Below are 54498 nucleotides of genomic sequence, written 5' to 3'. Positions count from 1 at the left end.
GCCGTCCAGCACCCAGGGCTTCTGTTTGATGGTTCCGAAGGCCACAATGGCCACTTCACCGGGGTTGATGATGGGCGTTCCGGTGTCGATCCCGAGCGCACCGATGTTCGTGATGGTCAGCGTTCCGCCCTGCATTTCGGCGGGCTGCGTCTTGCCCGCACGTGCGGTGGTGGCCAGGTTGTTCAAGGCCAGCGCCAGGTCCTTGAGCGAGAGGTCCTGGGCGTCCTTGATGTTCGGCACCATCAGCCCGCGCGGGGTGGCCGCGGCGATGCCAAGGTTCATGTAGTGCTTGACCTGGATTTCGGCGGTGTCCTTCCCGTCCACGTTGTCCACCCACGTGGCATTGACGCTGGGGTTCCTGGCTGCGGCCCAGATGACGGCCTTGGCCAGGATCAGCAGCGGTGAAACCCTGATCCCCTCGAAGTCGCGTGAGGCCTTCAGCCGCTTGACGAATTCCATGGTGCGGCTGGCGTCAACGTCAACGAAGATGCTGACGTGCGGAGCCGCGAAGGCCGATTCCACCATGGCCTTGGCGGTGGCCTTGCGGACGCCCTTGACGGGAATGCGTTCGATCCGCTGGTCCTGGGGCTTGCCGGCCTTGCCCCAGAAGCCGTCTGCCTTGTCGTGTTCGGCATCGCGCTGGGCCTGGTAGCTGACCAGGTCCTCGCGCGTGACTTCGCCGCGGAAGCCCGTGGCCACCACATCGGCGAGGTCGATTCCCAGGTCGCGGGCGATTTTGCGGACCGGCGGCTTGGCGAGGACCCGGTTCACCAGGCCGGTGATGGTTCCGCCGAACGTAGGCCGGGTATCGACGACGGCGGTCTGGCCCTCGGCCTGGCTGGCAGTTCCTGCCGCAGTCCCTTGCCGCCTTCCGGAGACTTCAGCGGGTGTGTGCGGCTGGACCGGCTCCACCTCCGGGGCGTTGCGCGACACGGAATCGGCGGGCGCCGGCCTCCGCGGGCGGCGCTTGACGGCGTCCGCCTTGGGCCCCGATCCCACCAGGGGACCGCCGGCCGGGGCACCACCGGAAGTGTCGCCGTCGTCCGCTGGAAGCTTCCCGTACAGCGGCTGTACCGGGGTGGCCGGAGCAGGAACATCAGCGGGGGTGGGGTCACCGGAGACGGCATCCGAGACGCTGATGATGGCCGTTCCGACGTCGATGGTCACGCCTTCGGAGACCAGGAGCTCAGTGACGGTGCCGGCGAAGGGGGACGGCAGTTCAACGAGTGACTTGGCGGTCTCGATCTCGCACAGGACGTCGTTGACGGCCACCGTGTCACCCGGCTTAACCTTCCACGCGACGATTTCCGCCTCGGTCAGGCCTTCGCCCACGTCGGGCAGGTTGAACTTGTTGAGCGTCATGGTGTCCTCTTTTGCGACGAGTTTTGCGGCGGGCGCAGGCGGTGCGGGGCGCCTAGTAGGCCAAGGCGCGGTCCAGCGCCTCGAGGATTCGGTCGATGCCGGGAAGGTAGTCTTCCTCGACCTTCGCCACCGGGTAGGGCATGTGGAAGCCGCCCACGCGGATCACGGGAGCCTCCAGCGAAAGGAACGCGCGTTCGCTGATCCGGGCTGCGATCTCGCCGCCTATGCCTCCAAAAGTCGGGGCCTCGTGGGCCACCACGAGGCGGCCGGTCTTCTTAGCGGAGGCGGTGACGGTATCGAAGTCGATCGGGGAAATTGAGCGCAGGTCGATGACCTCGATGCTGTGGCCGTCCTCAGCCGCGGCCTCAGCTGCGGCAAGGGCCACCGGCACCAGTGGCCCGTAGGCCACCACGGTGGCGTCGCTGCCCTCGCGCAGTACATGTGCCTTGAACGGATCTGCCGACGCACCGGGAGACTCCGTATCCACCTCGCCCTTGAGCCAATAGCGGCGCTTCGGTTCGAAGAAGATGACGGGGTCCTGGCACTCGACGGCCTGCCGGATCATCCAGTAGGCGTCATGGGCGTTCGACGGCGTGATGATCCGCAGTCCGGCCGTGTGGGCGAAGAGCGCCTCCGGCGATTCCGAATGGTGCTCAATGGACCCAATGCCGCCGCCATAGGGGATCCGGACCACCACGGGAACTGTCAGGTTTCCGTTACTGCGGGCGTGCATCTTGGCCAGCTGCGTGGTGATCTGGTTAAAGCCGGGGAACACAAAGCCGTCAAACTGGATCTCGCAGACGGGCAGGTATCCGCGCAGGGCCAGGCCAATGGCAGTGCCGATGATGCCGGACTCCGCCAGCGGAGTGTCCACCACCCGGTCCGCCCCGAACTCAGCAAGGAGACCGTCAGTGACGCGGTAAACGCCGCCCAGCGCCCCGATGTCCTCGCCCATGAGCAGCGAACGGGGGTTGTTGTCCAGGGTGGCGCGCAGGCCCTCGTTGATGGCCTTGGCTATGGTCATGGTGGTCATCAGCGGGCCACTCCTGTCGCTGTTTCATCGTCTTCCGTGCCTGCGGCCCCGGGGAGGCTTTCTTCCGCTTCGTCAGCGAATCCGGCGCTGTACTCCTCGAACCAGGCCAGCTCCTCCGCCACCAGCGGATGGGCCTCGACGTACGTGTTGGCGAAGGCTGTGCGGATATCCGGGGTCTCGAGGTCGTGCGTTGTCTTGCGGACATAGGCGGCGAGTTCGTCGCCGTCGGCCTTGACCTGCGCAAAGAAGGCGTCCTCCGCCAAACCCTGGGCGCGGAGGTATTTTTCCAGGCGGTCGAGCGGATCCTTGGCCCGCCACAGGGCTTCCTCGGAGGATTCCCGGTACTTCGTGGGGTCATCGGCCGTTGTGTGCGCGCCGACCCGGTAGGTGAAGGCCTCGATCAGCACCGGGCCGTGGCCCTCCCGGGCCCGCTCCAAGGCCCATTCCGTAACGGCATGGACGGCGATGACATCATTGCCGTCCACCCGGATGCCCGGAAAACCGTAGCCCTTGGCCCGGTTGGACAGCGGAATGCGCGTCTGCACGGTGCTGGGCACCGAGATGGCCCAGTGGTTGTTCTGGCAGAAGAACACCACGGGGGCGTCATAGGAGGAGGCGAACACCATGGATTCGTGGACGTCGCCTTCCGAACTGGCGCCGTCGCCGAAATACACCATAACTGCAGCCTTGGGCTCGGCCGGGTGGTCGGTCCCCTCCCCGGCTGCCGCGGCTGCGAGTTTTTGGTCCCGCTGAATTCCCATGGCATACCCGACGGCGTGCGGCGTCTGCGCGGCAAGGACAAGGGTGTAGAGGTGGAAATTGGTGTCCTTGGGGTTCCAGCCGCCGTTGGAGACGCCGCGGAACTGACGGAGGAGTTCGGCGAGATCCACGTTGCGGGTCAGGGCGACGCCGTGTTCCCGGTAGGTGGGGAAGATGTAGTCCTGCGGCTGGCTGGCACGTCCCGAGCCGATCTGCGCCGCCTCCTGACCCGTGAGCGGGACCCAGAGCGCCAGCTGTCCTTGGCGTTGAAGCGCCGTTGCCTCAACATCAAAGCGGCGGATCTTGGCCATGTCGGCGTAGAAACCACGGAGCTGCTCCGCGTCCAGCCTGTCCGCGTACGCCGAGAAAACCGGGTCAGTGCCCAGCGTCCCGTCAGGCGCCAGCAGTTGCACCATAGGCTCGGCGGGACCGCCAAGGCGGGCCTCGGCTTCGGCCTCAAGCTGGTCGTCTACCGCTGTACCGTCGAACTCGGTGGAGGGCAAATGTGTGGCGCCCATACCGTCTCCTTGCTTGCCGCATGCGGATGCGTTGCAATGTCGCTGGGATATATGCCACTTACGGAATGCATTCCATGTCCGGCATATATATTGGCTTACTGATTCTTACTTTATCTTCAGTAGGTCTTCGTCGAAGCGCACGTTAAGCGCTAGGAACGCCGTGGCGGCTTTGTATAGTTTGCACAGAGGGCCAGAAACCGGCTGTTCGCTTCCGGTTCGCCGATGCTGACGCGAACACCCTCGGCGCCGAAGGCCCTCACCGAGAGCGCCTGCTCTCCCGCCAGCTCGGCGAATTCCGCGCTGTTCTCACCCAGGTCCAACCAGACAAAATTGCCCTGCGCCTCGGGTACAAACCAGCCCAACTCCCGCAGCCCGGAGGTAACGCGGTCACGTTCGTCCACGATGCTTTGTACCCTTTCTACAACCTGGGGGTAGTTCTGCAGGGAAACAATTGCCGCCTGCTCGGCGATCTGTGACACGGAGAAAGGCGTGGCCGTTACCCGCAAGTGCTGGGTCAGGCCCGGGTTTGAGACGCTGTACCCCACCCTCAGGCCGGCGAGGCCATGGGCCTTGGAGAAGGTCCTGAGGACCACCACATTGGGGTATCGGCGGTAGAGTGCGATGCCGTCCACTGCGCCCTCGTCGCGAACGAACTCCTGGTAGGCCTCATCGATGACCACCACGACGTCTGACGGGACGGCCTGAATGAACTGTTCCGTTTCGGCGGCGGTCAGGATAGGGCCGGTCGGATTATTGGGTGTGCAGAGCAGGATGACCCTGGTGCGCACCGTGATGGCCGCAGCCATGGCCGCCAGATCATGGCGTCCGTCGGCCAGCAGGGGGATCTGAACGCTTTCCGCGCCTGCCAGGCCAACACTGATGGGGTAAGCCTCGAAGGAACGCCACGCATAGATCACTTCGTCGGCTTTGCCGTCGTCGTTCTGCCCGGCGAAGGTGGAAAGGAGTTGGTTCAGGGCACCGAGGCTTCCGGCTCCGGTGACGATGTCCTCCGCCGGGACGTCCAGGAACTCGGCGAGCGTGCTGCGCAACTTGCTGCTGAGCGGGTCCGGGTAGCGGTTGAAATCTTGTTGGTTTGCGATGGCCTCAAGCACTGCCGGAAGCGGCGGCAGGGGGTTTTCGTTGGAGGAAAGTTTGTAGCTGGCCAGCCCGTCCACAGCGACGGGGGGCTTTCCTGCAGCGTAGCGGGGAAGCCGGCCCACCACGGGGCGTGGCCGGATTTCCCCGGGCACGGTCTCTGATGACGTCATGCAAACTAGCCTACTTCTCCCGACGTAGGGAGGAGCGGGCCCCCGGGCAGCTCACGGGGCGGTGTGACAGCATAATCCCATGCGCTCCTTTATTGTTCGGGTCCTGATCAACGGGCTGGCCCTCTGGATTGCCAGCTGGATATTGCCGGGACTGGATATCTCCACCACTGCCACCACCGAGGCTGTGGCCAACACGGGCGTCACGCAGGGCACCGAGACCATCGGCATTATCCTGGCCTATCTGTTCATCGGGCTGATCTTCGGTGTGGTGAACGCGTTTGTCCGTCCCCTGGTCAGCCTCCTGTCCCTGCCCATCACCATCCTCACGTTGGGCCTGTTTACGATCGTTATCAACGCCGCCATGCTTTACCTGACGTCATGGCTCAGCAGTTACACACCGGTGCATTTCACCATCGACTCGTTCTTCTGGACAGCGGTCCTCGCGGCCATCATCATCACCCTCATCTCGCTGGTCGCGGGCAGGGTCCCGGGCGGACGCAGGGGTTAGCGCCTGCGTTGATGCGCATCCCCCTCCTCCGTAGCCATCCAGTAGACCACCCGCAGTCCTGCTTGCGGCGCCGCTCAACCTTGCATCTTTCCTGTTGTAACCTGACGGTCCGACTCAGACTTTGGCGATGAAGGGGCCTGCCCCGGCTGCAGCCGGGGCCCCGGCGCACTCGACTTTTCGGCGGGGGTCCGCGTCATGGCGAAGCGGGTGGCCGTCGCCGTGCCGCCTGCCCCCAAGACCCCGGCAAGAACTGCTGTTGAATGTCTCAGGGTGGGGTCGTCACTGACTCCCACAAGACCGGCCGCCGCCTGATAATTGGCGAGCCGATGCCCCGGACCAAGACCAACATCCTCGCCTTCCGGCGTTCTCACCTGGTCAAGGAGCGTCACAGTCACCCTGTTCCGGGCGTCCGGATTCGCCGTCCCGTCCATCCCGGCAACCCCGTCCTGACGATGTTCGAAGTGGAGGGTACTGACATCACCGCGCGGGTCGATGCCGCCAACCGGCGACCCTGCAGTCAGTACGTATTTCATGTCGTATTCAGTGCGGAACAGCGGGTCGGCCGCAAGATTCATCGCGTGAATCCCGCCCTGGCTGTAACCAACCGCCACAACCGATGCCCCCTTTTCTGCCCCGGTTTCCCGCAATGCGGCCCGCACGGCAATGTTAACCTCGGCAGATCCATGCCCCACGGCTTCGTCGATGCCTGCCACATCGAACGGGTTCGCTCCGCCAACGTCGCCGTCTGCCTGGGTACCTGGGATGACCACGACATAGGCCTTTTGGCCGCCCGAAACCGTTTCGATGACTTCGATGTAACCGGGTCCTCTCGCATCGACGATCCGTGCCCTCTCAAGGAGGGCAGCTGGAGATCCATCGAAGTCAACAGGCAGGCTCTCCTTCCGGTCCACCACTATGCGGCGGGGCTTCAGTGCGGGAAAGACGGCTTCCGCGATGCCCAGGAGTTCCCGTTTGGCTTTCACCACGTTGCGCAGCATCAGATCCATGCCGCGAAGGTCGGGCCACAGTGGATCGTCCAGGCGGACATGCTCAAAGTCGGCGACCGACGGAATGCCCATGTTGGCAAAGAGGCTTGTCACCGCCTCCGCCGCCTCGTAGTCCCGTTTGCTGGCGCGGACCTGGCTGCTGATGGCCTGCAGCTCTGCGCGGACAGCCTGAATGGCCGCCCCGGACCGGGTGAGCGTGGACATAGCGTCCATCCACGCAACCGCCCGATCAAGGCGGTAGGGCCCCAGATTGTTCTGGATCCGCTGCACTTCCGTTTCCAGTGCGGTCAGCTCCTCCGCCAGAAGGTCCAGCTTCTCCGCGCCGCCCACGAGTTCCTCTAACTGGAAGGTGATGCCGCCAATGCCGCCCCGAATTTCCATGCCGCCGTCCCTAGTGGGGCCGGTCAGCTTGATGGGTCCGCCTGAACCGGACGGCGTTACCTCGGCCATGGGAACTGTCCCGCCGGAGCGGCCGAGGCGGCTGGAGCGGAGGCAAGTTCCAGCGCGTAGCGGTTCACTGCCGTCAGGGCATCCTCAATGAGAACCCGTGCCCTGCCCACTTGTACCTCCTGGAGGGCAACTGAATCCCGATAGGCGCGCCCGGCCGGTGACTGCCACTCCAGCAACTGGATCTCCCGGAAGCTGCCAAGAATACGGTCCACCCGGTCCGAGCAAGCGGCCACTCGCGCTGCAAGGCCCTGGACCTCGTAGCCACGGGACAGCAGCGCGGCCAGATCAGCTGCCATCGAATCTCCGGTCATTCGTCCCCCTGCTTGGTCACCGCGTTGCCTGCCGCGTCGGGTGATGCTTCACGTCTGAGCCCCAACGCTACGGAAGGCGTCCGCGCGACGGGAGCACCGCCGTCGGCTATGTGGACAAGTCACCCGGAGCCTCCCCCGCAGGCCACCGCTTGAGCTCCCGCTTCAGCCGCGGCGGGAGTTCGTGAAAGAATCAGCACATGCCTGAAACTGCCGCCACAGCTGACACCCGCACGCCCTCCGGACGCCTGGCCCTTGCCGCGTCACCGGAGCCGATCGCTCTGGGCCCGCTGGACGGCCGCTACCAGTCCGCCGTCGCACCCCTCGTTGACTACCTGTCCGAGGCGGCCCTCAACCGTGACCGCGTGGCGGTGGAAGTTGAATGGCTTATCCACCTGACCAGTAACAACGTCCTTCCCGGCGCCGGCCCGCTGACCCAGGACCAGCAGGACCAGCTGCGTGCCATCGTCACCGAGTTCAACGCCGCGTCCGTCTCTGAACTGGCAGAAATCGAAGCCGTCACGGTTCACGACGTGAAGGCTGTGGAGTACTACATCGGCCGCCGCCTGCCGGCCATCGGCATCGAGAACCTGACCGCCATGGTCCACTTCGGCTGCACCTCCGAGGACATCAACAATCTCTCCTACGCCCTCGGCGTCAAGGGTGCTGTGGAGGATGTGTGGCTTCCGGCCGCCCGTGCCCTGGTTGCCCAGATCAGCACGATGGCCGAGGACAACCGGGCCGTTCCCATGCTGTCCCGCACCCACGGCCAGCCCGCCACCCCCACCACGCTGGGCAAGGAACTGGCAGTCATCGCGCACCGCCTCACCCGGCAGCTGGACCGGATCGCGAAGACCGAATACCTGGGCAAGATCAACGGCGCCACCGGCACCTACGCCGCCCACGTGGCCTCCGTCCCCGGCGCCGACTGGCAGCAGGTTTCGAAATCCTTCGTGAAGGGCCTCGGCCTGACCTGGAACCCGCTGACCACCCAAATCGAAAGCCACGACTGGCAGGCGGAGCTGTACGCCGACGTCGCACGGTTCAACCGGATCCTGCACAACGTCTGCACGGACATCTGGAGCTATATTTCCATCGGCTACTTCGCCCAGATCCCCGTGGCCGGCGCCACCGGATCCTCCACGATGCCGCACAAGGTCAACCCGATCCGCTTCGAAAACGCCGAGGCCAACCTGGAGATCTCCTCCGGCCTCCTGGACGTCCTGGGCTCCACACTCGTGACCTCCCGCTGGCAGCGCGACCTCACCGACTCCTCCAGCCAGCGCAACATCGGCGTGGCATTCGGCCACTCCCTGCTGGCCATCTCCAACGTCGCCAAGGGACTGGACCGGCTCGATGTGGCCGAGGACGTCCTGGCCGCTGACCTCGACACCAACTGGGAAGTCCTGGGCGAGGCGATCCAGATGGTCATGCGCGCCGAGGCGATTGCCGGCGTCGAAGGCATGGAAAACCCCTACGAGCGGCTCAAGGACCTCACCCGCGGCCAGCGCGTGGACGCCGCCCGCATGCAGGAGTTCGTCCAGAGCCTGGGCCTCTCCGCCGACGCCGAGGCGCGACTTCTCGCCCTCACGCCCGGCAAGTACACGGGCATCGCGGACCAGTTGGTGGACCACCTCAAGTAGGGCTGCCTTCCAGCCCCAGAGAAGTACGACGGCGGCGCCGGGTCCCAGGGGCCCGGCGCCTTCATTTTCCGGTGGGGGCAGGCCGTGCCCCGCAGGTGCGAAACTGGAGCCATGAAGCTTCTCCTCATCCGCCATGGACAGACCCCCGGCAACGTACTCGGCCAACTGGACACAGCCCACCCGGGGCCCGGACTCACCGAACTGGGTGAGCGGCAGGCTGAGGCGATGGCGCGGTCCCTGGCCAATGAACAGATCGGGGCACTGTACGCATCGACGCTGGTGCGGACCCAGATCACTGCTGCTCCGCTGTCCAGGCTGCAGGGCCTCGAGGTTGAAGTGCTGGACGGGCTCCACGAAATCGAGGCGGGCTCCTTGGAGAAGCTCACGGACCATGAAGCCCACAAGCAGTACATGACCACGGTCTTTTCCTGGGCGGCCGGTGACCTTGACCGGCGGATGCCTGCCGGCCCGGACGGGCATGAGTTTTTTGAAAGGTACGACGCCGACATCGCCAGGATTGCCGAGCGCGCCACCGGGGGGCTGCACACCGCCGTAGTCGCCGTGGTCAGCCATGGCGCCGCTATCCGCACGTGGGCGGGCCTGCGCGCCGACGGCGCCGATCACGAGTTCGCCGCCCGCCATGTGCTGGCCAACACCGGCATCGTGGCTGTGGAAGGGGACCCCGCTTCGGGGTGGAAACTGATCCACTGGGACGGCAGCCCCGTCGGCGGACTGGCCCTTGCGGACCCCACAGCCGAGGACCCCACCGGAACGGACGTCGTCGGCCGGTAACAGCCGGAGCGGCTGCGGCTTTCAGCGCAGGGGCAGGAGCTTTACTGGCTGCGGGGTAACAGCCAGGCGCCGGGCCATGACTGCAGCCTCAGCTGCGGAGGGGCGTGCGGCGCTGTCCATCGCGGTGGCTGCGCGCAGTAATTCACCCCAGCCTGGCCCCAGCTCGGCGGGAACCCCGGGGCTGCGCAGTGTCCGTGCCACAAGGGACTCCACAGCCGTGCCGGTGTAAGCCCTGGCCCCGGTCAGCAGTTCCAGGAGGACCAGGCCCAAGGCGTAGATATCCCAGGCCGGCTCCGCGGCACCACCCGATGCCTGCTCCGGGCTCATATAGTGCACAGTTCCTGACGACATGCCCGGCTCGGGCGCCGCGCCCGCGGCGGACGCGATGCCGAAGTCCACGATCCGGACCGGGCTTCGCCGCAGCCCGCTGAGCATGAGGTTGGCGGGCTTGATGTCCCGGTGCACCACGCCCCGGCCGTGAAGGTGGATGAGGCCATCAAAAAGTCCAACGGCCCAGGAAGCAACTTCCTGCGGGGACCGCAACGGACCGTTAGCTACTTGGGCAAGACTGGGCCCAAGCGCCAGTTCCTCCACAATGTAGGGCCGGCCGGGCAAGTGCCGCGGCCCCGGCATGGCCCCTTCCCCATGGAAGGTGATAACGGAAGGATGGTTCAAACCGGCCAGGACCGCGGCCTCGTTGGCGATCCTCTCGCGGTGCTTGAGCGAGTCGTCAGCCGCGAGCTTCACCGCGACGTCGCGGCCGCCCGCCAGGTCCACGGCGCGAAAGACCTGGGCCATGGAGCCCCGCCCCAGTCTCTCCCTCAGCTGGAAACGGCCGCCCACCACCGCCCCCTCGGGCATGCCGCCGTTCGCAGAGGCCGCTACCAAAGGCACAGCCGCCAGGGCCGTCATGCTCCGACAGCAAGGGCAGGCACTCGCTGCTCTGGCGTCAGCGGTTCTTCAGCCAGTTCCGGCCAGCCGGTCGCCCAGGCATCGAGCTGGAAGCCGCAACTGCAGCGCCACACGGGGGGCAACTGCACGGGCCCCTCTTCCGGTTCAAACGTGTATTCGACTGCGGTTCCGCCCAAGGCGGGCACCACTATTTCCATCTCCGTGGCGCAGTGAACTGGCCAGTCGCCCCGGTCTGCGGCGGGTGCGGACACTGGACCCGGCGGCACTGCCTCAAAATATGCGTTGATGGCGCTCATGACTCCCTCTGGATTCTCCGGACTAGTCGTAAGCATACATATTACTAGGTGAACTAGCTAGCTAGGCTAGCGAGTTTAATCCCGCTCCTGATGCCCGGCCTGGATGGCACGGGTCATGTGCTGAAGAAACTCGACCACTACCCGGGCCTCCTCCGCCGTGAGGCCCTCGGCCACGGACATCATTCGGCGGTGCATTTCACCCAGTGTTTCGCGGACCTCGCGGTCGGACTCGACGGTCGGCACCACCACGACTGAACGGCGGTCTGTTGGATGGGATTCACGCCGCACGTGACCGGTGGCCACCAGCCTGTCAACAAGGGATGTCGTGGAGGCGCTTGTTATCCCAAGGAACCGGCTCAGGTCCTTGGGCACCACCGTCCCCCCGGACGCCTGGACACGCAGGAGGTACCTCAAAGCGAGGATGTCAGTCTCCCCCATGCCCATGGAGTCGCGGGTGGAGCGCCGGACGGTCGTCTCGGCAGTGCGGTAGTCGCGGAGGGACTTCAACACTGCGGCGCTGTAGTCCAACTGGCCGTCCGGCCCATACCAATACCCGGAACCTTCGTTTTTGGAGCCCATGCAATCATCTTAGACCGCCTGATAACTAGGCCATCGAGAATGTTCAGTCGTTGAGGTACTCCGTCCGCCCCTGTTCTCTCAGTGCTTACGGCGAGGAAACACAGGCGTAACCGCCGGCCCATAGGTTTATCAGGCATAACCCTTCGGCGAATCGAGGCAAACCATGCAGACCAACCCGCGTCTCAACATTAGGGCCGTGACCTGGTCCAACCCCGTGGGTGCCGATCTGCGCCGGGCCCAGCAGGCAGAACTGGACGCCCGCTTCGGTACGCCTGACCACGAACCCGGGGTCCCGCCGTCGGGCGCTGACTGTGCCGTTTTCCTGGTGGCCTACGACAAGGGGTCCGGCCAGCCGGTGGGTTGCGGCGGACTCAGGCTCCTGGACGACGACACGGCGGAGATCAAACGGCTCTATGTACTCCCCTACACGCGCGGCTCAGGCGTGGCCAGTTCCATCCTGGCGGCCCTCGAGGCCGAGGCGCACAAACAGGGAATCAGGCGGATCAAGGCCGAAGCGGGCTCAGCGCAGCCCGATGGCAGGAACTTCTACGAGAATTCCGGCTTTGAACCCGTCCCCAACTTCGGCGCCTACGCCGGCGTGGAGCACTCGTACTGCTATGCCAAACCCATCGACTCACACAGCGCAGCCCACACCGCCATGGCCTGAGACCGGACGCGACCGCTGAACGGCAGCTGCTGCCGGCGGGCGTCACACAGCCGCCCGACACTGCGCACGGCACAGCCCGTCGGCTAACCTCGCCCTATGGAATCAGCAGACATCACCTTCCGCACGCGCAAATGGGTACGGCCGGAGGACCTCAACGCCAACGGCACGCTGTTCGGCGGGAGCCTGCTGAAATGGATCGACGAGGAAGCGGCCATCTACGCCATCCTCCAGCTCGGCAACGGGCGTGCGGTGACAAAATACATCTCCGAAATCAACTTCGTCAGCTCCGCCGTCCAGGGTGACCTGATCGAGATGGGCCTGACCGCCACACGCTTCGGCCGCACGTCGCTGACCATGCGGGCCGAAGTCCGCAACATGATCACGCGGCAGAGCATCCTCACCATTGAGCAGATCGTCTTTGTGAACCTCAGCCCATCGGGCCAGCCGGAGCCGCACGGCTACACCGAAATCACCTACGACAGGGACAGGATCCCGACGCACCACCTCACCGACACGCTGAACCAGGACTGACGACGGCGGGACTCGCCTTTGGGAGGCTGCCCGCCCGCCCGCCTCCGGACGTTCACCGCACGTTTACGCACTGTGCCCAGAGTGTTCCGGCAACAGGACCAGACTAGACAGCCGGGCTGTTTATCGAATCGATAGCTTTTAACGCCCCCATCTGTCGAGTCCGGCTATAGGCTTGCCGGACAATGCTCCGAGCCAAGTTCAGAAATGAGTCCTGATCGTGCGTAAACTCCAGACTTTGATGGCCGCCGCCGTCGCCGTTACCCTGTTGGCCGGCTGTGGCGCCGGCACGGCAACCCCCGCCGCGTCAGGCGAGCCGTCGTCGACATCCACCGTTCCTTCCGGTGAAACGCTGGTGGTCTACACCAACTCCAACGGCGAGGGCCGCGGCGAATGGTGGACGGCGGAGGCCGCCAAAGCGGGCTTCAAGATCGAAGTGGTTGGGGCCGGCGGCGCAGATGCCACGAACAAACTCATCGCGGAAAAGAACAACTCCGTTGCCGATGTCGCCTTCGGGTTGAACAACATGTACTTCGCGCAGATTAAGGCCGCCGGCGCCCTGGAGCCCTTCGAACCGGCCTGGGCAGGCGAAGTGGACACGGCCGTAGGAGACAACGGTGACGGCAAGGCATACTGGCCGCTCGTGAAGCAGGCCATCCTTCTTGGCTACAACTCCGACAAGATCAGTGCCGACGCCGCCCCGAAGGACTGGACGGACCTCTGGACCAAGGAAGAGTTCAAGTCCCGCTACGAGCGGGTGACAGGGCTCGGAACCGCGACGGCACAGCTGGTGTTCGCCGGCATCCTTTCCCGCTACAAGGATGACTCCGGCGACCTGGGCATCTCTGCCGAGGGCTGGAAGCAGGTTGAGCAGTACTTCCGGAACGGCAGCCCCGCCGTGGCCAAGACCGACCTCTTCGCCCGGATAGCCTCGGGCGACGTGGACATGGGCCAGATGCCCTCCTCGATCATTGCCGAGCGTGAGAAGTCGTTCAAGGTCAACGTGGAAACGGTGATCCCGTCAGTCGGCGTGCCGCTGGCCGTTGAGCAGATTGCCCTCGTCAAGGGAACAAAGAAAAAAGCCGAGGCCGTGAAGTTCATTGACTGGTTCGGCAGCGCGGACGTGCAAGGTGCCTTCGCCAAGAAGTTCAACTCGATGCCGGTCAACAAGACTGCCGCGGCCCAGGCCAACCCCGATGTGGTGAAGTTCTTCTCGACCGTTAAGCAGCAGGACATCGACTGGGGCTTCGTCCAAAAGAACATGGGTGCCTGGGTGGAGAAGATCGAACTCGAATACATGCAGTAGGAGCCACACCCCCGCGCCCCGTTCCGCACCACAGCCGGACCAGCCGGCTCTTCCCGAGACAGGTAACCATGATCCGCCTAGACAACATCGAAGTCACCTTCGGCGATTTCGTAGCCATCCCGAACCTCGACCTGCACGTCAAACCCGGAGAGTTTTTCACGCTTCTGGGTCCCTCGGGGTGCGGGAAGACGACGGCGTTGCGCACCTTGGCGGGTTTCATCGAACCTTCTGCCGGTACGGTCCATGTGGACGGGAAGAACGTCACCCGGCTACCGAGCGACAAGCGGCAGGTGGGCATGGTGTTCCAGAACTATGCCCTGTTCCCCAGCATGAGCGTCTGGGAGAACATCGCCTTCGGACTGCGGGTCCGGAAAGAGAAGTCCGCTGAGACCGACCACCTGGTGCGCGACATCGCGCACCGGGTGGAGCTCAGCGACGAGCAGCTGCAGAAGAACGTTGCCGAGCTGTCCGGTGGCCAACAGCAGCGCGTGGCGGTGGCCCGGGCTCTGGTGCTGCGGCCCAAGATCCTCCTGCTGGATGAGCCGCTGTCCAACTTGGACGCCAAGCTCCGGCACCAGCTCCGGCAGCAGCTCAAAGACCTGCAGAGCGAATTCGGCATCACCACCGTGTACGTCACGCACGATCAGGACGAAGCCCTGGCCATGAGCGACCGGGTGGCAGTTTTCAACAAGGGCGTCGTGGAACAGGTGGGGACACCGCAGTCGATTTACGATAACGCCGCCACGGAATTTGTCTGCAACTTCATCGGCGACAGCTCGCCGCTGACACCGGAGTTCATCGCTGAACTCAACAGGCTCTCCGGTGCCGAACTCAGCGCCGCGGCCAAGTCCTATCTTCGGGTGGAAAAGGCGTCCCTGACGCCGCCCGCCAATGGAGGCACCGCCGTCGGGCTTTCCGGGAAAGTGGCTTCACGCACCTATCACGGGCTCCACAGCCGCTACATTGTGCGGAGCCATGGCGCGGACCTCCGGCTGCTGGTGAAGGAAGACGGCGCCACGCACCCCGGGGCGGGCGCTGAAACCACCGTGTACGTCCAGCCCGGGCACGTGCTGCAGTACCACCCGGACACGGGCAAGGCCCTGGAAAGGCAGGACCAGGCAGTGGTCACGCCATGAGCGGGACCTCAGCGAAAAGCATGCTCCGCTCCCCGTTCATCCTGATCGTGGGAACGGTACTGACCTGGTTCATCGCCGCGTTCCTGGTCTGGCCCAACCTCAACGTCCTGATCGCCACGTTCTTCCCGGACGGCAGCTTCTCCGGACGCGCCGCGGAAAAGCTGTTCTCCTCCCAGCGCGCCATGAAGTCCCTCGGCAACAGCTTCATGCTCGCCGTGGCCCTGTCCATCACCGTGAATGTGGTGGGCATCTTCATTGTCCTGGTCACCCACTACTTCAAGATCCGCGGCTCCAGGATCCTGTTCCTGGGCTACGCGTCCACCTTCATCTACGGCGGCATTGTCCTGGCGGCCGGGTACAAGTTCATCTACGGGGACAAGGGCATCGTCACGGCCCTGCTCCTGAAGGCCTTCCCGGGCATGGATGCGGCGTGGTTCTCCGGCTTCTTCGCTGTCCTGGTTGTGATGACGTTCGCCACCACCACCAACCACATGCTGTTTGTTGCCAACGCGCTCAAAGGCGTGGACTACCAGACCATCGAGGCCGCCAAAAACCTGGGCGCCTCCACCTGGACCATCCTGCGGCGGGTGGTGCTGCCCATGCTCAAACCCACACTGTTCGCCGTCACCATCCTGTCCTTCCTGACGGGACTGGGTGCACTCAGTGCCCCGCAAGTACTGGGCGGCCGTGACTTCCAGACCATCACCCCCATGATCCTGACCTTCACCAACAGCCCTACCTCGCGTGACCTCGCGGCGCTGCTGGCTGTCATCCTGGGCGTGGCCACCATCCTGATGCTGGCGGTAATGACCCGGCTGGAGAAGGGCGGCACCTACTTCTCAGTGTCAAAAGTGTCCTCCGCCCTGCAGAAACAGCAGATCACCAACCCGGCAGCCAACGCCGTTGTGCACGTGGTCGCCTACCTGCTGTTCGCCGTCTACAGCCTGCCGGTGCTGCTGATCGTGCTGTATTCGTTCGCTGACGGGGCGGCCATCCAGACCGGGCAGCTCTCGCCGGGCAGCCTGACGCTGGACAACTACATCCGGGTGCTGACCCAGGAATCCGGCCTTCGGCCCTTCATCATCAGCGTCATCTACAGTGCCCTCGCCGCCGTGATTGCCGTGGGCGGCCTGCTGTTCGTGGCACGCCTCCTGCAGAAGTACCGCAACTGGGTCAGTTCCCTTTTCGAGTACCTCCTCCACATCCCCTGGATCCTGCCCTCGGCCCTGCTCGCCCTGGGCCTCATCATCAGCTACGACCACCCCAACCCTTTGGTGGGCGGCGCCGTCCTGACCGGAACCACAGTGATCCTGCTGATCGCGTTCGTCACGGTCAAGATCCCCTTCACGCTCCGCATGCTCAAGGCGTCCTTCGCGTCGGTCAACTCCTCGCTGGAGGAGGCCGCCGCCATCATGGGCGCGAAGACCCTCTACGTCTTCCGGCGGATCCTGCTGCCCCTGGTGCTTCCTGCCGCCGCAGCCATCGCCGCATTGAACTTCAACAGCATGCTGGATGACTACGACACGGCCATCTTCCTGGCACATCCGCTGGTCCAGCCGCTGGGCCTGATCATCAAAGCGAACACTGACGGTGCCGAAGGCGTGGAGGGCGTGGCGAACACATTCGTTTACACCGTCCTGCTCATGGTCATCACCGGGCTGACCATGTACCTTGTCTATGGCCGGTCCAGCCGGCGCGGCACCGGCACTTCCGGAAAACGCGCGGGCAGCTCCCCGGGCAAGGTGGCCGCGGCAGAGGCTGCCCCCGTGCCCGAGGCTGCACCGTTGCCCGCCGGCCGGCCCTGAGGTAGCCAGGCCCGTCCGGGGTCCTGCCGGGAATCCCCGGCACACACGGCATAGGATCGATAGCCGGACCCATTGAAAGGACCATCTTGGCCAAGCTTTACTTCCGCTACGGCGCCATGAACTCCGGTAAATCCACCGGACTCCTGCAGGCCGCCTTCAATTACGAGGAGCGGGGCCAGCGCGTCCTGCTGGCCAAGCCCGATGTGGACACCAAAGGTGACACCGACATTGTGTCCCGGCTGGGCATGACGCGGTCCGTGGATTTCCTGATTTCGCCCGACACGTCCGTCCGGGACCTCTTCGCCGCCCATGCGGCCGGCGATGACCCCGATGCCCTCCTGGAGCACGTCGACCAGAAGCCGGTGGCATGCCTGCTCGTGGACGAGGCGCAGTTCCTCACCCCGAACCAGGTGGATGACCTGTTCCGCATCGCCATCCTGGACAACGTGCCGGTACTCGCCTACGGCATCAGGACCGACTTCCTGACGCACGCCTTCCCCGGATCACGCCGGCTGCTGGAAGTCGCCCACACGCTGGAGGAACTCAAGACCATCTGCCGCTGCGGGCGCAAAGCCATCTTCAACACCCGGCGCGTAGGCAACGAGGTGGTCTTCGACGGCGACCAGGTTGCCATCGACGGCCAGGACGTCTGGTACGAATCCCTGTGCGGCGCCTGCTATCTCGAGGCATCCGGCGGACGCCTGGGCGCTTAGTTGACGGAGGCTCGGATTCCGAGCCTCCGTCAACGGCTCAACCACTCAACCGCTCAGCGGCGTCCGGGCCAGCCGGTGTAGGCCTCGGCGAGGTAGGCCATGCCGTGCCTCGAAGAGACCACCGAGTTCAGTTCGCCGAGCTGGCGGGCCCGGGAGAAGTCGTCCGCGTCGGTGGGGGTGTGCAGCATGGTGGTCATCCAGTACGAGAACTGCTGCGCCTTCCATACGCGCTCCAGGGCCCGTTCACCGAAGCTGTCCAGCAGTTGGGTGGAGCCGGACTTGTAGTAGCTCTCCAGCCCTTCAAAAAGCACTTTGACGTCGTGGATGGCCAGGTTCAGGCCCTTCGCCCCGGTGGGCGGAACCGTGTGTGCCGCGTCGCCGGCCAGGAACAGGTTTCCGTAGCGCATGGGGGTGTGCACAAAGCTGCGGAACGGCAGGACCATCTTGTCGATGACCGGGCCCTCCTTGAGCTCGAAGCCGTTGCCATTGACCCGGCTGCGGAATTCGGCCCAGATCCGGTCGTCATCCCACTCGGCCACGTTCTCCTTGGGATCACACTGGAAGTACATCCGCTGCACCGTCTCGGTGCGCTGGCTGATCAGGGCAAAGCCGTTGTCCGAGTTGGCATAGATCAGCTCATCCGAGCTCCGCCGGGCCTCCGCCAGGATGCCGAACCAGGCGAAGGGGTACTCGTGGAAGTACCACTTGCGGTGCGCCTCAGGGATCTGGAACCGGCAGTGGCTGCGTGAACCGTCTGCGCCCACCAGGAACTCGGCCTGGATCTCGTACTCAACTCCGTCCGAGTCGGTGAACCAGACCTTCGGCTTCCCCTCAAGGTCGTGGACGGTGGTGTCCGTGACGCTGTAGCGGACGTCGCCGCCGTCGTCCTTCCGCCGCGCGGCGAGGTCCAGGAAGACGTCGGTCTGCGGGTACAGCCAGACCGATTCGCCTACAAGGTCCTTGAAATCGATGCGGTGGCTTTCGCCGTTGAAACGCAGCTCGATGCCGTCGTGCCGGTCGCCGTCTCGAAGTACGCGGTCCGAGACGCCGCTGTCCACGAGCAGGTTCACGGTGCCGTGTTCCAGGATTCCGGCGCGGACTGTCTCGGAGATCTCCTTGTGGCTGCGGACCTCGATGACGGTTGATTCGATGCCGGCCTTAGCCAGGAGGTGGGAGAGCATGAGGCCGGCAGGACCGGCGCCCATGATGGCCACCTGGGTGGTGATGACTTTGCGTTGTGCCATTGTTGGTCCTCGCTTCGTTGCGGGGCTCTGACTGTCTGCAGGGCCTTATGGTTTTCTCTGGTTATCAGTGTGCAGCGGGAAAGGTGACTGGCGTAACACTGATTCCGTTCAACGGAATGTGCGGTCAGATCCCGCGTCGCTGAGCCCGCGGGCGATGCCCCGCGCTGCAGTCTGCAGGGCGGGCACCAGGGCCTGCAGCCGCATCTCCCGCAGGGGAACCACGACGCCGAGCGCGGCCACGGCGCGCTGCCGTCCGTCCAGCACCGGGACGGCTATGCCCCACGTGTCCGGATCCACCACGCCCGCGAGCTGGGCGAACCCCTGATGGGCCGTTTCGCTCAGCAGGGCGCGCACCGCCTCCGCTGCCACCCGGCCGCCAGGATCCGAGAACTGGTCAAGGTACGCGGCCTGCACCGGCTTGTCCTGGTGGGCCATGAGGGCAAGCCCGGCCGAGGAAACATGGACGGGCATCCGGCCGGCTACCCTGGCCCTGTTGGCGACGGATCCGCGGCGGGAAAGCCGCTCCACGAACAGCGCTTCCCAGCCGTCCAGGACCGCCAGGTTCACGTTCTGGTTCAGGACCTGCTGGATGTCTTCCATAAACGGCATGGCGGCCTGCCGCAGCGCCAGCGTGGGCGAGTTCCGGTTGACCAACTCCCACAGGCGCAGCCCAAGCCGCACCGCCCCGCCGTCGACCGTTTCCAGCAGGCCGTGCGCAGCCAACTGCCGGACCAGCCGGTGCGCGGTGGTGAGGGGAAGACCTGCCCGGTCCGCGAGGTCCGACAGCTGAAGGCTGCTGACGCCTTCAGGGAAGGCGGAGATCACCCGGACCACACGGTCCACCACCGAGTCGCCGGAGAGCGAGTTGGCCACGACCGCTCCTTCCATTCAATGGTGCGACCAGTTTACACTCGGCGGCGCCGCCATAGGGCCGGTGCCAGTACCACGGCAACGCCGACGGCGGCACCGATCACCGTCTCGATGATGCGGTCGCGCAGCAGGATGGTGGGCGACGCCGGCACCACCAGCAGCGTGGAGATCAGAGCCAGCGGTGTCACAACAATCTGGGCAAGGACGTACTGGCGGGCAATGTAGAGTTCTGCGCCGAACTGGCACAGTGCGATGACCAGCACAATCTGCCAGGGAGCAAGGTTCAGCAGCAGGATGAGGGCGAGCAATGCCAGGCCCAGCACCGTGCCCATGATTCGTTGGATGCCCCGGCGGATCCGGTGCCGGGTGCTGTGCCCCACCAAGGGCACCACCGCTGCCACCATGGCCCAATAGTTGTGTCCGAACCCGAGCCAAGTCCCGGCCAGCGTGGCCAGGGAACCAGCCACGCCCGCAGCCACGAGGTAGCCCAGGGCTTCCAGCCACGCCGTCCGCCTCTCGCCCTCGGCCAGCCGGACCGGGGACGGCCACACCCAGGGCGTGCGGCGGCTGGGAAGCACGCGCGAGGAGAAGCCAATCACCAGCGCAAGCGCAGTGGTGAGTACGGCCACCAGCATGGCCTCCAGGACCGGCGGCTGGTTCGGGATCGAGGCGATCGCCGCAAACGCGAAGATGTGGAAAAGCGAGCCTGCCGGGCGGAGGCGCTGCAGGGCGATGGCCACGGAACACCCGCCGGCCACCAGGGTTGTGGCCACCACCAGGACCCAGGTTGCGGCCGTCTGGTCCAGCCCCCAGGCATCCCCCAGCCTGGCCGCGAGCGCAGCCAGGAAGATGACAAGCAGCATGAGCAAGCCTGCCCGAAGCTGCAATACAAGCCGGGTGCCGTGCGGTTCGTTGCGTCCGTAGATCCCGGTGAACGCACCGAAGGAGGCGAAAATTGCCAAATCCAGCCTGCCAAGCAATAGCAGGGTGATCAGGGGAACAAAAATTCCGACGGCGCAGCGCAGGGCCGGCTGGTGGTCGTTGTTGCTCGGCGCAATGCTGAACAATTCAGCGAAAAACTTCACGTTCCGAGTGCCTCTTCCTTCGGTTGCCCCTGGCGGGAGGTGTCCGCCCTGAAGGGGCAGGACCAGCCTCCCCAATCCTATGTCCCGGACATTTCCCACGTTCGGAACGGCAGAGCAACACCGCCGAAACACCGGCCCGCCACGCTTGAGCCATGAAGCACAGCGCAAGTAACCCCGCCGCAGCCGAATTGAGCTGTGAAGTCTGCGGCCTGATGCCCGAACCCACCAAGACCCGGCTGACCGTGGCCAACGTGGCCGTGATGCTCCCGATTGAACTGCTGGTCCATGCCCTGGTGGTGGAAACGCACCTCCCGTATCTTGCCAAGGTGCTTGTCCTCACCCTGACTGCCACCGTGCTGGTGATCTGGGTGGCTGAACCTTCCGCTGCCCGGATCCTCCGCGGCTGGCTGCACGCACCGGCGCTCCGGCACCGCAGGAAGCTGGGCAGTGCACCGGCGTTGTGGCGGGCCCGCACGGTGCTGCAGGACCAGCCGGGTTCGCTGCAGAAGATCACCCGGGCGCTGGCCCGCCTGGACACCAACATCCTGAGCATTCACGTCCACCCTGTTGCCGGTGGTGTGCTCGATGAGTTTGTCCTCTCCGCACCGGGGGATCTGAGTGAACGCCAACTGCTGGAGGCACTGCACGACGGCGGCGGGTCCCGTTCGCATGTATGGCCCACCACCGGGCTGGCCATGGCGGACGGGCAGACCCGGGCGCTGAGTCTCGCGGCACGGATCGCGGGCGCCCCCGACGAACTGCCGCTCGCCGTCGCCGAGCTGTTGCACGCCCGGATCCTGACGCCGTCGGACGCTTACCTGGAGCAGCACGACGCCGGCACGCTGCTGAAGATCCCCACCGCCTGGCACGGACCCATCACCTTCGTCCGTCCCGGCGAACCGTTCACGCCGGCCGAATCAGCCCGCGCGCACCGGCTCGCAGAGCTCGCCGAAATCCTGGCCCACCGCCCGGCGCCGACTTCCCCCAGAGAAGCCGGCTCACCCATGTAAGTAGCAGCAGATGTCGTTCTCAGCCCTCAAAACGACATCTGCTGCGACCTAGTTGGGCTGCGTTACATGCGGATGGTGAGCGCCCCCGGGTCCATGGTCATCAGGACGTGCTTGCCTTCGCCGTCGTGGTCGCCATCCAGCTGAAAATCGTCGTTGTGTTCGAGCGTGATCTCCACGGTTTTTCCCTGGTAGTAGTCCACTGCCGTGTCCTTGCCCCGGCCTTTGCCGATCATGCCGGCGATCACAGAGAACCAGCCAAGCTTTCCCTGCGGGGCCAGCACGGCGACATCAAGCAGGCCGTCGTCCATTTTGGCGTCGGGAAAGATCTCCAGGCCGCCTTGGACCTTGCCGCAGTTACCCACCATGACGCTGCGAATGCCGCGGTGCACCACATCCTTGCCGTCAATCACGATGGTCGCCTTCACCGGCTTGCCGGGCAGGTTCCGGATGCCGGCATCCACATAGGCCAGCCAGCCCACCTTGTCCTTCAGGTCCTCGTTGGTGTCGGCCATGATGGTGGCGTCGTAGCCCACACCCGCCATCACCAGGAAGAGCTGTTCCTTGTCGGGGTCGTTCCGGCGGGCACGGATGACGTCGATCTTCCGGTCAGTTCCCGCCAGGGCGCCGGCCATGGCGCCGTCAAAGTCCGTGACGTCCATGCCGAGGTTTCGGGCCAGCAGGTTTCCGGTGCCGAACGGCAGCAGCCCCATGGGCACATCCCCGCCGGCCAGCACCTCAGCCACGCACCGCACCGTACCGTCGCCGCCGGCAGCAATAACGACGTCGGCACCCTGCTTGAGTGCCTCCTTCGCCTGGCCGACACCCGGGTCCTCCTTGGTGGTCTCGAGCCAGATGGGCTCACCCCAGCCGTTCTCCGAGCAGTGCTTGGCCGCGAGAGCCCTAACGTCAACTTCCACCGGTTTGGCGGGGTTGATGATGATGGCCGGCCGTTTGAGGCCGGTGGAGCTGTTGGCAGTCATGGTGTCCTTCGGTGAAGTTGGGTGCGCCTGTAGAAAGGGTACTTCCTACAGCGCCTTCACGGCCCCCAGTACCTTCGCCAGGGAATCCTTGGCGTCACCGAAGAGCAGGGACGTCTGCGGTTCGTAGAGGAGCTCGTTCTCAATCCCGGCGAATCCGGGCCGCATGGAGCGCTTCAGGAAGATCACCTGCCGGGCGTCGGCCACTTCCAGGATGGGCATGCCGTAAATCGGCGAGCCCGTGGAGGTCTTCGCGGCCGGGTTCACAACATCGTTGGCGCCCACCACGAGCGCCACGTCTGCGGTCCGGAATTCGGAGTTGATCTCGCCCATTTCCTTGAGCGACTCGTACGGCACGTTGGCCTCGGCCAGGAGCACGTTCATGTGCCCCGGCATGCGGCCGGCCACCGGGTGGATGGCGAAGTCCACGTCGATGCCGCGGGCTTCCAGCGCCAGCGCCAGCTCGGCGGCGGTGTGCTGGCCCTGCGCCACGGCCAGGCCGTAGCCGGGCACGATGATGACGCGCTGCGCGTAGCCCAGGAGCACCGCCACATCCTCAGCGCTGGAGGATCTGACGGGACGGTCGCTCACGGCGGTGGACCCCGCCGTCGAGCCTCCCTTGAAGGCTCCGAAGAGGATGCCCGCCACGCTGCGGCCCATCGCCGCGGCCATGGCGCGGGTGAGGATGGTGCCGGAGGCGCCCACCAGCGTGCCTGCCACCACCAGGAGGACGTTGCCCAGGACCACGCCGGATGCTGCCACCGCAAGACCGGTGAAAGCGTTCAGGAGCGAGATGACGATGGGCACGTCCGCGCCCCCGACGGGCAGCACCAGCAGCGCGCCGGCGGCAAGGCCCAGGACCATCAGCAGCACCGCAAGCGCCAGGGAACCGGTGAGGACGACGGCGACGGCGGTCCCCACCGCGGCGAGCAGCGCCGCTGCCATCACTACCGGGAGCCCTGGGAACACCACCGGGCGCGTTGTCATCAGTTCCTGGAGTTTGGCGAACGTGACCCCGGAGCCGGCGAAGGACACGGCCCCCACCAACAGGGTGAAAACGATTGCGAGCCGCACCCAGGGGTCTTCGTTGTGGCCAAGTTCCAGCAGCGCGACGAGCGCCGCGGCACCGCCGCCCACGCCGTTGAACAGCGCCACCAGCTGGGGCATCTGCGTCATTTTGACGCGCCGGGCCACGGGGGCGGCCACCGCCGTTCCCACCGCGATGGCGCCGATGATCCACGGGATGTTCTCCAGCCTGGCGGACAGGAACACGGTCGCCACGGCGAGCAGCGCACCGAAGGCGCCGATCAGGTTGCCGCGGCGTGCTGTGCGCGGTGAGCTGAGGCCGCGGAGGGCCAGGATGAAAAACACCGCGGCCGCGAGGTAGAGGAAGGAGGTCCAGACCGGGTCGAGGAGGCTCACTTGAGGTCCTCCCCTGCGCCTGCCCCCTTGCGGACGGGCTCCTTCCGGCCGTGGAACATGTGCAGCATCCGGTCCGTGACCACAAAGCCGCCCACCAGGTTGGCGGTGGCCAGCACCACGGCCAGGAGTGCCACGGCCAGGATGCCCGGGTCCGCTGCCTGGCCAGCCACGATGATGGCGCCCACCAGGATGATGCCGTGAATGGCGTTCGCGCCGGACATCAGGGGCGTGTGCAGTGTGCTGGAGACCTTCGAGACCACCTCGAAGCCCACAAACACTGCCAGCACCGTGACGGTCAGCAGACTCATGCCGTCCATCAGATTCCCCCCTCGTTGTGGAGCCTGCGGCCTGGCATGCCGTCGTGCTGGACCTGCTCGCTCGGGATGCGCTCGTCCGGGACCTGCTCGCTCGGGACCCGCGGCGCGTGGTCGGGCAGTGCCGGGACGACCGTCGCCAGGGCCTCGGCCGTGGGCGCGTGCCGCACGGCGCCGTCGTGCGTGAGGCAGGCACCAGCAATCACGTCGTCGTCGAAGTCGGGAGCCACGGTGCCGTCCCGGGTCATCAGGGCGAGCAGGTTCGCAACGTTCTTGGCGTAGAGCCGGGACGCGTCCGAGGCCATCGCGGACGGCGCGTCCTTCAGCCCCACGAGGGTGACATGGCCCTGGCCGTCGGCGGTGGGCACCAGGATGTCCTCGCCGGGAACAACACCTTCCACGTTTCCGCCGGACTCTGCGGCGAGGTCGACGACGACGGACCCGGGGCGCATGCCCTGCACCATCTCGCGGCTCACCAGGAGCGGGGCGCGCCTGCCCGGAACGGCCGCCGTCGTAATCAGGACATCAGCCTGCGCGACGTGCGGGGCGAGGAGTTCGCGCTGGAGGGCGCCGCGATCCGAGCTGAGTTCCCGGGCGTAACCGCCGGAGGCCTCGGCCGTTTCCAGATCCAGCTTGATGAAGGTGCCGCCCATGGACGCCACCTCGTCGGCGGAGGCCGGCCGGATGTCATTGGCGGACACGCGTGCGCCGAGCCTCTTTGCGGTGCCGATGGCCTGCAGCCCGGCGACACCGGCGCCGAGCACCAGGACCCGGGCCGGCGGGACGGTGCCCGCGGCGGTCATGTAGAGCGGGAAGAAGCGGGGGAACCGGATGGCCGCTTCCAGCACGCAGCGGTAGCCTGCCACCAGGGCCTGGGAGCTGAGCGCATCCATGGACTGGGCGCGGGAGATACGCGGCACCAGTTCCAGGGCGAAGGACGTGACGCCGGCTTCCGCGAGTGCCTGCACAGTTGCCAGCTCGGACGACGGCGAGGCCAGGCCCACAGTGACAGTGCCCCTTCTCAGGGCCTTCGCCGTCGCGGGTTCCAAGGGCCGCACATGGACGAGGATGTCCAGATCAGCGGGATCCAGTGCCTGGATAATGCGGGCCCCCGCTTGGGTGTACTCGTGATCTGAGTGGCCGGCTGCGGCACCCGCGTCCGCTTCGATCAGGACGTCCAGGCCCAGCCCCGTCAGTTGCCTGACTGTCTCCGGTGTGGCGGCAACACGGCGCTCACCCTCATGCCGTTCCCGCGGTATGCCCAGTTTCAACCGCCAGCTCCCTTACGGACGTAGTTGGCTTGAGTCTATGACGCACGGCGCGGGATCTGTACTTATTTGGCGATGGGGGTTCGGCGCCGCGGGCCGTGCGACGCCAGCCGGCGCCGTGCGGTGTTACCGCCGCGCGGTCAGGTCCGCGGAGATGAGCTTGGCCGTGGCGACAATTTCCTGCGCAACCGAGGCCAGGTACGCCTCCGGGTCCGGCCGGGCAGCCACCGACTGGGCCTGCAAAGAGACATTAACGGCCGCAACAACCTTGGTGGGGCCGTCATAGACGGGAGCCGCCACGGACATCAGCCCCAATTCAAGCTCTTGGTCCAACAGGCACCAGCCCTGGGCCCGGACCGTGTCCAGCACGGCCACGAGCTCCGGAACGGTTCCCAGCGCCCGCGGCGTCAGCGGCTTGATCTCCGCCGCGGCGAGGTAGGCCTTGAGCCGGGTGGGCGGCAGGGCTGCCAGCAGCACCCGGCCCATGGAGGTGGCGTAGGCGGGGAACCGCGTCCCCACCGTGATGCCGACGTTCATGATCCGGCGCGTGGTGACCCGAGCAATGTAGGCGATATCCGTGCCATCCAGCACCGCCGCGGACGTGGACTCGCCCAGTTTGAGGGAGAGTTCCTCCAGGTGCGGCTGGGCGAGCTGGGGCAGGGACAGTCCGGAGAGGTAGGCGTAGCCGAGCTGCAGGACCTTGGCCGTGAGCGCGAACGTCTTGCCATCGGTCCGGACATAGTCCAGCTCCACCAGCGTGTGCAGGAACCGCCGGGCGGTGGCCCGGGTCAGGTCGGTCCGCGCCGCCACCTCGGTGAGGGTCATGACCGGGTGGTCGTGGTCGAAGGCCCGGATGACGGCCAGCCCGCGGGCCAGCGACTGCACGTACTGGTCACTCGCCTGCGGAGCGGTGCGTGCAGCTGCCGGTGCGTTGGTCATGGTTACCAATCCTAGAGGCGCATGGGTAAGGACTATGCCGCTGCCTTCAGCGGGACCGGCACGAGCTCCTGGAGTTCCGCCAAAGTGCAGCCGAACGTCTCGCGGACCGCCACGCCGTCGGGCCCGGTCAGGAAGACGGCCTTGTCCGTGTACACGCGGGTGACGCAGCCGACGCCGGTGAGGGGGTAGGTGCACGCTTCCACGATCTTGGAGGCGCCCTCGCGGGTCAGGAGCGTCATCATCACGAAGACGTCCTTGGCGCCGGTGGCCAGGTCCATGGCGCCGCCGACGGCGGGAATGGCGTCCGGGGCGCCGGTGTGCCAGTTGGCGAGGTCCCCGGTGGCCGAGACCTGGAACGCCCCGAGCACACAGATGTCGAGGTGGCCGCCGCGCATGATCGCGAACGAATCGGCGTGGTGGAAGTAGGACGCCCCCGGGAGTTCGGTGACCGGAATCTTGCCGGCGTTGATGAGGTCGCCGTCAATCTGGTCGCCAACCGCCACGGGTCCCATGCCCAGCATGCCGTTCTCGGTGTGGAGCGTGATGTTCTGCTCGGGCTTGAGGTAGTTCGACACCAGGGTGGGCTGGCCGATGCCGAGGTTCACGAACGAACCGGGCTTGATGTCCCGGGCCACGAGTTCGGCAAGGGCGTCGCGGCCCAGGGGCTTGTCACTGGTCTGGATGGAAGTTGCGGTGCTCATGCTCAGGCCACCTTCACGATGCTGTTGACGTAGATTCCGGGGGTCACGACGTTTTCCGGGTCGAGCCCGCCGGTGGGGACAATCTCGGACACCTGGACCACCGTGTGCTTCGCGGCGGCAGCCATGATGGGCCCGAAGTTCCGGGCCGTCTTGCGGTACACGAGGTTCCCCACGCCGTCGGCCTTCAGCGCCTTGATCAGCGCGACGTCGGCGTGGATGGGCGTCTCGAACACCTGGCCGCGGCCGTCGATGATGCGCGTTTCCTTACCTTCAGCGAGCATGGTGCCGTAGCTGGTGGGCGTGAAGAACCCGCCGATGCCGGCGCCGGCGGCGCGGATCCGCTCGGCCAGGTTGCCCTGCGGGACCAGCTCGAGTTCGATCTCACCGGCATGGTACTTGGCATCGAAGTGCCAGGAGTCGGACTGCCGCGGGAAGGAGCAGATCATCTTCTTGACCCGGCCCTCCTTGATCAGCAGCGCCAGGCCCTGATCGCCCTGGCCGGCGTTGTTGTTCACCACGGTCAGGTCCTTGGCCCCGCAGTCCATCAGCGCGTCGATCAGTTCGAACGGCTGGCCGGCGTTGCCGAATCCGCCGATCATCACGGTGGAGCCGTCCTTGATGCCGGCCACGGCCTCATTGACGGAATCAACAAAATTCAGCATGGTTATGCCTTTCCATTAGAAACAGTCACGTTTTCGAGCACGACGGCGAGGCCCTGGCCTACGCCGATGCAGATCGCGGCGACGCCCCAGCGTTCACCGGAGGCCTGCAGGGACCGGGCGAGGGTGCCCAGGATCCGGGTGCCGGACGCGCCGAGCGGGTGGCCCATGGCGATCGCGCCGCCGTGCCGGTTCACAATAGCGGGGTCGATGCCCCAGGCGTTGATGCAGGCCAGGGACTGCGCGGCGAACGCTTCGTTAAGTTCGACGGCGCCCACCTGGTCCCAGCTGATGCCCGCCTTCGCGAGGGCTTTGTTCGCCGCTTCCACCGGGGCGTAGCCGAAGAATTGAGGATCGTTGGCGTGCGCGCCGCGACCGGCGATGCGGGCCAGCGGCTCGAGGCCAAGCAGTTCGGCGGCGTTCTCACTCCCGATCCAGGCTGCGGAGGCGCCGTCGGACAGGGGCGAGGCGTTTCCGGCGGTGACGGTGCCGTTTTCGGTGCGGAACACGGTCTTCAGGCCGGCGAGCTTCTCGGCGGAGGAACCGGCGCGGATGCCTTCATCCCGGACCAGGTCGGTGCCGGGGACCTGGGTGACCAGGTTGTCGTAGAAGCCTTCGTCCCACGCCGCGGCGGAGAGGTTGTGCGAGTTCGCGGCGAATTCATCCTGCTGTTCGCGGGTCACGCCGTACTTCTCGCGGAGCCGTTCGGTGGCTTCACCCAGGGAGATCGTCCATTCCTTGGGCATGGCCTTGTTGACCAGGCGCCAGCCCAGGGTGGTGGAGGCCAGGGTCAGGTCCCCGGCCGGGTAAGGCTTCTCGGTCTTGGGCAGCACCCAGGGCGCGCGGGACATGGACTCGGCGCCGCCCACGAGCATCAGTTCGGCGTCGCCGGCGTTGATCTGGCGCGAGGCGATAATCGCGGCATCCAGCGACGAGCCGCAGAGCCTGTTAATGGACGTGCCGGGGATGGAGACCGGCAGGCCGGCGAGCAGGGTGCCCATGCGGGCGATGTTGCGGTTTTCCTCGCCGGCGCCGTTGGCGTTGCCGAAGACCACTTCGTCGATCCGCTCGGGGTCCAGCCCCGGTGCGCGCTTCACGGATTCCTTGATGACATGCGCCGCAAGGTCATCCGGGCGGACGGCCGCGAGGCCGGAGCCGAACTTGCCGAACGGGGTGCGCACGGCGTCGTACACAAAAGCCTGATACATGGTGTTCCTCTTAATTTAGTGCGGTCCCAACTAGGTCGCATTTAACGTCGTCATTCGCGCGAATGACGACGTTAATTGCCAGTCAGTTGGGCGGGGCGGGGGTGTCGTGGGTGTGCGCGGCGTCCAACTCCGTGTTGTCCACTGCTGCGTCCAAGTCTTTGAAGACCTGCTGCGCGGTTTTGAACGCCGTATTGGCGGACGGGACGCCGCAGTAGATGGCCGTCTGGAGCAGGATTTCCTTGATCTCGTCCCTGCTCAGGCCGTTGGTGAGAGCCGCGCGGATATGCATGGCCAGCTCTTCCCAATGCCCGTGCGCCACCATCGCCGTGATGGTCACCGCGGAGCGCATCTGGCGCGAGATGCCGGGACGGGTCCAGATGCCACCCCACGCAATCCGCGTGATCATGTCCTGGAAGTCCTCGGTGAACCCGTCCTTGTTGGCGTTCGCCCGGTCCACATGCGCGGCGCCGAGCACTTCCCGGCGGACCACCATGCCGCCGTCGTAAATTTCCTGGCTGGTGGCATCCGGCTGGACCACGCCGTGACGTTCAGCGCTGCTCATTTGGCCGCTCCGCGCGATTCGCTCCAGGTGATGAGGCTCCGCAATAGTTCGGCAACGTGGGCGGGTGCCTCCGCGGGGGCCAGGTGCGCCACGCCTTCCAGGGACACTGCATTCGCCGTGCCTCCCCCGGCGGTGATGCCTGCGGCGATTTCTTCCGCGAACGACGGCGGCACAACAGTATCGGCGACTCCCGCCACCGCCTGCGTGGGGACGGAGATGCTGCCGAGCTCGGTGCGCACATCGTAGGCGGCCAAAGCTTCACAGCAGAAGGCGTAGCTGAAGCGGTCGGCGTCGCGCAGGGAGTGCAGGAGCTTACTGCTCAGGTCCGGCTCGCGGTCCATGAAACCCGGGGCGAACCAGCGTTCCGCCGAGCCCTGGATGACCACGGGTGTGCCCTGGGTGCGGACCAGTTCCGCGCGCTCCAGCCAGCCTTCGGGGGTACCGATCTTGGCGCCCGAGCACTGGACGGACAGGCTCTTGAGGCGTTCGCCGTGCTTGATGCCCAGCTGCAGGCCGGTGGCCCCGCCCAGCGAGACGCCGGCGTACTGGAAGGTCTCACCGGGGGCGATCGAGTCCACCAGGTCCACCACCGAATCCGCCAGGTCGGCGACGTCGAAGGTTTCGGTGGCTTTGGGCGATACACCGTGGCCGGGCAGGTCCCACGCCACAACGTCGTAGTCAATGGCCAGCAGCGCCGCCGTCGCACCCCACAGGACGGAGGAGGAGGTGCCCAGGGAGGGGCCAACTACCAGGAGCGGGCGTTCGCCGAGGGCTCGTTGGGGCGAAAGCAGCACTGCCTTCAGGGTCGGTTTAGCCACGGTTGGCTCCGTTCTGGTCGGGGTCCGGTGAGGATAGGGGTTCTACTGACCCGGGGTTGACTGACCCGGGGTTGCCCGGGGCGAACTCGGGGTACGCGGCCAGGATGCGCCGGGAGATTTCGGCGGCCTGGCCCAGGTAGCTGGCGGGGTTCAGGAGTTCGTCGAGGCGCAGATCGGTAAGTGCGCCCTCGGGGATGGCCTCGCGGAGCAGCCGCCGGTAGGTGGCACCCTGACCGGCAGCCGGCGCGGCAAGGGTCCGGTCCACGACGTCCTGCAGCTGCTCCTTGCCCGTGCGTCCGTCCTTCTCCGCCAGGAGCGGTGCGACGGCGGCGCCTACCCCTTCGGCCAGGAGTAAGGGTCCGGCCAGTTCCAGGTTGCGGCGCAGGGCAGCCGGGAAAACCTGGAGGCCTTCAGCCAGCTCGCGGAGGTGGCCCGCGGCGCCCAGTGCCAGGCGAAGGAGCTGGCGGAGGGCCGGCCACTCAGTGTGCCAGGCGGCGTCGGGGCGTTCGTCGTTGAAGTTGGCGGCGGCCAGGTGCAGCTGGGCCACAAGCTGCGGAGCCTCGAGGGCGGCGCTGCGGATCAGGACAGACAGCACGGGGTTCTGTTTCTGCGGCATGGCCGAGGACACGCCACGGCCCGCAGCGCGGGGTTCGGCGAGTTCGGCAATTTCGGGCCGGCTCATGAAGAGGACGTCCGTGGCGATCTTGCCGGCGGCACCGAGCACGGCGGCCAGGGCGTTCCCGAGGGCCGTGACTGCGAGCCGGTTGGTGTGCCACGGTGCGGGGGCCGTGGCGAGGCCCAGCTGTTTGGCCAGGGAATCGGCAAGGGTGAAGGGCGTGGCGGATGTTTCGGCAGTCAGCACAGTTCCGGCCGCGAGGGTTCCGGCGGCCCCGCCGAACTGCACGGGGAACTGGATGCTCTCGAGCTGCCGGCCCGCGGCGGCCACGCCGTGGAACCACTGCGCCGCGCGGAGGCCGAACGTAAACGGGAGGGAATGCTGGGTCAGGCTTCGGCCCACGCCCAGCGTGTCCGCATGCTTTTCCGCCAACGCGGCGAGCGCCGTCGTCGTGCTTTTCAGGTCACCGAGCACCGCCTCAACGGTGTTGCGCGCCAGCAGCATGAGCGCCGAGTCCAACACGTCCTGGCTGGTCAACGAGGTGTGGACGGCCTTTCCAGCACCAATTCCCGAAGCATCCAGTGCCGCAACGTGCTTCCGCAGGTCAGCCAACAAGGGGATGACGGGGTTGCCGCCGCCCTGGGCCCGGTGCGCGATGTTTGCTGCGTCGTAGCGGCCCGCCTCCGCGGCGGAAGCCACGACGGCGGCGGACCCGGCAGGTGCCAGACCCGACTTCTCCAGCACCGCGGCCCAGCCGGACTCAACGGCGAGAATCGCCGCGAGCACCGCACTGTCACCCGTCAGCGCCGCAACCAGGGGCAAGGCCGAGACAGGACTCAGCAGGCCGACGTCGCCGTCGGCATTACTCCGGGAACCCAGGGCGGCACCAGTCATTGGAAGTCCAGGAACACTGTTTCGCCCTCACCCTGCAGGCGGACGTCCCACGTGAGTCCGCCGTCGGCGTCACGGCGGCCGATCAGCGTCTTACGGCGTTCCGGATCCAGGGAGCTCAGCAACGGGTCCTTCGCCAGGGCTTCCTCATTTTCCGGCAGGTAGATCCGGGTGAAGAGCCGGTTCATCAGGCCGCGGGCAAAGACCGCAACGGAGATGAACGGCGCCGCGCCCTCCTCAGTGGGGCCGGGGTTGACGGTGGTGAAGGTGAACACCCCGGTGTTGCCCACGGCGCTGCGGCCGAATCCGGTGAAGGTGTAGCCGTCGCGCGCCAGCGATCCGGTGCGCTTCGGGACGTTGCCTTCGGAATCGGCCTGCCAGATCTCGAGGATCGCGTCGGGAATCGGGTGCCCGGCGCCGTCGTACACGGTTCCCTGGAGCCGGATGGAGCCCGGGGAGCCCGGGGCCAGCAGCTCGCGGTCCTTGTGGTAGGGCAGGGCGTAACCGTAGAACGGCCCCACGGTCTGGCCGGGGGTGGGAGTCAGCTTGGTGGGGCTGGGGTTAGACATGGTCGTCTCCTTCTGCGCCGAGGGCCTCGTTCTCGGTCCAGGTCCGCTTCGACCCGGTCAGCACGATGTCCCAGTTGTAGGCGAGGGCCCACCCAGGTTTGGTCTGCTCGTGATTGTAGGTTGCCACAAGCCGGTCGCGGGCGTCCTGGTCCACGATGGACTGGTAGATCGGGTCCAGCGGGAAGAGCTGGTCGCCGGGGAAGTACATCTGGGTGACGATCCGCTGCGTGAACTCCTGCCCGAAGAGGGAGAAGTGGATGTGGGCCGGGCGCCAGGCGTTGAGGTGGTTCTTCCACGGGTAGGCGCCGGGCTTGATGGTGGTGAAGCTGTAGGAGCCGTCGGCCCCGGTGATGCAGCGGCCCACACCGGTGAAGTTGGGGTCCAGCGGTGCCGGGTGCTGGTCGCGCTTGTGGATGTAGCGGCCGGCGGAGTTCGCCTGCCAGATCTCCACGAGCTGGCCCACCACCGGGCGGCCGTCGCCGTCGAAGACGCGTCCGGACACAACGATCCGTTCGCCCAGCGGTTCACCGTTGTGCTGGATGGTGAGGTCCGCTTCCAGCGCGTGCACGTCCATGTGCCCGAATGCCGGTGAGTACAGCTCGATGGTCTCAGGGTCCGCGTGGTGCAGGTCCTTCGTGGGGTGGCGCAGGACGCTGCTGCGGTACGGGGCGTAGTCCAGCCGCGGCTGGATTTCAGCGTCGCCGCCGTTCTTGAGGGCCTGGGCGTAGGCATCGCCGAGCGTCTTCATCTCGGCGCTGAGGTCCGCCTGCGACTCTGCGGCGGCATCCAGGGGTGCGTACTGCTTCGATGCGGCCCCTGTGGCGTCATCGGACACGTCTTCGGTGACCGGGTCCGCGTTGTAGGTTTCAAGGTTGATTCCTTCAGGCACAGCGGCCTCCTTTCATAGGGTGTTGGTGTTACTTGGTGGGTACGGGGGCAAGTCGGTGCAGGAGGTCGTACTGGACTGCGTGGCGGACAGGGGCGTTGGGCGCACCGTAGCCGTCATAGCTGCCGCGGCGTTCCACCATTTCGAAGAACACACTGCCCACGGTAGCGGTGTAGAAATGCAGGAACTCGCCGTCGGCATCGCGGTCGTACAGGAGGTTCAGGTCCTGCAGCGTGGCCAGCAAATCGGGATCGAGGCCGAACCGGGCAGCCAGGTCCTCGTAGTAGTTGGCCGGGATCTGCAGGAACTCCAGTCCCCGGGCCTTGCAGTCCCTGGCAGTGGACACCAGGTCGTCCACGGCGAACGCGATGTGCTCCTGGTAGGTCCGCCGCGGCCCCGTTCCGGAGGGTTTCTGCCCGGAGGCGCCGTCCTGCTGGATCAGGGGTGCCAGGTTCAGCACCAGACGCACTGCCCGGTCTCCGGTGGCCATCACCTGCGAACGGACCAGCCCGGTGGGGCTGGGCACTTCGGCGAATGGCTGCGGTTCGAGGGCCAAAGCGCTGGTGTAAAACAGGACGGCCTCGTCAAAGTGCTGCCACGGCTGGGCGAGGTTGACGTGGTCGATGACGGCGGTGGCACCTGCGGCGGGAACTTCCAGTCCCTCGCCGAATTCGCTCGTCCAGGCTGCCGTGCCGTCGGGGCTGCCCTGGCACAGGAAGATCTCGGTGGAGTCCGGCGCGGCGAAGCCCTGGAACACTTCCTCGTTGGCCTGGCTCTTTCGCGGAACCGCGGGGGCCTTGAGTTGCTGCGCACGGGCGGAGGCGATGACCGGGGAATCGACGTCAAAACCAAGTGCTGCGATCGCCGGCGAAGAATCTCCGGCGTCGTGGCCCGCCTCGTTGATAATCACCCGGGCGTGCCCCATGGTCCACAGCTGCACGTCCTTGGTGCGGTGCCGGCCGTTGAATTCGAAACCGAGCTGGCCCAGGACCGTTTCCAGGCCTTGGGTGTCGGCGGCCATGACCTCGGCAAAGTTATAGCCTGCCGGTTCGGCCACCCGGGGAAGGGTGGCCAGTTCCATGGGATAACGACGGCGGTTGGGGGCCGCAGGACCACCAGCAACAGCGCCGGGGGCACCAACCGCGCCGGCCGCGGAAAGGGCGGGCACGTTGGCATCGAGCCACTTGGCGCTCTGCTCCTCCAGCCAGATGAGCGAACGCATGCCGTCCACGGCGGTACGCTCCACGTCGGACTGCCGGAAGACGTCGTTGAAGATTTCCAGTGACACCGGCCCGGTGTACCCGGCACGGACCACGTGGCCCATGAACTTGGCCAGCTCAAACTGGCCCTCGCCGGGGAACACCCGGTAGTGCCGGCTCCAGGACAGGACGTCCATGGAGAGCTTCGGTGCATCCGCCACCTGGACGAAGAAGATCTTGTCCGGGCTGAAGGCTTCGATGGGGGCTGTGTCCCAGTTGCCGGAGAGGATGTGGAAGGAGTCCAGGCAGGTGCCCAGGTTGGGGTGGTCCACCGCTTCAACCAGCCGGTGGGCGTGCTCGTAGTCGCTGACGTACCTGCCCCAGGCCAACGCCTCGTAGGCAACCTTGACCCCGTGGTCACCGGCCAGCGCGGCCAGCCGGCCGAGCTGTTCGGCGCGGAGGTCGTCGCTGTCAATGCTGGCGGTGGCCACGTTGGAGCAGACCAGGATGGTGTCCATACCCAGCCGCGCCATCAGCTTGAATTTTGCCTCGGCGCGGCGAAGGTTGGCGGCCAGGAGGTCTTCCGACACGCTGTCGAAGTCGCGGAACGGCTGGTAGAGGTCCAAGGTGAGGCCCAGGTCTGCCGCCATCTTGCGGACGTCCTCGGGCGTGAGGGGCGAGGTGACCAGGTCCTGCTCGAAGATTTCGATGCCGTCGAAACCCGCGATGGCGCAGGCCTGCATCTTCTCCTTCAGGGTTCCGGAGAGGCAGACTGTGGCGATTCCGGTGCGCATCAGGCAGCCACCTCTTCCTGGGCCACGAGATCCAGGAAGTGGCTGCGCATGCGGTCCGCGTCGGCTTCCAGGCCGGTGAAAATCCGGAAGGAGTCCGCCGCCTGTCCAACGGCCATGCGGCCGCCGTCCAGGACCTGGCAGCCCTTGGCGCGGGCGCTCAGTACGAGTTCGGTTTCGATGGGCCGGTAGACGATGTCCGCCACCCAGTGGCGGGATTCGAGCAGGTCCAGGTCCAGCGGGACGCCCGGGTGGGCGGCCATGCCAACGGGCGTGCAGTGCACCAGACCGTCAGCCAGCGGCATCAGCTGCGGCAGCTCCGCCGTCGTACGCGGGGTGATGGTGCGGTCCGGGAAGAAGCCGGACAGTTCGGTGGCACGCGCCGCGCAGCGGGCGGCGTCGGTGTCCACCAGTTCCAGCACCTTCACGCCGGCGGTGAGCAGGGCGTAGGCGACGGCGGACCCGGCGCCTCCTGCGCCGAGCTGGACCACGCGGTCAAGCCCGGCGTCCGGAAGGCCGGACGCCAGGGCGGCGGCGAAACCGGAGAAGTCGGTGTTGTGGCCGATGAAACGGCCGTCTTCGATGACCACGGTGTTGACGGCGCCGAGCCTGCGGGCATCCGGCGAGACTTCGTCAAGGTGCTCGAGGACCAGCTGCTTGCAGGGGTGGGTGATGTTCAGTCCATTGAAACCGAGGCTGCGGGCGGACCTGAGCAGATCGCCGACGGCGTCCCCTGGCAGTCCGAGTTCCAGCAGGTCGATGGGGCGGTAGAGGTAGCGCAGGCCCTGGACGTCGCCTTCGCGTTCGTGCATGGGTGGAGTGAGTGACGGCGTGACGCCGTCGCCGACCAGTCCCACAAGGTAGGACTCAGTTCGAATGCTCATCCGGGAAGCTCCTTTGATACGGCACGTGACGGGCGGCGGCGCTCTGGGCGGACGCGGCGGGCCAGGTGATAGGGATTACAGTACAACACTTGTTCACTTATCGCACGCATGTTCTACATGCGAACATTAGAGCCCGCTTTAGCGCTGCGGCAGCCGTGCTGCCAGTTCGGCGGCGGCCTCCTGGAGCAAGGGCACATGCGCCAGCAGGGCCTCCATGCTGAGTCGGAAAACAGGGACGGCAGTGGCCAGCGACGCGAAGGCGTGGCCCTGTGCGTTGAGCAGCGGCACGGCCACCGCGCGCATCCCGTTCTCATTTTCCTCATCCATCACGGCATATCCCTGCCGGCGGACCCGTTCCATTTCAGCGCGGAACACTGCACGGTCCGTGATGGTGTGCTCGGTGAGCGGGCTAAGCTCCAGCTCCTCAATCAGGGCCTCCCGCTCCGCATCCTCGGCAAACGCCACGAGGGCTTTGCCCACCGCGGTGGCGTGCAGGGCCCCCAGGTGGCCGGGGTCGCTGGTGACGCGGAACGTCTGCGGGCCGTCCACCTTGTTGACCGTGAGGTGGTGGTGGCCGTCCCGGACGCTGAGGATGGTGGCCTCCCCGGTCTGCTCGGTGACGCGGCGAAGGATCGGAAGGGCCGTGCCGGCGAAGCCATGGTGGTTCGAGACCCGCTGGCCCAGCTGGAAGATGCGCAGGCCCAGGTGGTAGCGGCGGCCGTCCGGCTCGTAGTCCACAAAGCCGTCCCGGGTCAGGGAACCCAACAGGCGGTAGGTGGTGCTGAAGGGAAGCTCGGCGCGGCGCGAGATCTCCGCGGCACTGGCACCGCGCGGCTCGTCACCCAGGAGGACCAACAGGCTCAGGGCCTTGCCCACCATGTCGGTGCGGTCGCCCTTGGGCGCCTTTTGTTCGGTTGAGACGTCATCGTCGGCTGTGGCTTGGTTCACACTCATACATCGATATTGCCACATTGTGAGAGCTATTTCTAGATGGTGATTATTTTCTTGACAAGTGACTGCGCTCACAGCCATGATTGCTGTATCGCACAAGTAGCTCCCACCATGTGGCTACTGGTCCGGGTCTTTCAACGGACACCAGCCGCACCGCCCGCTGCCACGACAGGCAGGTGCGGCTGCGCTTCCCCCAGGTCCATCCGCGACAATGTCGTCACACAAAAGGAACTCCATGAGCCAGACACTTCCGTCCGCGGGGCCGGGCACCGCTGCCCCTGCCGGGACGCCAAAGAAAGCAGCCCTCGCCAGCTTCCTGGGCAGCGCCGTCGAATATTACGACTTCTTCATCTTCGGTTCCGCGGCAGCACTGATCTTTCCCACCGTCTTCTTCCCGGACGCCGGGGCCAACGCGGCCGTCATGTCCTTCGCCACTTTCGGCTTCGCCTATGTTGCCCGTCCGATTGGCGCTGTGATCCTGGGCCACTTCGGTGACCGCGTGGGCCGGCGGAAGGTCCTCATGTTCACCCTGCTGCTGATGGGCGCCTCGACGTTCGTCATCGGCTGCCTCCCCGACTTCAACACCGTGGGCTGGTGGGCGCCTGCCCTGCTGGTGCTGGCACGGCTCTGCCAGGGCCTTTCCGCCGCCGGTGAGCAGGCAGGCGCGTCATCGATGACGCTCGAGCACGCCCCTGACAACCGCCGGTCCTTCTTCACCTCCTGGACCCTCACCGGCACCCAGGGCGGCCAAATCCTCGCAGCCCTCGTCTTCATCCCCGTACTCGCCCTCCCGGACGAGATCAAGTACGGCATCGGCTGGCGCATCCCGTTCTGGCTCAGCGCCGTCGTGGTTATCGTTGCGTTCTTTATCCGGCGCACCCTGCACGAACCGCCCGCCTTCGAGGAAGCCCAGAAGACGGCCCAGATCTCCAAACTCCCCGTTGCCGATCTCCTCAAGGGACACTGGCGCGACGTCCTCCGTGTCATTGCCTGCGCCTTCATCGCCGCCGTGTCCACTGTGTTTGGAACCCTGGCCATCAGCTATGCCAAGACGGTCGCCGGAGTTGACGGCACCACCACCCTGTGGCTGGTGGTCGGCGCGAACCTGGTAGCCCTGGGCACCCAGCCGCTGTTCGGCAAGCTCGCCGATAAGATCGGCCGCAAGCCGGTCTTCATCTACGGCGCCGTGGCCAGCGCGATCCTCACTCCGGTGTTCCTGCTCAGCCTGGAATCCGGAAGCGTGCCGCTGATGTTCGTGGCGGCCATCGGGTTCTTCTCCTTCGGTTACGCAGCCTCGAACGCGGTCTGGCCGTCCTTCTACGCCGAGATGTTCAGCACCAAGGTCCGCTTCTCCGGCCTGGCGATCGGCACACAGCTGGGCTTCCTGATGGCAGGCTTTGCTCCGGCCATCGTGGCTGCCATGGGCGGCATCCAGCCCGGCGGCTGGGTCCAGATCAGCATCTTCACCGCCGTGATCTGCGGCATCGCGGCGATCTCCGCACTGACGGCCAAGGAAACCTACAAGGTTCCCACCAAGCAGCTCGGCCTGAAGTAACGCACCAGCCAAGTTTTGAGACCGGAAAGCCCGCCATTCCCCCGAATGGCGGGCTTTCCCCGTTGGAACTGGGCGTGTCCAACAGCAAAAAAGTACGACGGCGGCAGGTGGCTTGGGTGCCTAGGGCCGGCCGGTCTTCAGCACAGACGCAAGATCGAAGGTCACCGGCTCCTCGAGCTGGGCGTAGGTGCAGGACTCCGGATCCCGGTCCGGCCGCCAGCGCGAGAACTGGGCCGTGTGCCGGAAACGCTCACCTTCCATATGGTCATACCTGACCTCCACCACCAGTTCCGGCTTGAGGGGCACAAAGGACAGGTCCTTGCCTGCGCTCCACCGGCTCCCCTCAGCCTTGCGGGGCGTCCGCTCGCTTTCCGCCTGTTTGGCCCAGGCCCACGGGTGATCCTCGAAGTCAGTCACCAGCGGCTGGAGCTGTTCGAAGAGTTCCTGCCGGCGCTTCATCGGGAAGGCGCCGATGACGCCTACGCTGGCCAGGCCGCCGTCGTCCTTGTAGAGGCCGAGCAGCAGCGACCCGATAGCGTCAGGACCGCTTTTGTGCACCCGGTAACCGGCCACCACGCAGTCGGCGGTGCGTTCGTGCTTGATCTTGAACATCACGCGCTTGTCCGGCTGGTAGATGCCCTCCAGCGGTTTGGCCACGATCCCGTCCAGGCCGGCGCCTTCGAACTGCTGGAACCACTGTTCGGCGGTGGCCTTGTCCTGGGTCGCTGCGGTGACGTGGACCGGAGCCTTGGTGCCGGCGAGCGCCTTTTCGAGTGCGGCCCGGCGATCCGCGAAAGGCCGGCCGGTGTAGTCCTCGTCCCCCAGGGCAAGCAGGTCAAAGGCCACAAATTTGGCAGGCGTCTGCTCGGACAGCATTTTCACCCGGCTGGCGGCCGGATGGATCCGCTGCTGCAGAGCATCGAAATCCAACCGTTGACCGGTGGCCCCCACCAGGATGATCTCGCCGTCCACCACACACCGGTGCGGCAGATTCTCCTTCAGGGCAACCACCAGCTCCGGAAAGTAGCGGGTCATGGGTTTCTCGTTGCGGCTGCCGATTTCCAGGTCGTCGCCGTCACGGAAAATGATGGACCGGAAGCCGTCCCATTTGGGTTCGTAGCTGAGGTCGCCGCCCTCAGGGAGTCCCCCCATGCCACTGACGGCCTTGGCGAGCATGGGCGGGACAGGAGGCATGACGGGAAGTTTCATAGGCAACATTCTTGCCCGGCGGAAGCGCCGGCGGTAGGCCTAGGTTTGAGATCGCCGCACGTCAGCGGCGAGGAGCAGCTCGGCCTCGCGGAGGATGCGGGCCGCCGCCGCCGAGTCCACCACTGCCGTTCTGCCCCGTGAGCCAAGCATCACTTCATGACGGGGATCCTGCCGGGCCCTGGGGCGCGCCCCGGGGATCACGCCCTCCTGCAGTGTGTGCGCAAGCTCGTGCCGGTCGAGCTCCTGGTCCTGGATGCCCACGGCGAGGGCGCTCATCAGGTCAGCGTCCTCCGGCGTGGCAAGATCGCTGCCGATAAGTTGGACCAGGAGCTTGATCCCGGCCAGCCGCCGCTGCGGATCGGCGTCGTCCAGGGCGGAGTCGATACCCCACTGGGCGCGCTTCCACCACTGGTCGCGCTTGTCTGCCTGCGATTTCTGCCGGTAGGTCAGGTAGGCCACCAGGACAACGCCAAATGTGGCCAGCGGGGCCACTGCCGCTGCGCCCAGAATGACTGTCCAGATCCCGCCGGCGAGTTCCATGCAACCACCCTATGCGCCTGGTCCTCCGCATCGGCCGCAATCCGGCCGTCGTCCTGCGCGGGGGCCGAAACCGGACCGGCGCAGAGAACTAACAGGGCCCTAACCATCAGGAAACCGGGCCGCAACAATGCGGAGCCACACTGGAAGTGCCGGCAAGTGCAGGCACCAGCTCCAGCCAGGAGGCCACCATGTTGAAGGAAGCCAAAGCCCATGTGACCCGGGTCCGCGCCCTGGACCAGCTCCACCGCGGCGACGAAATCGAAGCCCGCTTGTCGGTGGGCCCGAACTACGACGATGTGGTGATCCGACGCGGCAGCGTTCAGGAAACAGCGCCGGGCATCGGTGTTGTGTGGATTGTGGACCGTCTCACCGGGCTGCGGAAGGCCATCAATACGGACGAATGCAGCGTGTGGCGGGTGGCCTGAGCTAGCCGCCGGCCACCGACTGGATGATCAGAACCTCCTGGCCGGCGGCCACCTCGGTTTCCAGGCCCTGTAGCCTGCGCACTTCGTCGCCGTTCACGTAAATATTCACGTAGCGGCGAAGTGCCCCGGTTTCGTCCTGCAGGCGGCGGGCGAGGACCGGGTAGTTCCCGGTCACCTTTTCCAGTAGCTTCCCCACAGTCAACGGGCCCTCAGCGGGCGCAGTCAGGATGGACTGCCCGCCGGCCAGTGAGTGGAGGACGCTGGGGAGCACCACTTTGATGTCAGGCACCGTGGGCAGCTGCCGTTTCCGGAACCGGCAGCGCCGCGTCGGAGATCATTGCCGCCCGGACGCACAGGACGTCCGGCAGGTGCGATGCCACCTCGGTGAACGTTTCGCCTTCGTCGGCGCTGGCGTAGACCGTGCCGCCGCGCGTACCAAAGTAGACGCCGGCCGGTTCAGCGGAATCAACGGATGCGGCGTCGCGCAGCACGCTGTTGTATTCGCTGGCGGGCAGCCCCGAATCCAGGCGTTTCCAGGTGGCGCCGGCGTCGTCCGTGCGGTGGACCGCAAGCTTGCCCTCAGGCGGAATACGCTCGCCGTCGGCCTTCAGCGGCACTACCCAGGCGGTCCCTTCACGGCGGGGGTGCGTCAGCATCACAAAACCGAAGTCGGCCGGAAGCCCTGCTGCGATGGAGTTCCAGTTTTCGCCGTTATCGTCCGTGCGGTACACACCGTGATGGTTCTGCGCGTACAGGCGGCCGTCGACGGCGGCATCGGCAGCAATCTTGTGCACGCACTGGCCAAACTCCGGGTTGGGATCGGGCATGAAGTAGGCAGAGATTCCCTTGTTGCGGGGCTCCCAGGAGGTGCCGCCGTCGAGCGAGCGGTAGACGCCCCCTGTGCTCATGGCGATGTGGACATTGTCCCCCGCGGAATTGACCACGATGGAATGGGCGGCGGCGCCGCCGTATCCGGCGCCCCATTCGCTGCGGTGAGGATGGTCCCAGAGCCCGCGGTTGAGCTCGAAGTGCTCGCCGCCGTCCGTGGATTTCCACACCGAAATAGGCTCCGCCCCGGCCCAGACCACGCCGGGCCGCGACTCTGCGTCCGGGTAGATCTGCCAGATCCGTTCCACCGCAGCGCCCGTATCTTCGGGAAAGGTGATGGCACCCTTTTCGGGCTCAGACCACGTGGCTCCCAGGTCATCGGAGTGCGCCACGGTGGGGCCCCAATGCTCGGATCGGACGCCCACCATGATCCGAGTCCTGCCGTCCCTGGTGTCAATGCCGATGCTGGGTATTTCGCTCATCAGGAAGTGCGGGCCGGAGAAGGACCAGTGCTGCCGGTCCCGGCTCGTAGCCAGCCAAAGGCCCTTTTTCGTGCCGATTGCCAGGACAAAACTCGCTGCGGTTGCCATGCACCCCATGCAACCACCCCGGCCGGGCGGCTGCAACGGTTTTCTCGGCTCTGTGGGTTACCGGACTACTGCGGACTACCGCTCAATCGACGAATTCGGACTGGGTCTCGATGAAATCCCAGTCCGCCTCGGTGAGGACCTTAACGGGATTTTCGGGGTGTGGTCCGCCCGCTTCGGCGATGCCCTGCAGGATCTGCAACGGCAACTCCCCGGCCCGGAGGTTCTCCCGCAGCCATTCCTTCGTGTCCAGGTTGACGTCCAGCCACCACATGTAAATTTCCATGCCCCGTCACGCACCTTCCTATGACTCAACGTTAGGCCGGGGCCAGTCGGCGTTCAAGGGCGCCCTCTTTCAAGTAGTCGCCTCCCAGTTTCGGGTACATGCAGGTGTCCCAGCAGTTCAAAGAGCAAAAAGACGAGTATTCACCACTCCCGACCGCGGCGGCCGCCGCGCATAGCGTGAAGTGACCACAACAAGCTGGCCAGGCTGCCTGGGGCAGAGCCAATCCTTCCCCTTTATGCCGCCAAAGTCAGTTTCACAACCGACAGGGGAAATACCGTGAAAAGAGCGTTAGCAACTTTGGGGGTCGCGGGGCTGGCGTTGTTCAGCGTCACGGCCCCGGTATATGCAACGGACTCGACCGTCAACGGCCAAGTATCGGACGGAAATAGCCAACACGCCAGCAATGGAAACGGGAACGGCAACGGCAACGATACCAGTTCCGGAAGCAACGGCAACGGCAACGGAGGCGGCAACGGTTCCGGAAACAACGGGAACGGCAACGGCAACGGAGGCGGCAACGGTTCCGGAAACAACGGGAACGGCAACGGCAACGGAGGCGGCAACGGTTCCGGAAACAACGGGAACGGCAACGGAGGCGGCAACGGTTCCGGAAACAACGGCAACGGCAACGGAGGCGGCAACGGCCACGACAACGGCAACGGGAACGGCAACGGCCACGGGAACGGCAACGGCCACGACAACGGGAACGGGAACGGGAACGGGAACGGGAATGGGAACGGCCATGACAACGGGAACGGGAACGGCCACGACAACGGCAACGGAGGCGGGAACGGCAACGGAGACGACAACTGTTCCTGTGACCACGAGACCCCGCCGGTTGTACCGCCCGAGGTTGTACCGCCTGAGGTTGTACCGCCCGTAGTTGTACCGCCCGTAGTGGTGCCTGAAACCCCGGTTCCGCCGACGCCGGTTGCACAGACACCCATCGGCCAGGTTGCCGCCCCTCAGGGTGCAGTGGCCAAGGTACCTGCGGCGGCTGTCAGCCTCGGCACCAACCAGGGCTTCAACGCGCAGACCTCCGTAAGCGGCACCGAGGGCAACACCACATGGCTGGCCGGACTGGGCGTACTGCTCGGTGCGGGTGCTGTGGTTTCGGTCCGGCGCAAGTCCCGGACAGAATCGCCGACGGCGGGCTGACGCGGCCCGAGCATTCGACGATTCCGCCGAGGGCGTCCCACCACACGGCGGGGCGCCCTCGCCGTTTCCCGATCAGCTGACCGCCAGCACACGGAGAGAGGAGACACCATGCCGAAGGAGCCCGGCAGGCATAACGCCCGCGGAGGCCAATTGCGCGCTTCCAAATGGAACCGGGTCCGGGGGTTGAACAGGGGAGACCTCGCCATCCTCCTGTGCGGCATCATCGGTTTCGTGTCCCTGACCTTCGGCGGCCCCTTACTCAGCCATCCGGACGCCGGCAACCATGGGGGCGCAGGCGTCCGCGCTGCCGAAGTTGCGGCACCATCGGTTGCGCCGCCGTCGTCCGTTCCCTCGCCGCTATCCTCGGGACAGCCCAGCACCGCGGCACCCACTGCCGGCACCAGCCCAGTTACTGCCGCCCCCGCACCTGCGCTGCCCGAGGCTTCCGCGCCCCTGCGCATCCTGTACCCGGCGGCGGCCATCGATACCGCAGTCCACCCGCTCGAACCGGATGCCGCTGCGGCGGCCAGCCGCACTGTGGTGCCCCCGTCCACCATGGAAGGGTATTGGCTGACGCCCTTCGGAGTTCCGGGCAACGGCTCCGGCAACACCACCTACATCATCGGGCACAGCTGGGAAGACCGGGACGCCCCGTTCAACCACCTCAGCTCCCGAGCGAACGAAGGCGACGAGTTCGACGTCGTCACCGCCGCCGGCACCATCCGCTACCGGGTGGACACTGTCACCACCTATGTCAAGGCAGGCCTCAAAGACAGCCCCATCTGGGAAATGGTGCCCAACCGGGTGGTACTCATCAGCTGCTACACCGAGGATCCCTGGGGGAAGAACGTAGTAGTCTCGGCGTCGCCCGTCGTTGCATAGCCGGGATTTCCCGACGAAAAATTAGCCGTTCTTGAGCAGGGCTACGTCGGAAACAAGGTCAATGTGCTCCAGCATTGCCGCAGCAGCAGCAGCGGGATCCTGGACCCTGATGGCCTCGGCGATCTTGCGGTGGGATGCGAGGGACTGCTCCGGGCGGCCCGGCTGTCCAAGGGACTCAAGGCGGGTTTCCAGGACCATTCCGGCGATGAACGCCATCAGCTGGGCCAGGACGGCGGAGTGCGCGGCCGCGGTCACGGCCTGATGAAAGAGCTCGTCGCCGTGCGCCCCACGCGCTCCCGAGGCAACCTCTTCGGCCATCGCCTCGAGCGCTTTGTCGATGGCTTTCATGTCCTCGCCGCTGCGTCTGGTTGCGGCAAGCTCGGCGAGCTTCACTTCAAGGGTGCTCCGAGCCTCCACGATCTCGGGCAGGCGGCTGCTGTGCTCACGGAGGCCCCTAATCACGGACGGAACATTCGGACGGTAAACCAACACCGCCCCCGTGCCGTGCTGAACGTCGATCACGCCCAGTACTTCCAGCGCCACCAGCGCCTGGGCAAGAGTTGCACGCGAGACGCCCAGGCGCTCGGCGAGTTCACGCTCGGCCGGCAACGTATCCCCCGGCACCAGCTGGGCAGCCTCGATGTACTCCATGAGCTGTTCCACGAGCTGCTCGTAGAGCCGGGGGCGGGTCACCCGAGAGATCTGTTGTGCTGCTGACCGTTTGGGCACCGCACTTCCTTTCGCAAAGGGCCTTAAAGGCAAGAGTACTTGATGACTATTGACAAGGACACCTAGTGTCTAGGAGGCTAGGCCAGTGAGCCACTTCACACCGATTCCGATCCGGAGGCACAAAGATGTCCGCTCCCGTCCTTTCAATCATCATCCTGGCGGCGATGTTCCTGCTAGCCACAGTGCTGCCCCTCAACATGGGGGCCCTGGCCTTCGCGGGAGCCTTCCTGCTGGGTACGGTTGTGCTGGGGATGTCCACCGCTGACATCCTCGCCAACTTCCCGGGTGGCCTGTTCCTGACCATCGTGGGGGTCACCTACCTGTTTGCCATTGCGCAGAACAACGGCACCATTGACCTTTTGGTCAGGGGCGCCGTCCGGATGGTGGGCAGCCGTGTGGCCCTCATCCCCTGGGTCATGTTCGCTATTACAGCGGTCATCACGGCCGTGGGCGCACTCTCCCCGGCCGCCGTCGCCATCATTGCGCCCATAGCCCTCAGCTTTGCGGCCAAGCATAAAATCAACCCCCTCATGATGGGCATGATGGTGGTGCACGGCGCGCAGGCGGGCGGCTTCTCCCCCATCGCCGTTTACGGTGTCACTGTCAACGGCATCCTGGCCAAGACGGACCTCGAAGCCAGTCCCATGGCGATCTTCCTGGCAAGCTTCTTCTTCAATCTCGCCATCGCCCTGGTTCTGTTCGTCGTCCTCGGGGGAAGCCAACTCCTCTCTACAAAGGGCGGACGGCTGGTGGAACAGGCCGCCACCAAGCGCATGTCGGTCAGCCTGGGCGCCCGCGCAGCCGGCGTCACCCTGCAAGGCTCCGGATCTGACATCTCCTCCGCCAGCGTCTCGTCGAAGGGCACCTCGAATGGATCCGGGGCAACGGCCTCGGCCGGCTCCTCAACGGCAGGCAGCCAGGAACCCACCGGGGCCAGGGCCTCGGTTCCGCAGCTCGTCACCATCGCGGGCCTAATCGCCCTCGCCGTCATCTCCCTCGGCTTCAAAGTTGATGTTGGCTTCGTCTCCATCACCATCGCCATCGTCCTGGCCCTCGTCTCCCCCGCGGCCCAAAAGGGCGCCGTGAACAAGATCAGCTGGTCCACCGTCCTGCTCATCTGCGGCATGCTCACCTTCGTAGGCGTACTGGAAGAGGCGGGCACCATCAAGTTCGTCTCGGAAAGCGTGACGCAACTGGGCATGCCGCTCCTGGCGGCCCTGTTGATCTGCTACATCGGCGCCGTGGTTTCCGCCTTCGCCTCCTCCACCGCCATCCTGGCGGCCCTCATCCCGCTGGCGGTACCGTTCCTGGGCAGCGGCGAGATCGGGGCCGTCGGGGTTATCGCCGCCCTCGCCGTCGCCGCCACGATCGTGGACGTGTCCCCGTTCTCCACCAACGGCGCCCTGGTCCTCGCCAACGCTCCCGAGGACGTGGACAAGGACAAGTTCTACAAGCAGATTTTGGCCTACAGCGGCATCGTCGTCGCCGTCGGACCCGCGATCGCCTGGTTGGTCATGGTGGTTCCGGGCTGGATGTAGCCCGTCACCTTCAGCCCACGCCCCACACCGCAAACAGAGGACTACCGCTATGAGCACCCAACCGACCACCCAGACCGACGGCCCGCTGTCGGGGTACCTTGTGGTTGACCTGAGCCGCGCCCTCGCCGGTCCGCACGCCGGCATGATGCTGGGCGATCTCGGCGCCAGGGTCATCAAGGTCGAAAACCCCGGGACCGGGGACGATACCCGCGGCTGGGGCCCGCCCTTCGTCGGCCCCGACGACGACCGGCAGGCCACGTACTTCCTGTCCTGCAACCGCAACAAGGAATCCATCGCCCTGGACCTGAAGGACGACGACGGCCGCACAGTCCTGCGCGAACTGCTGGAACGCGCCGACGTCGTCATCGAAAACTTCCGTCCTGGCGTCCTGGACCGGCTCGGCTTCTCCACAGCGGAAATGCATGCGCTCAACCCGGCATTGGTCATTTTGTCCATCACGGGCTTCGGTCACGACGGCCCCGAATCCCGCCGCAGCGGCTACGACCAGATCCTGCAGGGTGAGGCCGGACTGATGTCCCTGACGGGGTCCGGGCCGGACGACCCGCAGCGGGTCGGGGTCCCTATCGCGGATCTACTGTCCGGCATGTACGGGGCGTTTGGCACTCTCGCCGCACTGTTGCAGCGCGAACGCACCGGGCAGGGACAAATCGTCCGGACCTCCCTGCTCGCGGCGCTCATCGGGGTCCACGCCTTCCAGGGCACCAGGACAACTGTCGCCGGCGAAACGCCAAAAGCGCAGGGCAACCACCATCCCTCCATCGCCCCCTACGGTCTGTTCCGTTGCCGGCAGGGCCAGGTGCAGATCAGCGTGGGGAGCGAAAAACTCTGGCGCTCGTTCGCGTCCACGTTCGGAATCGATGCCGAACAGCCGGAATTCGCCACCAACGCGGACCGGGTGCGCAACCGCGGCGAAGTCATCGAAGAGGTGGAACGGGCCTTCGCCTGGTTCGAGGCCGAGCCGCTGCTGGCCAAGCTCAATGACGCCGGCATCCCGGCCGGCAAAGTCCGCACCCTGGATGAGGTCTATGCCTGGGAGCAGGTCCACTCACAGGGGCTCGTGATCGATGTTGACCATGAGGTCCTCGGCACCGTGAGCCTGCCTGGCCCCCCGCTGCGGTTCTTCAGCGCTGCCGACATTACGGAAACAACGCTGACGAACCACACCGCGCCGCCGTTGCTTAACCAGAACGGGGATCAGATCCGGCAGTGGCTCGGGCTGGTGCCGGCGGGCGCACTTGGACCAGCGGGCGGCATTGCCGGAGCCGGAACGGCACAGGAGGGGCGCTGAAGTGCTGACGGAGCAGAAAACCAAGCATTTGGACGCCACGGAACTCATCACCACGGTGCTCGATCCGGGCACGTACCGGACCTGGGATACCCCAGTGGTGGACCCTGATCCGGGTCCCGGATACAGCCACGAACTGGCGGGCGCCCGGGCAAAGACCGGCGTGGACGAGTCCGTCCTCACCGGGGAAGGCCGCATCCGCGGCCGCCGCGTGGCTGTCATCGTCAGTGAATTCCGCTTCCTTGCCGGTTCCATCGGCCTTGCCGCCGCTGAACGTATCGTCACGGCCGTCGAGCGGGCCACCCGGGAAGGCCTGCCGCTTCTGGCGGGGCCGGCATCGGGAGGCACCCGCATGCAGGAAGGAACCGTCGCCTTCCTGTCAATGGTGAAGATCAGCGCGGCCGTCCGCGCCCACCGCCAGGCCGGCCTGCCCTACCTTGTCTACCTGCGGCACCCCACCACGGGCGGAGTCATGGCATCGTGGGGATCCCTCGGCCACATCACCGTCGCCGAACCCGGGGCCCTGCTGGGCTTCCTCGGCCCCCGCGTCTACGAGGCCATCAACGGCACACCCTTCCCCGAGAACGTCCAGGTCGCGGAGAACCTCTTCGACAAGGGCCTCATCGACGCCGTGGTCCCGCCGTCGCAACTGTCCGACGTCGTTGACCGCGCGCTAAGCATCCTGGTCACCGGCCCGCACCCGCGGCTCGAACCACCGGGGACCCTTTCGGTCAGACCATCCGACGCCGGCGCCTGGGAATCCATCGGCATCGCCCGTGATCCGAAACGGCCGGACCTGCGCCAGCTGCTTGCCTACGGCGCCAGGGATGTACTGCCCCTCAACGGCACCGGGCAGGGGGAGAAGGACCCTGGCCTTCAGCTGGCCCTGGCCCGCTTCGGCCAGGAGTCCTGCGTGGTCATCGGCCACACCCGGCCCCGGCCATCGCAGCAAACTGCGATGGGGCCGGCCTCCCTTCGTGAGGCACGCCGTGGGATGAGGCTGGCCGAGGAACTCGGCCTGCCGCTACTCACGGTCATCGACACCAGCGGCGCGGCACTCTCCAAGGAAGCTGAGGAAGGAGGCCTCGCGGGCGAAATCGCCCGCTCCCTGCACGACCTCATTGGACTGAACTCGCCCTCCCTGTCAGTGCTGATGGGCCAGGGTGCCGGCGGAGGGGCGTTGGCGCTCCTGCCCGCGGACCGCACCATCGCGGCCCAGCATGCTTGGCTTTCACCGTTGCCTCCCGAGGGCGCAAGTGCCATCGTCCACCGGAACACCGATTACGCACCGTCCATGTCCGAAGCCCAGGGCGTCAACGTCGCCTCGCTCTACGCCCACGGGCTCGTTGAGCACATCGTGGACGAACGCCCCGACGCGTCCCTTGAGCCGAAGGCCTTCTGCCTGCGCCTGGGGCAGGCCATCGAATACGAGCTGGCAGCCCTGTCCAGGGCCGGAATCACCGAGCTGCTGCCGCAGAGGCTGGCCAAATACCGGAAACTGGGCGGCATCGGGCCACTGCTTTCGCAATGATGTATGTACCGATGAGGCCTGCAGGGAACGGCGGGGCCTGTTCAAGGACCGCCGCCGGGCACAAAATGGGGTTATGACTCCTGAACGGTTCAGTGGCCCGCCACCGCTGCTGGTGGGTGTGCTGCCCAATCAGCACCCTGAAGTGCTGACGACGGCGGCCAAGCTTGCGGCTAGGCTGTCGGCGCCTTTGCTTTGCGCCTACGTTGACGAAGCCAGCTACCTGGTGGAATGGGATCCCGCCCGGTCGGCGCACCGCCTCTCGCTCCACCCCGGGCAGGACGACGAGGACGTCCGAGCGGTGACCTCTGGCATCAAAGCCGCCATTGAACGCACGGTGGCCAATGCCGGCACGGACGGCGCAAACGTCGACTGGACCCTGCGCACCCTGGCGGGCGACCCGGCCCGTGCCCTCGCCCGGCTGGCCGCGGAAAGCAACGTGCCCATGATTGTCGTGGGCACATCGGAACGCGGCCTGTCCCACCGGATCTCCGAGATGCTTAACGGTTCGGTGGGCCTCTGGCTGACCCATCACCAGAGCCGGCCGGTACTGGTGGTCCCGTACCGGAGGCCGGCGCACGAGGACCGTGAATAGCTCCGCGGAGGCTTTCGGAGCACGCGTTGGGGCGGCCGAAATAATAAAGCGAAAGTAGTTATTCGAGGTGCTGGCGGACAGCCATACTGGCAAGTAAGCTGGTTCAAGCAGAGAGATCCGGCCATGGGGCCGGGCAGATCTGCCCAAAGGCTGCTCCGGAGTGCGTATCCCCCAATAACGCACTCCGGAGCTTTTTTTGTGCCCGAAACGGTCTTTCGATACCCCCTGGGGGTACTTGTGCTGATACCCCCTTGGGGTATATGTTGGAGCCATGGAATCCCCACAGGCAACCGTCCAAGGGCCTGCGGCCGCCGAGTCCGCGCCGCAGCATGGCTACACCGCCAACAAAGACGCCTATCTGCGAAGGCTTAAACGGATCGAGGGTCAGGTCCGCGGCATTGCCCGGATGGTGGATGAGGACAAATATTGCATCGACATCCTGACGCAGGTTTCCGCCGTCACTAAGGCCCTTCACGCCGTAAGCCTCGGACTCGTCGAAGAACACATCGGGCATTGCGTCGTAGGTGCCGCCGCCGAGCCTGACCCTGACCTGCGGGCGGAAGCAATCGACGTCAAGGTCAAAGAAGCCGCGGAAGCAATCGGCCGGCTCCTGCGCTGACACCACCCCCTCAGCAACCAACCAACCACCGAGGCCCGGCCAACCCGCCGGCGCCCTTATAAGGAGCAACATGAGCACCGTCTCCACCACAGTCAGCGTGTCCGGCATGACCTGCGGCCACTGCATTTCCTCTGTCAGTGAAGAAATTGAGTCCCTCGCCGGGGTTGAAGGGGTCGAGGTCGACCTCAACGCCGGGGGCATCTCCACCGTCACCATTACCTCCAGCCAGGAGTTGTCGCCGGCCGAGATCGGCGAAGCGGTGGCTGAAGCCGGCTACCTGGTTGTGGCAAACGACGCGTAACTACTTGGAAATCGGGCGATCAACCGTGCAAACGGAGCACTTACTGAACCAGGCGGGTAACCGGCTGGTTGAACTGGACATCGAGGGCATGACTTGTGCGTCGTGCGTGAACCGCGTGGAACGGAAGCTCGGCAAGCTCGACGGCGTGGAAGCCTCCGTGAATCTCCCCCTGGAGTCCGCCCACGTCACCGTTCCGGCCGGCATCACGGACCAGCAGATCGTGGACACAGTCAACGCCACGGGCTACAAGGCAACCCTCCGCCAATCCCCCACCCACACTCCCCAAACCAACGATCACCCGGAGCATGTATCCAGCGGAGGCGCGACTGGCGACCACATGCAACACGGTCCCGCCGCCGGCACATTGAGGCCTCGGCTGATCGTGGCCGCAGTCCTGACGGTTCCGGTGTTCCTGATCTCGATGGTCCCGGCCGTGCAGTTCCCGAACTGGGGCTGGGGGGCGGCCCTACTTTCCCTTCCCGTGGTGAGCTGGGCGGCGTGGCCCTTCCACCGTGCCGCCGCCGTCAACGCACGCCACTTTGCGTCCACCATGGACACCCTCGTCTCCATCGGCGTCGCAGCGGCGTACCTTTTCAGCGTCTGGCAGCTGGTACTTGATCCCCTCATGACCGAACACCCAGCTATGGAGGGGATGGAAGCCGGTGGCCTGTACTTCGAAGTCGCCGCCGTGGTCACAACCTTCCTCCTCCTGGGCCGGTTCCTCGAAGCCAACGCCAAGCAAAAGGCCGGCGACGCCCTCAAAGCACTGCTTAACCTCGGCGCCAAGGACGCCACCGTCCTGCACGACGGGTCCGAACACAAGATCCCGGCCGATCGCCTCCGTGTTGGAGACATTGTGGTGGTCCGCCCGGGTGAGAAAATTGCCACCGACGGCGTGGTGATCGAAGGAAGCTCCGCCGTCGACGCTTCCCTGCTGACTGGTGAATCAGTCCCGGTGGAGGTTGGCCCTGAAAGCAAGGTCACTGGTGCCACCATCAACACCTCCGGCCGCCTGCTGGTCCGGGCCACCAGGGTTGGTTCGGAAACGACGCTTGCCCAGATGGCGCGGCTGGTGTCGCAGGCCCAGACCGGGAAGGCCCCCATTGCGCGGCTGGCTGACCGGATCAGCGGCGTATTTGTCCCCCTGGTGCTGGCCCTGGCAGTGCTCACCTTCGGGCTGTGGCTCGTCGTTAGCGGCCCGGCAATTGATCCTGCCGAGCTTCGGGCTGCGTTCACCGCAGCCGTCACGGTCCTGGTCATCGCCTGCCCTTGCGCACTCGGCCTCGCCACGCCGGTGGGCCTGCTTACCGGCACCGGACGCGGAGCGCAGCTCGGCATCCTGATCAAGGGCCCGCAGGTCCTCGAAGACACCCGGACCGTGGACACCATCCTGCTCGACAAGACCGGAACCGTCACCAGTGGAAAGCTTTCCGTGGCTGAGAGCTCTGCGTTTGATGGCCAACAGGTCAGCGACGTGCTGCGGCTTGCCGGTGCCGTTGAGGCCGCCTCGGAGCATCCCATCGCCCACGCCATCGCTGCCGCGGCCGGGCAGGTGCATGCTAAGTACGACGGCGGCCGGCTTCCCGCCGTCGAACACTTCCGTTCCGCGCCAGGCGGCGGAGTGGCCGGAACCGTGGAAGGCCGCGCCATCCTGGCGGGCCGTACCGGCTGGCTGAGCGAGAACGGCGTCAGCATCTCCCAGGTGCAGCAGCAAGCGCTGGATGCCGCGGAAGCAAGCGGCGCCACGGCCATCTGGGTTGCGGTGGATGGCGTACCCGCCGGCATCATCAGCCTGCGGGACACCATCAAGCCGGGCTCGGCGGCAGCCATCGAACGGCTGAAGCGGCTGGGGCTGCGGCCCATCCTGCTAACCGGCGACAACGCCGCGGTTGCCGCCCAGGTGGCCGCCGCCGTCGGGATCTCCCCCGGGGATGTTCACGCCGGCGTGCTGCCGGCCGGAAAAGTCGAGGCGGTCAAGAGGCTCCAGGCCGGCGGCGCCACGGTGGCCATGGCCGGGGACGGCGTGAACGACGCCGCCGCGCTGGCGCAGGCCGATCTCGGCATCGCCATGGGCTCAGGCACCGATGTGGCCATTGAAGCGGCGGATCTCACCGTCATGGGCGATGACCTTGGCCAAGTGGCCCAGGCCATCGAGCTCTCCCGGCGGACGCTGGCCACCATCAAAACCAACCTGTTCTGGGCGTTCTTCTACAATGCCATCGGCATTCCGGTGGCGGCCCTGGGTCTGCTGAACCCCATGCTTGCCGGTGGCGCCATGGCCGCCAGTTCGGTCCTGGTGGTGGCCAATTCGCTTCGGTTGCGCAGCTTCGGAAAATAGCAGCGCCAGCCCCAACTAGGTAGCAGTAAGTGTCGTTTTGAGGCTCCAAAACGACACTTACTGCTACTTACATGACGGGGGCGCCGCTCAGGCCGTGCCGAAGCGGACGGCGGAACGGGCCTTGGCCTTGGCCGCCTCCTCGTCCCGGTCCTTGGCGGGCGCATGCGTCACCAGCGAGTCCAGCAGGTGCTGCGTAATGTGCGCGATCTCGTGCACTGCAGCTTCGAAGGCGTCCTCGTTGGCTTTGGACGGCTTGGTGCTCCCGCTGATCTTGCGCACGTACTGCAGCGCGGCGGCGTGCACTTCCTCGGAGGTTGCATGCGGTTCGTAGTTGTGGAGGGTTCGAATATTCCGGCACATATGGTCATGCTAGGCTCTGGAACGCCTGGAATCGACCCCTGCCCTGTGCTGTCCGAGGGTTCGCTCCGATGGGGAGTGGTGCATGGGCAGCGGTGCCCATCGACGGGTTTCCGGGGGCCGGGATAGGTTTGGGGCAATGGATCTTCCGGATGAGCCGGGGGCCGCTGGGGATGCCGATCTGGATCGGATCCAACGACGTATGAGGAGAAACTGATGGCTATTTGGGGCGCAGATGTAGAGCAGCTCAGGACTCTTGGCAC

Annotated in this window: 56 protein-coding genes (1 of these 56 only partly in view); 21 read left to right on the top strand and 35 right to left on the bottom strand. The window is 65.9% G+C overall.

Annotated elements, in window-relative coordinates; translation table 11 throughout:
* The 4 genes from AB4Y73_RS18050 to AB4Y73_RS18035 form a co-directional block, all read right to left on the bottom strand.
* A protein-coding gene (locus AB4Y73_RS18050; RefSeq protein WP_441873610.1) for a 2-oxo acid dehydrogenase subunit E2 crosses the window boundary here: on the bottom strand, nucleotides 1-1362 show its 5' portion. It extends 132 nt beyond the left edge of the window; only the first 1362 of its 1494 coding nucleotides appear in the window; it begins with the start codon at nucleotides 1360-1362; its stop codon lies off the left edge, out of view.
* Nucleotides 1363-1414: 52 nt separating this feature from the next.
* Nucleotides 1415-2395 (bottom strand): alpha-ketoacid dehydrogenase subunit beta, encoded by a 981-nt coding sequence (locus AB4Y73_RS18045; protein ID WP_441873608.1) that lies wholly within the window; start codon nucleotides 2393-2395, stop codon nucleotides 1415-1417.
* Nucleotides 2395-3672, bottom strand: a complete 1278-nt coding sequence (locus tag AB4Y73_RS18040) for a thiamine pyrophosphate-dependent dehydrogenase E1 component subunit alpha (RefSeq protein WP_441873606.1) — start codon at nucleotides 3670-3672, stop codon at nucleotides 2395-2397. Before AB4Y73_RS18040 ends, AB4Y73_RS18045 begins: the two co-directional genes overlap by 1 nt.
* A 149-nt stretch (nucleotides 3673-3821) precedes the next feature.
* Nucleotides 3822-4940: a histidinol-phosphate transaminase gene (locus AB4Y73_RS18035; protein WP_441873604.1), complete on the bottom strand. Its 1119-nt coding sequence runs from the start codon at nucleotides 4938-4940 to the stop codon at nucleotides 3822-3824.
* Nucleotides 4941-5019: 79 nt separating this feature from the next.
* Here AB4Y73_RS18035 and AB4Y73_RS18030 point away from each other — a divergent pair, with 79 nt between their 5' ends.
* Nucleotides 5020-5448, top strand: coding sequence for a phage holin family protein (locus AB4Y73_RS18030; protein WP_441873602.1), 429 nt, complete (start codon nucleotides 5020-5022; stop codon nucleotides 5446-5448).
* A gap of 74 nt (nucleotides 5449-5522) precedes the next feature.
* Here AB4Y73_RS18030 and AB4Y73_RS18025 read toward each other — a convergent pair whose 3' ends face one another.
* Together AB4Y73_RS18025 and AB4Y73_RS18020 are read right to left on the bottom strand one after the other, a co-directional pair.
* Entirely contained in the window at nucleotides 5523-6905 is a 1383-nt protein-coding gene (locus AB4Y73_RS18025) for a hypothetical protein (protein ID WP_441873600.1), read from the bottom strand.
* The gene (locus AB4Y73_RS18020) at nucleotides 6893-7216 is read right to left on the bottom strand and encodes a hypothetical protein (protein ID WP_441873598.1); all 324 of its coding nucleotides are present in this window, start codon (nucleotides 7214-7216) and stop codon (nucleotides 6893-6895) included. Before AB4Y73_RS18020 ends, AB4Y73_RS18025 begins: the two co-directional genes overlap by 13 nt.
* Before the next feature lie 197 nt (nucleotides 7217-7413).
* Between AB4Y73_RS18020 and purB the strand changes: the two genes are divergently transcribed.
* Nucleotides 7414-8856 (top strand): adenylosuccinate lyase, encoded by a 1443-nt coding sequence (gene purB, locus AB4Y73_RS18015; RefSeq protein WP_441873596.1) that lies wholly within the window; start codon nucleotides 7414-7416, stop codon nucleotides 8854-8856.
* A gap of 111 nt (nucleotides 8857-8967) precedes the next feature.
* Nucleotides 8968-9648 (top strand): histidine phosphatase family protein, encoded by a 681-nt coding sequence (locus AB4Y73_RS18010; RefSeq protein WP_441873594.1) that lies wholly within the window; start codon nucleotides 8968-8970, stop codon nucleotides 9646-9648.
* 21 nt (nucleotides 9649-9669) lie between these two features.
* Here AB4Y73_RS18010 and AB4Y73_RS18005 read toward each other — a convergent pair whose 3' ends face one another.
* The 3 genes from AB4Y73_RS18005 to AB4Y73_RS17995 form a co-directional block, all read right to left on the bottom strand.
* Complete coding sequence (locus AB4Y73_RS18005) at nucleotides 9670-10560, bottom strand: serine/threonine-protein kinase (protein ID WP_441873592.1); 891 nt, start codon at nucleotides 10558-10560, stop codon at nucleotides 9670-9672.
* A complete protein-coding gene (locus AB4Y73_RS18000) occupies nucleotides 10557-10856 on the bottom strand; it encodes a hypothetical protein (protein ID WP_441873590.1) in 300 nt (99 codons plus the stop codon). The genes AB4Y73_RS18005 and AB4Y73_RS18000 overlap by 4 nt, the downstream gene beginning before the upstream one ends.
* Nucleotides 10857-10931: 75 nt before the next feature.
* The gene (locus tag AB4Y73_RS17995; RefSeq protein WP_441873588.1) at nucleotides 10932-11435 is read right to left on the bottom strand and encodes a MarR family winged helix-turn-helix transcriptional regulator; all 504 of its coding nucleotides are present in this window, start codon (nucleotides 11433-11435) and stop codon (nucleotides 10932-10934) included.
* A gap of 163 nt (nucleotides 11436-11598) precedes the next feature.
* On the opposite strand from AB4Y73_RS17995, the gene AB4Y73_RS17990 reads away from it, so the two are divergent.
* The 6 genes from AB4Y73_RS17990 to AB4Y73_RS17965 all read left to right on the top strand — a co-directional run bounded on the left by AB4Y73_RS17990 (nucleotide 11599) and on the right by AB4Y73_RS17965 (nucleotide 17590).
* Nucleotides 11599-12102 (top strand): GNAT family N-acetyltransferase, encoded by a 504-nt coding sequence (locus AB4Y73_RS17990; RefSeq protein WP_441873586.1) that lies wholly within the window; start codon nucleotides 11599-11601, stop codon nucleotides 12100-12102.
* Between the two features lie 96 nt (nucleotides 12103-12198).
* On the top strand, nucleotides 12199-12633 hold the full coding sequence (locus AB4Y73_RS17985; protein ID WP_441873584.1) for an acyl-CoA thioesterase: 435 nt from the start codon (nucleotides 12199-12201) through the stop codon (nucleotides 12631-12633).
* 217 nt (nucleotides 12634-12850) lie between these two features.
* Complete coding sequence (locus AB4Y73_RS17980; protein ID WP_441873582.1) at nucleotides 12851-13936, top strand: extracellular solute-binding protein; 1086 nt, start codon at nucleotides 12851-12853, stop codon at nucleotides 13934-13936.
* Nucleotides 13937-14004: 68 nt separating this feature from the next.
* On the top strand, nucleotides 14005-15072 hold the full coding sequence (locus tag AB4Y73_RS17975) for an ABC transporter ATP-binding protein (RefSeq protein WP_441873580.1): 1068 nt from the start codon (nucleotides 14005-14007) through the stop codon (nucleotides 15070-15072).
* Complete coding sequence (locus AB4Y73_RS17970; RefSeq protein WP_441873578.1) at nucleotides 15069-16877, top strand: ABC transporter permease; 1809 nt, start codon at nucleotides 15069-15071, stop codon at nucleotides 16875-16877. Before AB4Y73_RS17975 ends, AB4Y73_RS17970 begins: the two co-directional genes overlap by 4 nt.
* An 86-nt stretch (nucleotides 16878-16963) precedes the next feature.
* Nucleotides 16964-17590: a thymidine kinase gene (locus tag AB4Y73_RS17965; RefSeq protein WP_441873576.1), complete on the top strand. Its 627-nt coding sequence runs from the start codon at nucleotides 16964-16966 to the stop codon at nucleotides 17588-17590.
* Nucleotides 17591-17643: 53 nt separating this feature from the next.
* On the opposite strand, the gene AB4Y73_RS17960 is transcribed toward AB4Y73_RS17965, so the two are convergent.
* From AB4Y73_RS17960 to AB4Y73_RS17950, 3 genes are all read right to left on the bottom strand, one after another.
* A complete protein-coding gene (locus AB4Y73_RS17960; RefSeq protein ID WP_441873574.1) occupies nucleotides 17644-18834 on the bottom strand; it encodes a 4-hydroxybenzoate 3-monooxygenase in 1191 nt (396 codons plus the stop codon).
* Between the two features lie 108 nt (nucleotides 18835-18942).
* Nucleotides 18943-19707 carry an IclR family transcriptional regulator gene (locus tag AB4Y73_RS17955; protein WP_441873572.1) on the bottom strand — a complete coding sequence of 255 codons (765 nt, stop codon included), beginning with the start codon at nucleotides 19705-19707 and terminating at the stop codon, nucleotides 18943-18945.
* Nucleotides 19708-19739: 32 nt separating this feature from the next.
* Nucleotides 19740-20789 (bottom strand): FUSC family protein, encoded by a 1050-nt coding sequence (locus tag AB4Y73_RS17950; RefSeq protein WP_441873570.1) that lies wholly within the window; start codon nucleotides 20787-20789, stop codon nucleotides 19740-19742.
* A 152-nt stretch (nucleotides 20790-20941) separates the two neighbouring features.
* On the opposite strand from AB4Y73_RS17950, the gene AB4Y73_RS17945 reads away from it, so the two are divergent.
* The gene (locus AB4Y73_RS17945) at nucleotides 20942-21799 is read left to right on the top strand and encodes an ACT domain-containing protein (RefSeq protein WP_441873568.1); all 858 of its coding nucleotides are present in this window, start codon (nucleotides 20942-20944) and stop codon (nucleotides 21797-21799) included.
* A gap of 62 nt (nucleotides 21800-21861) precedes the next feature.
* Here the strand turns inward: AB4Y73_RS17945 and AB4Y73_RS17940 are convergent, their stop codons facing one another.
* The 16 genes from AB4Y73_RS17940 to AB4Y73_RS17865 form a co-directional block, all read right to left on the bottom strand.
* Nucleotides 21862-22779 carry a diacylglycerol/lipid kinase family protein gene (locus AB4Y73_RS17940; protein ID WP_441873566.1) on the bottom strand — a complete coding sequence of 306 codons (918 nt, stop codon included), beginning with the start codon at nucleotides 22777-22779 and terminating at the stop codon, nucleotides 21862-21864.
* Nucleotides 22780-22824: 45 nt separating this feature from the next.
* Entirely contained in the window at nucleotides 22825-24198 is a 1374-nt protein-coding gene (locus AB4Y73_RS17935; protein WP_441873564.1) for an NAD(P)(+) transhydrogenase (Re/Si-specific) subunit beta, read from the bottom strand.
* The gene (locus tag AB4Y73_RS17930) at nucleotides 24195-24515 is read right to left on the bottom strand and encodes an NAD(P) transhydrogenase subunit alpha (protein WP_441873562.1); all 321 of its coding nucleotides are present in this window, start codon (nucleotides 24513-24515) and stop codon (nucleotides 24195-24197) included. Before AB4Y73_RS17930 ends, AB4Y73_RS17935 begins: the two co-directional genes overlap by 4 nt.
* Nucleotides 24515-25783, bottom strand: coding sequence for a Re/Si-specific NAD(P)(+) transhydrogenase subunit alpha (locus tag AB4Y73_RS17925; protein ID WP_441873560.1), 1269 nt, complete (start codon nucleotides 25781-25783; stop codon nucleotides 24515-24517). The genes AB4Y73_RS17930 and AB4Y73_RS17925 overlap by 1 nt, the downstream gene beginning before the upstream one ends.
* 123 nt (nucleotides 25784-25906) lie before the next feature.
* Nucleotides 25907-26719 (bottom strand): IclR family transcriptional regulator domain-containing protein, encoded by an 813-nt coding sequence (locus AB4Y73_RS17920; protein WP_441873558.1) that lies wholly within the window; start codon nucleotides 26717-26719, stop codon nucleotides 25907-25909.
* Nucleotides 26720-26751: 32 nt separating this feature from the next.
* Nucleotides 26752-27420: a 3-oxoacid CoA-transferase subunit B gene (locus AB4Y73_RS17915; RefSeq protein WP_441873556.1), complete on the bottom strand. Its 669-nt coding sequence runs from the start codon at nucleotides 27418-27420 to the stop codon at nucleotides 26752-26754.
* 2 nt (nucleotides 27421-27422) lie between these two features.
* Complete coding sequence (locus AB4Y73_RS17910) at nucleotides 27423-28082, bottom strand: 3-oxoacid CoA-transferase subunit A (protein ID WP_441873554.1); 660 nt, start codon at nucleotides 28080-28082, stop codon at nucleotides 27423-27425.
* A gap of 2 nt (nucleotides 28083-28084) precedes the next feature.
* Nucleotides 28085-29287 carry a thiolase family protein gene (locus AB4Y73_RS17905; RefSeq protein ID WP_441873552.1) on the bottom strand — a complete coding sequence of 401 codons (1203 nt, stop codon included), beginning with the start codon at nucleotides 29285-29287 and terminating at the stop codon, nucleotides 28085-28087.
* Nucleotides 29288-29369: 82 nt separating this feature from the next.
* Complete coding sequence (gene pcaC, locus AB4Y73_RS17900) at nucleotides 29370-29849, bottom strand: 4-carboxymuconolactone decarboxylase (protein ID WP_441873550.1); 480 nt, start codon at nucleotides 29847-29849, stop codon at nucleotides 29370-29372.
* Complete coding sequence (locus AB4Y73_RS17895; RefSeq protein ID WP_441873548.1) at nucleotides 29846-30667, bottom strand: alpha/beta fold hydrolase; 822 nt, start codon at nucleotides 30665-30667, stop codon at nucleotides 29846-29848. Before AB4Y73_RS17895 ends, pcaC begins: the two co-directional genes overlap by 4 nt.
* Entirely contained in the window at nucleotides 30660-32177 is a 1518-nt protein-coding gene (locus tag AB4Y73_RS17890) for a lyase family protein (protein WP_441873546.1), read from the bottom strand. Before AB4Y73_RS17890 ends, AB4Y73_RS17895 begins: the two co-directional genes overlap by 8 nt.
* Nucleotides 32174-32743 carry a protocatechuate 3,4-dioxygenase subunit alpha gene (pcaG, locus tag AB4Y73_RS17885; RefSeq protein ID WP_441873544.1) on the bottom strand — a complete coding sequence of 190 codons (570 nt, stop codon included), beginning with the start codon at nucleotides 32741-32743 and terminating at the stop codon, nucleotides 32174-32176. Before pcaG ends, AB4Y73_RS17890 begins: the two co-directional genes overlap by 4 nt.
* A complete protein-coding gene (pcaH, locus tag AB4Y73_RS17880) occupies nucleotides 32736-33578 on the bottom strand; it encodes a protocatechuate 3,4-dioxygenase subunit beta (RefSeq protein WP_441873709.1) in 843 nt (280 codons plus the stop codon). Before pcaH ends, pcaG begins: the two co-directional genes overlap by 8 nt.
* Nucleotides 33579-33660: 82 nt before the next feature.
* Nucleotides 33661-35622, bottom strand: coding sequence for a bifunctional sugar phosphate isomerase/epimerase/4-hydroxyphenylpyruvate dioxygenase family protein (locus tag AB4Y73_RS17875; RefSeq protein ID WP_441873542.1), 1962 nt, complete (start codon nucleotides 35620-35622; stop codon nucleotides 33661-33663).
* A complete protein-coding gene (locus tag AB4Y73_RS17870; protein WP_441873540.1) occupies nucleotides 35622-36503 on the bottom strand; it encodes a shikimate dehydrogenase in 882 nt (293 codons plus the stop codon). Before AB4Y73_RS17870 ends, AB4Y73_RS17875 begins: the two co-directional genes overlap by 1 nt.
* 138 nt (nucleotides 36504-36641) lie before the next feature.
* Nucleotides 36642-37457, bottom strand: coding sequence for an IclR family transcriptional regulator (locus AB4Y73_RS17865; protein ID WP_441873538.1), 816 nt, complete (start codon nucleotides 37455-37457; stop codon nucleotides 36642-36644).
* Nucleotides 37458-37689: 232 nt separating this feature from the next.
* Here AB4Y73_RS17865 and AB4Y73_RS17860 point away from each other — a divergent pair, with 232 nt between their 5' ends.
* Nucleotides 37690-39009 (top strand): MFS transporter, encoded by a 1320-nt coding sequence (locus AB4Y73_RS17860; protein ID WP_441873536.1) that lies wholly within the window; start codon nucleotides 37690-37692, stop codon nucleotides 39007-39009.
* Nucleotides 39010-39129: 120 nt separating this feature from the next.
* On the opposite strand, the gene AB4Y73_RS17855 is transcribed toward AB4Y73_RS17860, so the two are convergent.
* Nucleotides 39130-40218 (bottom strand): ATP-dependent DNA ligase, encoded by a 1089-nt coding sequence (locus AB4Y73_RS17855; protein WP_441873534.1) that lies wholly within the window; start codon nucleotides 40216-40218, stop codon nucleotides 39130-39132.
* Nucleotides 40219-40257: 39 nt separating this feature from the next.
* Nucleotides 40258-40758: a hypothetical protein gene (locus AB4Y73_RS17850; protein WP_441873532.1), complete on the bottom strand. Its 501-nt coding sequence runs from the start codon at nucleotides 40756-40758 to the stop codon at nucleotides 40258-40260.
* 188 nt (nucleotides 40759-40946) lie between these two features.
* Here AB4Y73_RS17850 and AB4Y73_RS17845 point away from each other — a divergent pair, with 188 nt between their 5' ends.
* A complete protein-coding gene (locus tag AB4Y73_RS17845) occupies nucleotides 40947-41183 on the top strand; it encodes a hypothetical protein (RefSeq protein ID WP_441873530.1) in 237 nt (78 codons plus the stop codon).
* Nucleotide 41184: 1 nt separating this feature from the next.
* Here the strand turns inward: AB4Y73_RS17845 and AB4Y73_RS17840 are convergent, their stop codons facing one another.
* From AB4Y73_RS17840 to AB4Y73_RS17830, 3 genes are all read right to left on the bottom strand, one after another.
* Nucleotides 41185-41472, bottom strand: coding sequence for a MoaD/ThiS family protein (locus tag AB4Y73_RS17840; RefSeq protein ID WP_441873528.1), 288 nt, complete (start codon nucleotides 41470-41472; stop codon nucleotides 41185-41187).
* On the bottom strand, nucleotides 41465-42610 hold the full coding sequence (locus AB4Y73_RS17835; RefSeq protein WP_441873526.1) for a WD40/YVTN/BNR-like repeat-containing protein: 1146 nt from the start codon (nucleotides 42608-42610) through the stop codon (nucleotides 41465-41467). Before AB4Y73_RS17835 ends, AB4Y73_RS17840 begins: the two co-directional genes overlap by 8 nt.
* Nucleotides 42611-42683: 73 nt before the next feature.
* On the bottom strand, nucleotides 42684-42884 hold the full coding sequence (locus tag AB4Y73_RS17830) for a hypothetical protein (protein ID WP_441873524.1): 201 nt from the start codon (nucleotides 42882-42884) through the stop codon (nucleotides 42684-42686).
* 276 nt (nucleotides 42885-43160) lie between these two features.
* On the opposite strand from AB4Y73_RS17830, the gene AB4Y73_RS17825 reads away from it, so the two are divergent.
* Nucleotides 43161-44042 (top strand): hypothetical protein, encoded by an 882-nt coding sequence (locus AB4Y73_RS17825; RefSeq protein ID WP_441873522.1) that lies wholly within the window; start codon nucleotides 43161-43163, stop codon nucleotides 44040-44042.
* A gap of 108 nt (nucleotides 44043-44150) precedes the next feature.
* Nucleotides 44151-44924, top strand: a complete 774-nt coding sequence (locus AB4Y73_RS17820) for a class F sortase (RefSeq protein ID WP_441873520.1) — start codon at nucleotides 44151-44153, stop codon at nucleotides 44922-44924.
* 21 nt (nucleotides 44925-44945) lie between these two features.
* On the opposite strand, the gene AB4Y73_RS17815 is transcribed toward AB4Y73_RS17820, so the two are convergent.
* Nucleotides 44946-45653: a FadR/GntR family transcriptional regulator gene (locus AB4Y73_RS17815; RefSeq protein ID WP_441873518.1), complete on the bottom strand. Its 708-nt coding sequence runs from the start codon at nucleotides 45651-45653 to the stop codon at nucleotides 44946-44948.
* Nucleotides 45654-45778: 125 nt separating this feature from the next.
* Between AB4Y73_RS17815 and AB4Y73_RS17810 the strand changes: the two genes are divergently transcribed.
* The 7 genes from AB4Y73_RS17810 to AB4Y73_RS17780 all read left to right on the top strand — a co-directional run bounded on the left by AB4Y73_RS17810 (nucleotide 45779) and on the right by AB4Y73_RS17780 (nucleotide 53878).
* A complete protein-coding gene (locus AB4Y73_RS17810; RefSeq protein ID WP_441873516.1) occupies nucleotides 45779-47191 on the top strand; it encodes an SLC13 family permease in 1413 nt (470 codons plus the stop codon).
* Between the two features lie 49 nt (nucleotides 47192-47240).
* Nucleotides 47241-48500: a CaiB/BaiF CoA transferase family protein gene (locus tag AB4Y73_RS17805; RefSeq protein WP_441873514.1), complete on the top strand. Its 1260-nt coding sequence runs from the start codon at nucleotides 47241-47243 to the stop codon at nucleotides 48498-48500.
* Nucleotide 48501: 1 nt separating this feature from the next.
* Entirely contained in the window at nucleotides 48502-50028 is a 1527-nt protein-coding gene (locus tag AB4Y73_RS17800; protein ID WP_441873511.1) for a carboxyl transferase domain-containing protein, read from the top strand.
* A gap of 73 nt (nucleotides 50029-50101) precedes the next feature.
* Nucleotides 50102-50620 carry a universal stress protein gene (locus tag AB4Y73_RS17795; protein ID WP_441873509.1) on the top strand — a complete coding sequence of 173 codons (519 nt, stop codon included), beginning with the start codon at nucleotides 50102-50104 and terminating at the stop codon, nucleotides 50618-50620.
* A gap of 271 nt (nucleotides 50621-50891) precedes the next feature.
* Entirely contained in the window at nucleotides 50892-51239 is a 348-nt protein-coding gene (locus AB4Y73_RS17790) for a metal-sensitive transcriptional regulator (RefSeq protein WP_441873507.1), read from the top strand.
* A 70-nt stretch (nucleotides 51240-51309) separates the two neighbouring features.
* Nucleotides 51310-51540 (top strand): heavy-metal-associated domain-containing protein, encoded by a 231-nt coding sequence (locus tag AB4Y73_RS17785; protein WP_441873505.1) that lies wholly within the window; start codon nucleotides 51310-51312, stop codon nucleotides 51538-51540.
* Between the two features lie 25 nt (nucleotides 51541-51565).
* Complete coding sequence (locus AB4Y73_RS17780) at nucleotides 51566-53878, top strand: heavy metal translocating P-type ATPase (protein ID WP_441873503.1); 2313 nt, start codon at nucleotides 51566-51568, stop codon at nucleotides 53876-53878.
* Nucleotides 53879-53965: 87 nt separating this feature from the next.
* Here the strand turns inward: AB4Y73_RS17780 and AB4Y73_RS17775 are convergent, their stop codons facing one another.
* A complete protein-coding gene (locus AB4Y73_RS17775; RefSeq protein ID WP_441873501.1) occupies nucleotides 53966-54238 on the bottom strand; it encodes a DUF2277 domain-containing protein in 273 nt (90 codons plus the stop codon).
* Nucleotides 54239-54498: the final 260 nt, after the last annotated feature.

Source organism: Pseudarthrobacter sp. TAF60_1 (assembly GCF_052113505.1).
Lineage (GTDB): Bacteria > Actinomycetota > Actinomycetes > Actinomycetales > Micrococcaceae > Arthrobacter.
The sequence above is the reverse complement of the archived record's forward strand: the minus strand, read 5'-3'. Positions and strand labels throughout refer to the sequence as shown.

What these genes read in the sequence shown, in the direction of transcription:
- AB4Y73_RS18045 (WP_441873608.1), bottom strand. Translation starts at nt 2,395, where the DNA reads ATGACCACCATGACCATAGCCAAGGCCATCAACGAGGGCCTGCGCGCC.
- AB4Y73_RS18040 (WP_441873606.1), bottom strand. Translation starts at nt 3,672, where the DNA reads ATGGGCGCCACACATTTGCCCTCCACCGAGTTCGACGGTACAGCGGTA.
- AB4Y73_RS18035 (WP_441873604.1), bottom strand. Translation starts at nt 4,940, where the DNA reads ATGACGTCATCAGAGACCGTGCCCGGGGAAATCCGGCCACGCCCCGTG.
- AB4Y73_RS18030 (WP_441873602.1), top strand. Translation starts at nt 5,020, where the DNA reads ATGCGCTCCTTTATTGTTCGGGTCCTGATCAACGGGCTGGCCCTCTGG.
- AB4Y73_RS18025 (WP_441873600.1), bottom strand. Translation starts at nt 6,905, where the DNA reads ATGGCCGAGGTAACGCCGTCCGGTTCAGGCGGACCCATCAAGCTGACC.
- AB4Y73_RS18020 (WP_441873598.1), bottom strand. Translation starts at nt 7,216, where the DNA reads ATGACCGGAGATTCGATGGCAGCTGATCTGGCCGCGCTGCTGTCCCGT.
- purB (WP_441873596.1), top strand. Translation starts at nt 7,414, where the DNA reads ATGCCTGAAACTGCCGCCACAGCTGACACCCGCACGCCCTCCGGACGC.
- AB4Y73_RS18010 (WP_441873594.1), top strand. Translation starts at nt 8,968, where the DNA reads ATGAAGCTTCTCCTCATCCGCCATGGACAGACCCCCGGCAACGTACTC.
- AB4Y73_RS18005 (WP_441873592.1), bottom strand. Translation starts at nt 10,560, where the DNA reads ATGACGGCCCTGGCGGCTGTGCCTTTGGTAGCGGCCTCTGCGAACGGC.
- AB4Y73_RS18000 (WP_441873590.1), bottom strand. Translation starts at nt 10,856, where the DNA reads ATGAGCGCCATCAACGCATATTTTGAGGCAGTGCCGCCGGGTCCAGTG.
- AB4Y73_RS17995 (WP_441873588.1), bottom strand. Translation starts at nt 11,435, where the DNA reads ATGGGCTCCAAAAACGAAGGTTCCGGGTATTGGTATGGGCCGGACGGC.
- AB4Y73_RS17990 (WP_441873586.1), top strand. Translation starts at nt 11,599, where the DNA reads ATGCAGACCAACCCGCGTCTCAACATTAGGGCCGTGACCTGGTCCAAC.
- AB4Y73_RS17985 (WP_441873584.1), top strand. Translation starts at nt 12,199, where the DNA reads ATGGAATCAGCAGACATCACCTTCCGCACGCGCAAATGGGTACGGCCG.
- AB4Y73_RS17975 (WP_441873580.1), top strand. Translation starts at nt 14,005, where the DNA reads ATGATCCGCCTAGACAACATCGAAGTCACCTTCGGCGATTTCGTAGCC.
- AB4Y73_RS17970 (WP_441873578.1), top strand. Translation starts at nt 15,069, where the DNA reads ATGAGCGGGACCTCAGCGAAAAGCATGCTCCGCTCCCCGTTCATCCTG.
- AB4Y73_RS17960 (WP_441873574.1), bottom strand. Translation starts at nt 18,834, where the DNA reads ATGGCACAACGCAAAGTCATCACCACCCAGGTGGCCATCATGGGCGCC.
- AB4Y73_RS17945 (WP_441873568.1), top strand. Translation starts at nt 20,942, where the DNA reads ATGAAGCACAGCGCAAGTAACCCCGCCGCAGCCGAATTGAGCTGTGAA.
- AB4Y73_RS17940 (WP_441873566.1), bottom strand. Translation starts at nt 22,779, where the DNA reads ATGACTGCCAACAGCTCCACCGGCCTCAAACGGCCGGCCATCATCATC.
- AB4Y73_RS17930 (WP_441873562.1), bottom strand. Translation starts at nt 24,515, where the DNA reads ATGGACGGCATGAGTCTGCTGACCGTCACGGTGCTGGCAGTGTTTGTG.
- AB4Y73_RS17920 (WP_441873558.1), bottom strand. Translation starts at nt 26,719, where the DNA reads ATGACCAACGCACCGGCAGCTGCACGCACCGCTCCGCAGGCGAGTGAC.
- AB4Y73_RS17915 (WP_441873556.1), bottom strand. Translation starts at nt 27,420, where the DNA reads ATGAGCACCGCAACTTCCATCCAGACCAGTGACAAGCCCCTGGGCCGC.
- AB4Y73_RS17910 (WP_441873554.1), bottom strand. Translation starts at nt 28,082, where the DNA reads ATGCTGAATTTTGTTGATTCCGTCAATGAGGCCGTGGCCGGCATCAAG.
- AB4Y73_RS17905 (WP_441873552.1), bottom strand. Translation starts at nt 29,287, where the DNA reads ATGTATCAGGCTTTTGTGTACGACGCCGTGCGCACCCCGTTCGGCAAG.
- pcaC (WP_441873550.1), bottom strand. Translation starts at nt 29,849, where the DNA reads ATGAGCAGCGCTGAACGTCACGGCGTGGTCCAGCCGGATGCCACCAGC.
- AB4Y73_RS17890 (WP_441873546.1), bottom strand. Translation starts at nt 32,177, where the DNA reads ATGACTGGTGCCGCCCTGGGTTCCCGGAGTAATGCCGACGGCGACGTC.
- pcaG (WP_441873544.1), bottom strand. Translation starts at nt 32,743, where the DNA reads ATGTCTAACCCCAGCCCCACCAAGCTGACTCCCACCCCCGGCCAGACC.
- AB4Y73_RS17875 (WP_441873542.1), bottom strand. Translation starts at nt 35,622, where the DNA reads ATGCGCACCGGAATCGCCACAGTCTGCCTCTCCGGAACCCTGAAGGAG.
- AB4Y73_RS17870 (WP_441873540.1), bottom strand. Translation starts at nt 36,503, where the DNA reads ATGAGCATTCGAACTGAGTCCTACCTTGTGGGACTGGTCGGCGACGGC.
- AB4Y73_RS17865 (WP_441873538.1), bottom strand. Translation starts at nt 37,457, where the DNA reads ATGAGTGTGAACCAAGCCACAGCCGACGATGACGTCTCAACCGAACAA.
- AB4Y73_RS17860 (WP_441873536.1), top strand. Translation starts at nt 37,690, where the DNA reads ATGAGCCAGACACTTCCGTCCGCGGGGCCGGGCACCGCTGCCCCTGCC.
- AB4Y73_RS17855 (WP_441873534.1), bottom strand. Translation starts at nt 40,218, where the DNA reads ATGAAACTTCCCGTCATGCCTCCTGTCCCGCCCATGCTCGCCAAGGCC.
- AB4Y73_RS17850 (WP_441873532.1), bottom strand. Translation starts at nt 40,758, where the DNA reads ATGGAACTCGCCGGCGGGATCTGGACAGTCATTCTGGGCGCAGCGGCA.
- AB4Y73_RS17845 (WP_441873530.1), top strand. Translation starts at nt 40,947, where the DNA reads ATGTTGAAGGAAGCCAAAGCCCATGTGACCCGGGTCCGCGCCCTGGAC.
- AB4Y73_RS17835 (WP_441873526.1), bottom strand. Translation starts at nt 42,610, where the DNA reads ATGGGGTGCATGGCAACCGCAGCGAGTTTTGTCCTGGCAATCGGCACG.
- AB4Y73_RS17830 (WP_441873524.1), bottom strand. Translation starts at nt 42,884, where the DNA reads ATGGAAATTTACATGTGGTGGCTGGACGTCAACCTGGACACGAAGGAA.
- AB4Y73_RS17820 (WP_441873520.1), top strand. Translation starts at nt 44,151, where the DNA reads ATGCCGAAGGAGCCCGGCAGGCATAACGCCCGCGGAGGCCAATTGCGC.
- AB4Y73_RS17810 (WP_441873516.1), top strand. Translation starts at nt 45,779, where the DNA reads ATGTCCGCTCCCGTCCTTTCAATCATCATCCTGGCGGCGATGTTCCTG.
- AB4Y73_RS17805 (WP_441873514.1), top strand. Translation starts at nt 47,241, where the DNA reads ATGAGCACCCAACCGACCACCCAGACCGACGGCCCGCTGTCGGGGTAC.
- AB4Y73_RS17795 (WP_441873509.1), top strand. Translation starts at nt 50,102, where the DNA reads ATGACTCCTGAACGGTTCAGTGGCCCGCCACCGCTGCTGGTGGGTGTG.
- AB4Y73_RS17790 (WP_441873507.1), top strand. Translation starts at nt 50,892, where the DNA reads ATGGAATCCCCACAGGCAACCGTCCAAGGGCCTGCGGCCGCCGAGTCC.
- AB4Y73_RS17785 (WP_441873505.1), top strand. Translation starts at nt 51,310, where the DNA reads ATGAGCACCGTCTCCACCACAGTCAGCGTGTCCGGCATGACCTGCGGC.
- AB4Y73_RS17775 (WP_441873501.1), bottom strand. Translation starts at nt 54,238, where the DNA reads ATGTGCCGGAATATTCGAACCCTCCACAACTACGAACCGCATGCAACC.